The sequence below is a fragment of the Ruegeria sp. D4 genome (assembly GCF_056534475.1).
Map to the genome: position 1 here is coordinate 164638 of NZ_JBQFPJ010000004.1, position 53955 is coordinate 218592.

At 59.7% G+C, this 53955-nt stretch carries 60 protein-coding genes, 1 other RNA gene, 1 pseudogene and 1 riboswitch (2 of these 63 cut by a window edge); of the genes and pseudogenes, 34 read left to right on the forward strand and 28 right to left on the reverse strand.

The features are described 5' to 3' along the window. Positions 1-1019, forward strand: the 3' portion of a protein-coding gene (locus ACR0MI_RS08455) for a permease (protein WP_170614292.1). 13 nt of this gene lie to the left of the window's left edge; the window shows 1019 of its 1032 coding nt (coding positions 14-1032); the start codon falls outside the window, past its left edge; its stop codon occupies positions 1017-1019. Positions 1020-1074: 55 nt separating this feature from the next. Here the strand turns inward: ACR0MI_RS08455 and ACR0MI_RS08460 are convergent, their stop codons facing one another. Beyond that, entirely contained in the window at positions 1075-1464 is a 390-nt protein-coding gene (locus tag ACR0MI_RS08460; RefSeq protein WP_170614293.1) for a hypothetical protein, read from the reverse strand. A 51-nt stretch (positions 1465-1515) separates the two neighbouring features. After that, on the reverse strand, positions 1516-2277 hold the full coding sequence (locus tag ACR0MI_RS08465) for a DUF1013 domain-containing protein (protein WP_170614294.1): 762 nt from the start codon (positions 2275-2277) through the stop codon (positions 1516-1518). Positions 2278-2407: 130 nt separating this feature from the next. On the opposite strand from ACR0MI_RS08465, the gene ACR0MI_RS08470 reads away from it, so the two are divergent. Next, positions 2408-3049: a ribonuclease T2 gene (locus ACR0MI_RS08470; protein WP_170614295.1), complete on the forward strand. Its 642-nt coding sequence runs from the start codon at positions 2408-2410 to the stop codon at positions 3047-3049. On the opposite strand, the gene ACR0MI_RS08475 is transcribed toward ACR0MI_RS08470, so the two are convergent. The 5 genes from ACR0MI_RS08475 to ACR0MI_RS08495 all read right to left on the reverse strand — a co-directional run bounded on the left by ACR0MI_RS08475 (position 3046) and on the right by ACR0MI_RS08495 (position 7142). Next, complete coding sequence (locus ACR0MI_RS08475; RefSeq protein ID WP_170614296.1) at positions 3046-3534, reverse strand: hypothetical protein; 489 nt, start codon at positions 3532-3534, stop codon at positions 3046-3048. The genes ACR0MI_RS08470 and ACR0MI_RS08475 overlap by 4 nt on opposite strands. Before the next feature lie 121 nt (positions 3535-3655). Then, positions 3656-4219, reverse strand: coding sequence for a histidine phosphatase family protein (locus tag ACR0MI_RS08480; protein WP_170614297.1), 564 nt, complete (start codon positions 4217-4219; stop codon positions 3656-3658). A 67-nt stretch (positions 4220-4286) separates the two neighbouring features. Then, a complete protein-coding gene (recR, locus tag ACR0MI_RS08485) occupies positions 4287-4880 on the reverse strand; it encodes a recombination mediator RecR (RefSeq protein WP_170614298.1) in 594 nt (197 codons plus the stop codon). A 61-nt stretch (positions 4881-4941) separates the two neighbouring features. Beyond that, positions 4942-5286: a YbaB/EbfC family nucleoid-associated protein gene (locus ACR0MI_RS08490; RefSeq protein ID WP_170328851.1), complete on the reverse strand. Its 345-nt coding sequence runs from the start codon at positions 5284-5286 to the stop codon at positions 4942-4944. Between the two features lie 95 nt (positions 5287-5381). Beyond that, positions 5382-7142 carry a DNA polymerase III subunit gamma/tau gene (locus tag ACR0MI_RS08495; protein WP_480440849.1) on the reverse strand — a complete coding sequence of 587 codons (1761 nt, stop codon included), beginning with the start codon at positions 7140-7142 and terminating at the stop codon, positions 5382-5384. Between the two features lie 170 nt (positions 7143-7312). Here ACR0MI_RS08495 and ACR0MI_RS08500 point away from each other — a divergent pair, with 170 nt between their 5' ends. Beyond that, entirely contained in the window at positions 7313-7816 is a 504-nt protein-coding gene (locus tag ACR0MI_RS08500) for a phosphatase domain-containing protein (protein ID WP_170619272.1), read from the forward strand. Position 7817: 1 nt separating this feature from the next. On the opposite strand, the gene ACR0MI_RS08505 is transcribed toward ACR0MI_RS08500, so the two are convergent. Beyond that, positions 7818-8225, reverse strand: coding sequence for a hypothetical protein (locus tag ACR0MI_RS08505; protein WP_170614301.1), 408 nt, complete (start codon positions 8223-8225; stop codon positions 7818-7820). 87 nt (positions 8226-8312) lie between these two features. Next, positions 8313-8533, reverse strand: a riboswitch (cobalamin riboswitch). Positions 8534-8698: 165 nt separating this feature from the next. On the opposite strand from ACR0MI_RS08505, the gene ACR0MI_RS08510 reads away from it, so the two are divergent. Then, on the forward strand, positions 8699-9607 hold the full coding sequence (locus tag ACR0MI_RS08510) for an alpha/beta fold hydrolase (protein ID WP_170614302.1): 909 nt from the start codon (positions 8699-8701) through the stop codon (positions 9605-9607). Here the strand turns inward: ACR0MI_RS08510 and ffs are convergent. From ffs to ACR0MI_RS08525, 3 genes and pseudogenes are all read right to left on the reverse strand, one after another. Further along, an RNA gene (gene ffs, locus ACR0MI_RS08515) (signal recognition particle sRNA small type) lies at positions 9607-9705 on the reverse strand. The two genes, ACR0MI_RS08510 and ffs, sit on opposite strands and share 1 nt — an antisense overlap. Positions 9706-9858: 153 nt before the next feature. Then, positions 9859-10200, reverse strand: a pseudogene (locus ACR0MI_RS08520) (5'-nucleotidase C-terminal domain-containing protein); the annotation flags it as partial. A gap of 18 nt (positions 10201-10218) precedes the next feature. After that, entirely contained in the window at positions 10219-11625 is a 1407-nt protein-coding gene (locus ACR0MI_RS08525) for a metallophosphoesterase (RefSeq protein ID WP_480854120.1), read from the reverse strand. A 177-nt stretch (positions 11626-11802) separates the two neighbouring features. Between ACR0MI_RS08525 and nudC the strand changes: the two genes are divergently transcribed. From nudC to ACR0MI_RS08540, 3 genes are read left to right on the forward strand one after another with little or no spacing between them, the layout of a single operon-like run. Next, a complete protein-coding gene (gene nudC / locus ACR0MI_RS08530) occupies positions 11803-12786 on the forward strand; it encodes an NAD(+) diphosphatase (protein ID WP_170614303.1) in 984 nt (327 codons plus the stop codon). 38 nt (positions 12787-12824) lie between these two features. Further along, positions 12825-13292 carry an SRPBCC family protein gene (locus ACR0MI_RS08535; protein WP_170614304.1) on the forward strand — a complete coding sequence of 156 codons (468 nt, stop codon included), beginning with the start codon at positions 12825-12827 and terminating at the stop codon, positions 13290-13292. Positions 13293-13313: 21 nt separating this feature from the next. Beyond that, a complete protein-coding gene (locus ACR0MI_RS08540) occupies positions 13314-13802 on the forward strand; it encodes a GNAT family N-acetyltransferase (protein ID WP_170614305.1) in 489 nt (162 codons plus the stop codon). Positions 13803-14050: 248 nt separating this feature from the next. Here ACR0MI_RS08540 and hemC read toward each other — a convergent pair whose 3' ends face one another. Further along, positions 14051-15010: a hydroxymethylbilane synthase gene (hemC, locus tag ACR0MI_RS08545; protein ID WP_170614306.1), complete on the reverse strand. Its 960-nt coding sequence runs from the start codon at positions 15008-15010 to the stop codon at positions 14051-14053. Positions 15011-15117: 107 nt separating this feature from the next. On the opposite strand from hemC, the gene hemE reads away from it, so the two are divergent. Further along, entirely contained in the window at positions 15118-16152 is a 1035-nt protein-coding gene (gene hemE / locus ACR0MI_RS08550; protein WP_170614307.1) for a uroporphyrinogen decarboxylase, read from the forward strand. Positions 16153-16234: 82 nt separating this feature from the next. Here hemE and ACR0MI_RS08555 read toward each other — a convergent pair whose 3' ends face one another. After that, positions 16235-17323, reverse strand: coding sequence for a CaiB/BaiF CoA transferase family protein (locus ACR0MI_RS08555; protein ID WP_170816948.1), 1089 nt, complete (start codon positions 17321-17323; stop codon positions 16235-16237). Between the two features lie 160 nt (positions 17324-17483). Here ACR0MI_RS08555 and ACR0MI_RS08560 point away from each other — a divergent pair, with 160 nt between their 5' ends. From ACR0MI_RS08560 to uvrC, 7 genes are all read left to right on the forward strand, one after another. Further along, a complete protein-coding gene (locus tag ACR0MI_RS08560; protein WP_170614309.1) occupies positions 17484-18002 on the forward strand; it encodes an SRPBCC family protein in 519 nt (172 codons plus the stop codon). 69 nt (positions 18003-18071) lie between these two features. Continuing rightward, the gene (locus ACR0MI_RS08565; RefSeq protein WP_170614310.1) at positions 18072-19001 is read left to right on the forward strand and encodes an ABC transporter ATP-binding protein; all 930 of its coding nucleotides are present in this window, start codon (positions 18072-18074) and stop codon (positions 18999-19001) included. Continuing rightward, positions 18998-19759 carry an ABC transporter permease gene (locus ACR0MI_RS08570; protein WP_170614311.1) on the forward strand — a complete coding sequence of 254 codons (762 nt, stop codon included), beginning with the start codon at positions 18998-19000 and terminating at the stop codon, positions 19757-19759. Before ACR0MI_RS08565 ends, ACR0MI_RS08570 begins: the two co-directional genes overlap by 4 nt. A gap of 104 nt (positions 19760-19863) precedes the next feature. Beyond that, positions 19864-20661: a S49 family peptidase gene (locus tag ACR0MI_RS08575; protein WP_170619270.1), complete on the forward strand. Its 798-nt coding sequence runs from the start codon at positions 19864-19866 to the stop codon at positions 20659-20661. A gap of 168 nt (positions 20662-20829) precedes the next feature. Then, entirely contained in the window at positions 20830-21792 is a 963-nt protein-coding gene (locus ACR0MI_RS08580; protein WP_170614313.1) for a calcium/sodium antiporter, read from the forward strand. Positions 21793-21813: 21 nt separating this feature from the next. Further along, on the forward strand, positions 21814-22593 hold the full coding sequence (locus ACR0MI_RS08585; RefSeq protein ID WP_170614314.1) for an SDR family oxidoreductase: 780 nt from the start codon (positions 21814-21816) through the stop codon (positions 22591-22593). 290 nt (positions 22594-22883) lie between these two features. Next, on the forward strand, positions 22884-24758 hold the full coding sequence (gene uvrC / locus ACR0MI_RS08590) for an excinuclease ABC subunit UvrC (RefSeq protein WP_170614452.1): 1875 nt from the start codon (positions 22884-22886) through the stop codon (positions 24756-24758). On the opposite strand, the gene ACR0MI_RS08595 is transcribed toward uvrC, so the two are convergent. Continuing rightward, the gene (locus tag ACR0MI_RS08595) at positions 24755-25639 is read right to left on the reverse strand and encodes a DMT family transporter (protein ID WP_170614315.1); all 885 of its coding nucleotides are present in this window, start codon (positions 25637-25639) and stop codon (positions 24755-24757) included. The genes uvrC and ACR0MI_RS08595 overlap by 4 nt on opposite strands. Then, positions 25636-25827 (reverse strand): hypothetical protein, encoded by a 192-nt coding sequence (locus ACR0MI_RS08600; protein WP_170614316.1) that lies wholly within the window; start codon positions 25825-25827, stop codon positions 25636-25638. Before ACR0MI_RS08600 ends, ACR0MI_RS08595 begins: the two co-directional genes overlap by 4 nt. On the opposite strand from ACR0MI_RS08600, the gene pgsA reads away from it, so the two are divergent. From pgsA to ACR0MI_RS08615, 3 genes are read left to right on the forward strand one after another with little or no spacing between them, the layout of a single operon-like run. Next, positions 25826-26494, forward strand: a complete 669-nt coding sequence (pgsA, locus tag ACR0MI_RS08605; RefSeq protein ID WP_170614317.1) for a CDP-diacylglycerol--glycerol-3-phosphate 3-phosphatidyltransferase — start codon at positions 25826-25828, stop codon at positions 26492-26494. The genes ACR0MI_RS08600 and pgsA overlap by 2 nt on opposite strands. A gap of 3 nt (positions 26495-26497) precedes the next feature. Further along, on the forward strand, positions 26498-26743 hold the full coding sequence (moaD, locus tag ACR0MI_RS08610; RefSeq protein WP_058281820.1) for a molybdopterin converting factor subunit 1: 246 nt from the start codon (positions 26498-26500) through the stop codon (positions 26741-26743). A gap of 4 nt (positions 26744-26747) precedes the next feature. Next, positions 26748-27191: a molybdenum cofactor biosynthesis protein MoaE gene (locus ACR0MI_RS08615; protein WP_170614318.1), complete on the forward strand. Its 444-nt coding sequence runs from the start codon at positions 26748-26750 to the stop codon at positions 27189-27191. A 49-nt stretch (positions 27192-27240) separates the two neighbouring features. On the opposite strand, the gene ACR0MI_RS08620 is transcribed toward ACR0MI_RS08615, so the two are convergent. From ACR0MI_RS08620 to ubiA, 4 genes are all read right to left on the reverse strand, one after another. Beyond that, positions 27241-27771, reverse strand: a complete 531-nt coding sequence (locus tag ACR0MI_RS08620; protein ID WP_170614319.1) for a hypothetical protein — start codon at positions 27769-27771, stop codon at positions 27241-27243. A gap of 177 nt (positions 27772-27948) precedes the next feature. Continuing rightward, on the reverse strand, positions 27949-28269 hold the full coding sequence (locus ACR0MI_RS08625; RefSeq protein WP_170614320.1) for a hypothetical protein: 321 nt from the start codon (positions 28267-28269) through the stop codon (positions 27949-27951). A 1-nt stretch (position 28270) separates the two neighbouring features. Continuing rightward, a complete protein-coding gene (locus ACR0MI_RS08630; RefSeq protein ID WP_170614321.1) occupies positions 28271-30184 on the reverse strand; it encodes an OmpA family protein in 1914 nt (637 codons plus the stop codon). 65 nt (positions 30185-30249) lie between these two features. Continuing rightward, positions 30250-31212: a 4-hydroxybenzoate octaprenyltransferase gene (gene ubiA / locus ACR0MI_RS08635; RefSeq protein WP_170614322.1), complete on the reverse strand. Its 963-nt coding sequence runs from the start codon at positions 31210-31212 to the stop codon at positions 30250-30252. Positions 31213-31224: 12 nt separating this feature from the next. Between ubiA and ACR0MI_RS08640 the strand changes: the two genes are divergently transcribed. The 11 genes from ACR0MI_RS08640 to ACR0MI_RS08690 all read left to right on the forward strand — a co-directional run bounded on the left by ACR0MI_RS08640 (position 31225) and on the right by ACR0MI_RS08690 (position 42758). Next, on the forward strand, positions 31225-31950 hold the full coding sequence (locus ACR0MI_RS08640) for a 16S rRNA (uracil(1498)-N(3))-methyltransferase (protein ID WP_170614323.1): 726 nt from the start codon (positions 31225-31227) through the stop codon (positions 31948-31950). Beyond that, entirely contained in the window at positions 31947-32798 is an 852-nt protein-coding gene (locus ACR0MI_RS08645; RefSeq protein ID WP_170614324.1) for a GNAT family N-acetyltransferase, read from the forward strand. Before ACR0MI_RS08640 ends, ACR0MI_RS08645 begins: the two co-directional genes overlap by 4 nt. After that, positions 32795-33322 (forward strand): hypothetical protein, encoded by a 528-nt coding sequence (locus ACR0MI_RS08650; RefSeq protein WP_170614325.1) that lies wholly within the window; start codon positions 32795-32797, stop codon positions 33320-33322. Before ACR0MI_RS08645 ends, ACR0MI_RS08650 begins: the two co-directional genes overlap by 4 nt. 64 nt (positions 33323-33386) lie before the next feature. After that, complete coding sequence (locus tag ACR0MI_RS08655; protein WP_170614326.1) at positions 33387-34757, forward strand: glutamate--cysteine ligase; 1371 nt, start codon at positions 33387-33389, stop codon at positions 34755-34757. A gap of 104 nt (positions 34758-34861) precedes the next feature. After that, positions 34862-35929 carry a Hint domain-containing protein gene (locus ACR0MI_RS08660; RefSeq protein ID WP_170614327.1) on the forward strand — a complete coding sequence of 356 codons (1068 nt, stop codon included), beginning with the start codon at positions 34862-34864 and terminating at the stop codon, positions 35927-35929. Positions 35930-36010: 81 nt separating this feature from the next. After that, positions 36011-37084 (forward strand): phenylalanine--tRNA ligase subunit alpha, encoded by a 1074-nt coding sequence (gene pheS, locus ACR0MI_RS08665; RefSeq protein ID WP_170614328.1) that lies wholly within the window; start codon positions 36011-36013, stop codon positions 37082-37084. Continuing rightward, positions 37085-37402, forward strand: a complete 318-nt coding sequence (locus ACR0MI_RS08670; RefSeq protein WP_170614329.1) for a hypothetical protein — start codon at positions 37085-37087, stop codon at positions 37400-37402. It abuts the gene before it with no gap. Positions 37403-37691: 289 nt separating this feature from the next. After that, the gene (locus ACR0MI_RS08675; protein ID WP_170614330.1) at positions 37692-38486 is read left to right on the forward strand and encodes a prolyl oligopeptidase family serine peptidase; all 795 of its coding nucleotides are present in this window, start codon (positions 37692-37694) and stop codon (positions 38484-38486) included. Positions 38487-38564: 78 nt separating this feature from the next. After that, positions 38565-40961, forward strand: a complete 2397-nt coding sequence (gene pheT / locus ACR0MI_RS08680) for a phenylalanine--tRNA ligase subunit beta (RefSeq protein WP_170614331.1) — start codon at positions 38565-38567, stop codon at positions 40959-40961. Positions 40962-41042: 81 nt separating this feature from the next. Further along, on the forward strand, positions 41043-41489 hold the full coding sequence (locus ACR0MI_RS08685) for a YtoQ family protein (protein ID WP_170614332.1): 447 nt from the start codon (positions 41043-41045) through the stop codon (positions 41487-41489). Between the two features lie 462 nt (positions 41490-41951). Next, positions 41952-42758 (forward strand): mechanosensitive ion channel family protein, encoded by an 807-nt coding sequence (locus ACR0MI_RS08690; RefSeq protein ID WP_170614333.1) that lies wholly within the window; start codon positions 41952-41954, stop codon positions 42756-42758. Positions 42759-42948: 190 nt separating this feature from the next. Here the strand turns inward: ACR0MI_RS08690 and ald are convergent, their stop codons facing one another. Beyond that, positions 42949-44067, reverse strand: a complete 1119-nt coding sequence (gene ald / locus ACR0MI_RS08695) for an alanine dehydrogenase (RefSeq protein WP_170614334.1) — start codon at positions 44065-44067, stop codon at positions 42949-42951. Between the two features lie 137 nt (positions 44068-44204). Here ald and ACR0MI_RS08700 point away from each other — a divergent pair, with 137 nt between their 5' ends. After that, positions 44205-44663, forward strand: a complete 459-nt coding sequence (locus tag ACR0MI_RS08700) for an Lrp/AsnC family transcriptional regulator (protein WP_170614335.1) — start codon at positions 44205-44207, stop codon at positions 44661-44663. Between the two features lie 3 nt (positions 44664-44666). Here ACR0MI_RS08700 and ACR0MI_RS08705 read toward each other — a convergent pair whose 3' ends face one another. Continuing rightward, positions 44667-45521, reverse strand: coding sequence for a CPBP family intramembrane glutamic endopeptidase (locus tag ACR0MI_RS08705; RefSeq protein ID WP_480440866.1), 855 nt, complete (start codon positions 45519-45521; stop codon positions 44667-44669). 284 nt (positions 45522-45805) lie between these two features. Here ACR0MI_RS08705 and ppk2 point away from each other — a divergent pair, with 284 nt between their 5' ends. Beyond that, positions 45806-46723 carry a polyphosphate kinase 2 gene (gene ppk2 / locus ACR0MI_RS08710; protein WP_170614336.1) on the forward strand — a complete coding sequence of 306 codons (918 nt, stop codon included), beginning with the start codon at positions 45806-45808 and terminating at the stop codon, positions 46721-46723. Between the two features lie 47 nt (positions 46724-46770). Here ppk2 and ACR0MI_RS08715 read toward each other — a convergent pair whose 3' ends face one another. Both ACR0MI_RS08715 and rpsU read right to left on the reverse strand, forming a co-directional pair. Further along, the gene (locus ACR0MI_RS08715) at positions 46771-47832 is read right to left on the reverse strand and encodes a CAP domain-containing protein (RefSeq protein WP_170614337.1); all 1062 of its coding nucleotides are present in this window, start codon (positions 47830-47832) and stop codon (positions 46771-46773) included. A 309-nt stretch (positions 47833-48141) separates the two neighbouring features. Beyond that, positions 48142-48348, reverse strand: coding sequence for a 30S ribosomal protein S21 (rpsU, locus tag ACR0MI_RS08720; RefSeq protein ID WP_005614280.1), 207 nt, complete (start codon positions 48346-48348; stop codon positions 48142-48144). A gap of 111 nt (positions 48349-48459) precedes the next feature. On the opposite strand from rpsU, the gene ACR0MI_RS08725 reads away from it, so the two are divergent. After that, positions 48460-49152 (forward strand): COQ9 family protein, encoded by a 693-nt coding sequence (locus ACR0MI_RS08725; RefSeq protein ID WP_170614338.1) that lies wholly within the window; start codon positions 48460-48462, stop codon positions 49150-49152. 55 nt (positions 49153-49207) lie between these two features. Then, positions 49208-50194: an NAD(P)H-quinone oxidoreductase gene (locus ACR0MI_RS08730; protein WP_170816946.1), complete on the forward strand. Its 987-nt coding sequence runs from the start codon at positions 49208-49210 to the stop codon at positions 50192-50194. Positions 50195-50231: 37 nt separating this feature from the next. Here ACR0MI_RS08730 and ACR0MI_RS08735 read toward each other — a convergent pair whose 3' ends face one another. Continuing rightward, complete coding sequence (locus ACR0MI_RS08735; RefSeq protein WP_170614340.1) at positions 50232-51089, reverse strand: DUF2189 domain-containing protein; 858 nt, start codon at positions 51087-51089, stop codon at positions 50232-50234. Positions 51090-51279: 190 nt separating this feature from the next. Between ACR0MI_RS08735 and ACR0MI_RS08740 the strand changes: the two genes are divergently transcribed. Beyond that, a complete protein-coding gene (locus tag ACR0MI_RS08740) occupies positions 51280-52263 on the forward strand; it encodes a quinone oxidoreductase family protein (RefSeq protein WP_170614341.1) in 984 nt (327 codons plus the stop codon). 54 nt (positions 52264-52317) lie between these two features. Here ACR0MI_RS08740 and ACR0MI_RS08745 read toward each other — a convergent pair whose 3' ends face one another. The 4 genes from ACR0MI_RS08745 to pyrC form a co-directional block, all read right to left on the reverse strand. Then, entirely contained in the window at positions 52318-52794 is a 477-nt protein-coding gene (locus ACR0MI_RS08745; protein WP_170614454.1) for a YHS domain-containing (seleno)protein, read from the reverse strand. 189 nt (positions 52795-52983) lie between these two features. After that, positions 52984-53265, reverse strand: a complete 282-nt coding sequence (locus ACR0MI_RS08750) for a hypothetical protein (RefSeq protein WP_480440873.1) — start codon at positions 53263-53265, stop codon at positions 52984-52986. Then, a complete protein-coding gene (gene plsY, locus ACR0MI_RS08755; RefSeq protein ID WP_170614342.1) occupies positions 53262-53867 on the reverse strand; it encodes a glycerol-3-phosphate 1-O-acyltransferase PlsY in 606 nt (201 codons plus the stop codon). The genes ACR0MI_RS08750 and plsY overlap by 4 nt, the downstream gene beginning before the upstream one ends. Beyond that, positions 53867-53955, reverse strand: the end of a protein-coding gene (gene pyrC / locus ACR0MI_RS08760) for a dihydroorotase (RefSeq protein ID WP_170614343.1). The gene runs 1192 nt beyond the window's last position; 89 of the gene's 1281 nt are visible here — the last part of the coding sequence; the start codon falls outside the window, past its right edge — the gene reads right to left on this strand; its stop codon occupies positions 53867-53869. Before pyrC ends, plsY begins: the two co-directional genes overlap by 1 nt.

Below are 53955 nucleotides of genomic sequence, written 5' to 3' on the forward strand. Positions count from 1 at the left end.
CACAAAATCCAAAGGTACCGGCCAGATCCGTCGCCGATCTGATTAAAACGCCCTGGGCAGTGATCGTGGCGCTTCTTGCAGCCGTCGCTGTTCTGGATCCCGGAAACTGGACCGAGGTGGTGACGTTTGCCGGCAAGGCGCTGGCCCATACCGGTCAATACATCCTGTTTGCCGTGTTGCTGCTGTCCTATCTCAAGGCAACAGGGGCCGAGGTCATGGTGGCACGGGCCTTTGAGGGGCGCGAGACACGAATGATCTTTCTGGCCGCCTTGTTTGGTGGCCTGGCTCCGTTCTGCTCCTGCGAGGTCATCCCGTTTATCGCCGGACTTCTGGCCCTGGGCGCGCCTTTGTCGGCCGTTATGGCCTTCTGGCTCAGCTCACCCCTGATCGATCCGCCAACGCTGTTGATCACGGCCGGGGCACTGGGGTGGCCGTTTGCCGTAGGCAAAGCCGTTGCGGCAGTGGCGCTTGGGCTGTTCGGCGGGTTCGTGGTGCGTGCCCTGATGCGCAACGGCGCCTTCTCGCAGCCCCTGCGTGAATACAAACCCGCCGGTTGTTGCGGCTGCGGCCCGAAGAAGGACGACAAACCGGTCTGGCGTTTCTGGCAGGACCCCGATCGCCGCGTGCGCTTCCGGTCCGAGTTTGTGCACAATGGTGTGTTCCTGCTCAAATGGCTGGCGCTGGCCTATGTGCTCGAGGCGCTTCTGGTCAGCTATGTACCGGCTGACGTGATCGCCCGGGTTGTCGGTGGTGACGGTGTCCTGCCGATCGTGATCGCGGCGCTAGTTGGCATGCCTGCCTATCTGAATTCCTACGTCGCGCCGCCGCTACTGGCCGGCCTGACCGAACAGGGGATGAGCGCGGGTGCCGCCATGTCCTTCATGATCGCAGGCGCAGTCAGCTCGATCCCGGCAATGGCCGCGGTTTGGTCGCTGGTTAAACCCCGTGTCTTTGCTACCTATCTGGGTCTGGGGATCAGCGGTGCAATCATCGCCGGAATACTGTTCCAGATGATCTGAAAATGAAAAACCGCCCGGCGTTCAGGCCGGGCGGTTTCAATTAGGTCGAGGCGGCTCAACCAGCCTCGCAATATCGCGGCAGTTTGAACCGGTACCGCGCCTCGCCGCTTTCCACGTAAACCCGCTTTTCGACGCAAGCGCTGGTGCCAACGGATTGTGCAATCGGAGCTTCGGTCGACGTTATCGATGCCGCTGAACCATCCGGCAGGCGAACCGACGCCACGACGCCGTTCTTCAGATCGCCATTGATCGGCGAAGCGGACAGAACATCGGCGACAAAAAACGAGTCGTGTTCGTGCACGCCGTCGTCATTCAGGATCAGCAAACCTGCCGTTACGGCGATGAGGGCCAGCACACCAGCAATGGCCAGACCCTTCGTCTGGACAAAAGCATAGATGGATACAGCGCGATGCGGGCCAAAAATGGCTGACAGTACGTTCAGCATGGTTTTTCCAAAAGCAAAACCCCGACCAGTCGGGCCGGGGTCACACGTCAATTATGGGCGCAGGTCGTCTTCGTCCTCTTCCTCGCCGCCACCCTTGGGCAGGTTGAAGAAGCTGTCGGCGTCCACGATCGGTTCGTTCTCTTCCTTGTCATCGCCGTCATCGGACAGCGAGAAGGTCTCGAGACCCTCGATGGCAGTCGGGATCTTGGGCGCGGCGTCCATTTCCAGCGACTGCTCGGTCGACACCAGCCTGCGGCGTTCGTCGTCGCTCATGACGCCGCCTTCGGCGGCTTTCTTGGCGGCGGCCTTCTGAACGATCGCGTCCAGCTCGGACTGTTTGCACAGGCCCAGCGCAACCGGGTCGATCGGCTGCATGTTGGCGATGTTCCAGTGGGTACGCTCGCGGATCGACTGGATGGTCGGCTTGGTGGTGCCGACCAGCTTGGCGATCTGACCATCGCTGAGTTCTGGGTGGAATTTGACCAGCCACAGGATCGAGTTCGGACGGTCCTGACGCTTGGACAGCGGGGTGTAACGCGGGCCGCGGCGCTTTTCCTCGCCCGAGGCGGCGGGATTGAACTTGAGCTTCAGCTTGTGCAGTGGGTTGTTCTGCGCCGAGTCGATTTCTTCCTGGGTAAGCTGGTTGTTGGCGATGGGGTCGAACCCTTTGACGCCAGCAGCAACATCGCCATCCGCGATGCCCTGCACTTCAAGCTCGTGCATTCCTACGAAATCAGCGATCTGCTTGAAGCTGATCGTGGTGTTGTCCACCAGCCATACGGCTGTTGCCTTGGCCATAAGCGGTTTTGCCATCAGCCCATCTCCTATAAATACATCTTTCCCGTCGCCGGAATTCGGCGGCCCCTTGGTGTTGGGGCAGGTTTCCGTTGTCGGGGAACTTGGCCCGTATATAGTCGCCGGAAGGCAAGAAGGGAAGAGGCGAATGCGCCAATGGATTATGGGGCTGGTTTTGTGGGTGTTCGGTTCAATGGCGGCGCTGGCCGACGGCGAAAAGGCGGGTGAGTTCGACTATTACGTACTGGCGCTCAGCTGGTCGCCCAACTGGTGCGCCCGCGAAGGCGATGCGCGCGGATCGGACCAATGCGATGCGCGGCATGATCACGGCTGGATTTTGCATGGTCTCTGGCCGCAATACCATCAGGGTTGGCCAGCCTACTGCCGCACGCCAGAGTCACCGCCAACGCGCCGCATGACCCGGGAAATGGAAGACATTCAGGGCAGTTCCGGTCTGGCGTGGCATCAGTGGAAAAAGCACGGCACCTGTACGGGCCTCAGCGCGACTGACTATTTCGCATTGTCCCGCCAAGCCTATGAGCGCGTTGAACGCCCACCGGTGTTTCGTAAACTGGATGCGTCGGTGAAACTGCCCGCCTCGGTCGTTGAGGACGCGTTTGTGAAAGCAAACCCCGGTCTTGAACGCGATATGATCACCGTGACCTGCAAACAGGGTTACATCGAAGAGGTCCGCCTGTGTCTGTCGCGCGACCTGAAACCGGTGCCCTGCGGACGGGATGTGATCCGCGATTGCACCGCCAAGGACGCCTTGTTCGATCCGATTCGTTAGAGCTTCTTGTTCTGGCAGTCCCGCGCATACTCCAGCGCCTTGGCCGTGCCTTTGAGGTCGATTGCCATCACACGCTCACCTGCCGGGTTGTAGACAGTCATGGTTCTGTTCTGCGCAATCGCGTTTACAAAGTTGCGGTCGGTGAAAAACACCGTCCCCCCTGGCACGCGATCCTGCCTGAACCCGATGGCGGTGGCGTCAAAGCTCTTGCCGTCCAGATCGAACCGGATCGGATAGTTTTTCCCCGGTTCGATATCGCCCCATGCCTTGTTGTAGACGGTGAAGTATCCGCGATCGCCCAACGCATCATAGCCCAGCCGCACGACCGACAGATCCTGATAGATCGTCTGGATCAGGCACCCGTTGCCAAGTGCGGGGTCCATCATGATGTTCCAGCCCTCGACAAAGCCTTTGTCGACAAGTTGTTGCGACAGAGCGGAGGTTGCGGTGAAAGCTGCAAAGGTGAAGGCGAGAAGGCGGGTCATCGGGGAACGCTCCAGCTAAAATGGTAGTGTTTGGATATCCTTAGCGCAGTTTTGCGCATAACCAAAGGCTGTGATCAGAAAGCGTGCAGCAGGCACGTGTCGGATAATACTGCAGCCGCCTCTACCGAAGTATCGTTTCCGTTCCGTTGGAAAGATGGAAGACACACCCTTGTGTGCGAGGCAGCTTAAGCAGATCTTCCTGATCCAGGCCCAGCCAGATCCCCCTTAGCACCGAAGAAGTTACACCGTGGGTCACAATGATTGAGGGTTCTTCTTGCTCATCCAGAAAGGATCGGACTCTTGTCGATATCTCCTCAAAGCTCTCACCGCCAGGGCTGCGAAAAAACCACAAATAGCTTTCGTAAGCGTAGTCGATCTGCGACCTGATGACGTTCTTGGTTACACCTTCCCATTGGCCAAATGCGATTTCCTGAAGGCGGTGGTCAGTTTCCAGTTGAAGATGGGGTGCAATCGCGAGCCGAGCCGTGTGCTGCGCGCGCTCTTGCGGGCTGACGACGACCCGAGACGGTGTGTTCGGAATGCCGCAGAGAATTTGGTTCTGAGTGCGCGCCTGCGCCTTGCCCGTTTCGGTCAGCGGAGAGTCCTTGCGGCCTTGAAATTTCCCAAGAGTATTCCACTCGGTTTGGCCGTGTCGCAGTACGAATAGATCGGGATATCTGCTCATAAGTTACGCACAACTCTGGAAAATCAAAGCATGATTCAAAAATGTTCTCGGGGCAGGTTCTGTGACCTTACAGTTCTTTCCGCGCCCTCAGCGCCGCCGTGATCGTCCCGTCGTCCAAATAATCCAGCTCACCCCCAATTGGCACACCCTGCGCAAGTGAGGTCAGGCGGACCTGTCCCTCCAACTGGTCGGCAATGTAGTGGGCGGTGGTCTGTCCGTCGACTGTGGCGTTCAGGGCAAGGATGATCTCGGTGATGCCCTCGGCCGTCACGCGGTCTTTGAGGCGGGGTATGCGCAACTCGTCCGGGCCGACGCCGTCCAAGGCCGAAAGTGTACCGCCCAGAACGTGATAGCGGCCTTTGAAGACACCGGCACGTTCCATCGCCCAAAGATCAGCGACATCCTCGACGACACAAAGCTCTCCGGTGGCGCGGGCCTCGCTGTCGCAGATGTCGCAGATGTCAGCGGTACAGACATTGCCGCAATTCAGGCATTCGCGGGCGGTGGCGGCGACCTGCTGCATTGCGTCCGAGAGCGGTGTCAGCAGCAGGGCGCGTTTGCGGATCAGGTGCAGCACCGCGCGGCGGGCCGAGCGCGGGCCAAGCCCCGGCAGCTTGGCCATCAGGTCGATCAGGTTGTCGATGTCGCTGTTCGAACTCACGGCCTGTCCTGTTTGGCACCGAAGGGAGCCTCCGGCGGGAGTATTTTGGAAAAGATGAAGATCAGAACGGCAGTTTGATGTCTGCCGGCAGCCCCATGCTTTCAGTCAGCTTGGCCATTTCCGCCTGAGAGCGCTCGGCGGCCTTGGTCTGCGCGTCCTTGATGGCGGCCAGGATCAGGTCCTCGACCACTTCCTTGTCGTCTCCGTTGAAGATCGACGGGTCGATGTCCAGACCCTTGAGTTCGCCCTTGGCAGTGGCGGTGGCCTTGACCAGACCGGCGCCGGATTCGCCGACAACCATGAGGTTGTTCAGTTCTTCCTGCATTTCGGTCATTTTGGTCTGCAGGTCCTGCGCGGATTTCATCATCTTGGCCATATCGCCCAGACCGCCTAAACCTTTGAGCATCGGGTTTCTCCTGTAAATCGATTTGACGCCTAAATACGAAGGGTGACTGCGTGACACAAGGGGCATGGGCATCCTCCTGTCTTCCAGGCAGATGTTCAGTCCTCTTCGAACGGGTCCCATTCGTCTTCGACCTCGGGCAGAGCCTCGGTTTCGACCTTGGCGGCGCGCTGTTCCGGGGTTTCGATCCGTTTGATGCGCGCCTTGGGAAATTGCATGAGTACCGCCTGAACCAGCGGGTGCTGCTCGGCCTGTGACCTTAGCGCGAGGTCGGCCGCATCGCGGATCTCGGCGATCGTGGCGGCTTCGCCATCTGCCACGATGGATACGGCCCACCGATTGCCTGTCCAGCGCTGCAGCGCCGTACCCAGCCGTTGGGCAAGGTCTGTCGGGGCATGATCGGTCGGCGTAAATTCGATCCGGCCCGGTGAGTAGGACATCAGCCGCACACCGTTTTCGACCTCGACCAGCAGCTTTACGTCCCGGTTTGTCCGGATCAGTTCGACCACATGTTCGAAGGTCGGATAGCGCGCCAGAGCAGTTTGGACGTCCTGTGCCAGGGCCGCAGTCGGCGCGCCGGCGGGACCGTGTGGAGCGGAAACGTAGGAAGACCTTGCCGATGCCTGAGGTTGTACCGGGGCGTGCGAGGGTACGGCCATGCCGCCACCGGGGCCTCCGTTCGGCGTGGGTGGAGGTGCGTCCTGCAAACGTTTGATCAGTTCTTCCGGGCTTGGCAGGTCGGCCACATGGGTCAGCCGAATGACGGCCATTTCCGCCGCCATCATGGCGTTTGGCGCGGCTGAGACCTCTTCGAGTGCTTTCAGCAGCATTTGCCACATGCGGGTCAGGACACGCATCGGCAGGGCTTCGGCCATTTGCTGTCCGCGTGCGCGTTCGTCGGGCGAAACGGTCGGGTCCTCGGCCGCGTCCGGCGTGATTTTGACCACGGACACCCAATGGGTGATTTCGGCCAGGTCGCGCAGCACGGCAAGCGGGTCGGCGCCCTCGGCGTACTGAGCGCTTAGCTCTGTCAGAGCTCCCGCCGCGTCGCCGCGCAGGATCATGTCCATCAGGTCCAGGACGCGGCCCCGGTCCGCCAGACCCAACATCGCCCGGACCTGATCGGCACTGGTTTCCCCGGCCCCGTGCGAGATCGCCTGATCCAGCAGCGAAGTTGCATCACGCGCTGAACCCTCGGCCGCTCTGGTGATCAGCGCCAGTGCGTCCTCTGCGATCTGGGCGCCCTCGGCGGCGGCGATCTTGTTCAGAAGACCGATCATGTCCTCGGGTTCGATCCTGCGCAGGTCGAAGCGTTGGCAGCGCGACAGGACCGTCACCGGAACCTTGCGGATTTCGGTGGTCGCGAAGATGAATTTCACATGCTCGGGCGGTTCCTCAAGCGTCTTGAGCAGCGCGTTGAACGCGCTGGTCGAGAGCATGTGAACCTCGTCGATGATATAGATCTTGTAGCGTGCGCTGGCGGCACGATAGCGGACGCTGTCTATGATCTCGCGGATGTCGTTCACGCCGGTGCGGCTGGCGGCGTCCATCTCCATCACGTCGACATGGCGGCCTTCCATGATCGCCACGCAATGTTCGCATTGGCCGCAGGGTTCGGTCGTCGGTTTGCCGTCGCCATCGGGGCCGATGCAGTTCATGCCCTTGGCGATGATCCGCGCCGTCGTCGTTTTGCCGGTGCCGCGGATGCCGGTCATGATGAAGGCCTGCGCGATCCGGTCTGTCTCGAACGCGTTTTTCAGGGTGCGCACCATGGCATCCTGACCAACCAGGTCGGCAAAGGTTTCCGGGCGGTATTTGCGGGCAAGAACCTGATAAGCGGGGCTTGGCGTGTCGGTCATTTCTGCTCTGTCGGATTCGTATCAGAAGTGCAGCGTAGAGTGCGCCGCCGCCTGCGTCCACAGCCGGTTCGCGAAATTCATTTGGGAATGCTTCGGGATGCGCGTAAAAATGAAGGCGAAAGCATTTTTGACCGGATTCTTGTGCGTAACGATTAAGGAGGGCGCGTTGCATGTCTCAGATGATTATTCATGCGCTGCAGGTCGGAGGAGGTACTCTGGCCCTGACATCAATGCCGGGGCGTGGGGGTAAATATGTCCAGGACCTGAATGCGATTTCCGACTGGAAGCCCGGTCTTGTCATTTCAATGACGACCGAAGTCGAGATGCTGCAGGACGGCGCGCGTGACTTCGGAACCGACATTCAGGCGCGCGCCTGCCGCTGGGTCCATCTGCCGGTCGAAGATTTCGGTGCACCCCCCGACGCCGTGACCGCGCGCTGGCCCGATGTAAGCGCGGCCGTCCGCCATGCCCTGTCAGGGGGCGGGCGCATTCTGGTGCATTGCCGGGGCGGCTGTGGCCGGTCCGGAATGGTGGTGTTGCGCCTGATGGTCGAATGCGGCGAGCAACCGGGTGCAGCCCTGAAACGGTTGAGGGCGGTGCGGCCCTGTGCGGTTGAAACAGATGCACAACTGGCATGGGCCACGCAATTGATTCCGGCCAGCGCGGACCCGTAGCTTAGGCCGACAAATGTCCGGTCTGGGCCGCCACTTGGCGACCTGCCAGGGCCGAAGCTTCAAGCATGGCGCAGGGCGGGTCCGACAGAATTGCGGACGGCAGCGCACGGAACTCTGCGCAGAACATCATGTCTGCATAATCCTCCAACCTGTCGCCCGGAGTTTCCTCATTCGTTCCGCAAAACACCCGGATTTTGTCTGGCCGCGCGTGGAACCGGGCCATGCACCCTTCGGGGCAATGGGCAAGCTCGCTGCTGCCTTCAACGGCGAATTGCGGGGTTGCGGCCGGGCCGGCGCTTGCCACGGCGCGCGTCAGAGCCCGCGCCATTTGCGCCAGTGCCGGACAGGGTTTGCCGGTGCGCTGGCACACAGTGGCAGAAAATTCGTGTGTCCTTGTCTTCCAGATCATAATGCGCCCTCCGCGCGCGGCGCGGGGCAAGGATCAGGTGTGACGGGGCTATGCCATCAGGACCTGCCCGGACACCCCGCCCGAGTTTCGGTTTCAGTATCGATGGCAGGTCTCCTGACTTGCGGGTCATCGCTTTGCCGACCTTCCCAGCCCTTCGGCCAGTGGTGTTTCGGCATTGCTCACCGCTTACAGTTGCGGGGGCAGTCTCGGCCTTGGTTCCTTCCGGCAATGCCAGACAGAACCGCACCGTGTTCCCTTTTCATCCCGGCCCCGGAAAGGGCGCGGAAACCATCGCCTCATCGCTAGCGGTTTCCGGGTCCCCGAGTCAAGCGCATAGCGCGGGCCGAGGCATTTGGTCCGATGCGTGGTCGGGAAAGCGGACGTTTGGTCATGTTTGCACCGGGTTGACTTGAGTGGGCGACTGGCCTGACAGATAGGTGAACTGAACTGTTCAGTTGAGAGCGGAGCATGAGATGTTGGACATACAGGAACGGGTCTTGACCGAAGACATACGATTTCCCGCCGGGACGGCGATGCTGTCGGGTCGCCTGTACCTGCCTGTTGCAGCGCCTGATATCGTAGTTGTTCTGAACAGCGCGACCGGCGTTCCCCAGGACTATTATCAGCATTTTGCCCGGTGGCTGGCGGAAGAGCAGGGCATTGCCTGCCTCACCTATGATTACCGCGATTTCGGAAAATCGTTATCGGGGCGCCTGAAGGATTCGCGTGTCACCATGTCCGATTGGGCGCTGGTCGATATTCCCGCGGCCCGGGCCGAGATGCGGCGGCGATTCCCAAGTGCGCGGCAGTGGACCATTGGTCATTCGCTGGGGGGTATGCTTGGGCCATTGCAATCGGATGTGGATCAGGTCGACCGGATGATTTGTGTGTGTTCAGGCCTGGTTACGTTGTCGGATCATCCGTGGCCCTACAGGGGGCTGGCCGGAATCTTCTGGTACGGTCATGCGCCTTTTGCAGTTCATATGCTGGGGTATCTGCCCGGCAAGGCCATTGGGTTTGGCTCGGACCTGCCGTCAAAGGTCTACTGGCAATGGCGAAAATGGTGCACCTCGCCGAACAGCTATTTGCCTGAAATTGGCCAAAGCCTGCCCGCAGCGACCTGGCCGCGGGCCGGTGGTCCGGTTGACCTGTTTGCGATTTCGGACGACCAGATGGTGCCTGAAAATGCGGTCTGGAGGCTGGCCGAGCTATACGGCCCGGACGCCAACCGTCATGTGCTTGAACCAAAGGATTTCGGGCTGAAATCCATTGGCCACATTGGTGTTTTTGCGCGCAAAAACAAAGCGGTCTGGCCGAGGCTGATCGAGTCTGCGGAGCAGCAAGTCCGTTCCGACCGGAAAGATGTGACGATTGCGGGATGAAGTGAGAGGTTGGACATCGACCCAAGCGGGGCTCGTTGTGGCTGCTTCCTTCCGGACCTGACCAGGTTGGCGAGGCGCTCGCCCGCGCCAACCTCTCAATCGTCGATATAGGGAAGTTGCGCCAGGAAGACAACCCGTCAGAGTGACAGTCTGATCCGCAGAAAGCCTTCCGGGTCATGCCCCAGCACATGCGGATCGTATGCGTCCAGTTCGGAAAGATGCGCCCTTGCTCCCGGCCCGGTTTTCAGAATCTAAGCGTGCCCGGGAAGCCGGACAAGGCTGAAGGGGAAGGGCGCAGATTGCATCGGGTCGCCCGGTAATCCCCCCGAAAGATAGTCGCGCAGGACGTGCCTGATGGGTAAGGCCGGCAGATTGATCTGCCGGGCCTGATGCGCAACAGGGAAGTGTCCGCCGCCGCTGGCCCGGTAACTGTTCAGGGCCACAACGAATTTCTGGGTGGGTTCAACAGGGATTCCACCGCAGCAAATCTCGCGGACACGGTTTGCAGCGGGATCGACCAGCATTCCGTGAGAATCAAAACGCGCCGGCTGGGAAAGATCGATCCGATAGGTCAGGCCGAACAGCACATCGAAGTTATGCCCGGCCCGTGTTTAATCGGTCAGAGTGCGGACAGCTCCTGCATCCACCTGATTGAAAATGCCCGCCGACATTTCAAGCCAGTCACGGACCATGTCGCCGGTGACAAGCGCGGCGCGCAGTTCATTCGGGAAAGAATGAAGATCCGAAACATTGCGCAACCGAACCTTTCCGGGCGGTACTTCCGTGTAGGAGCGCGGTCCCGCGCGGCCTCCGAACTTGCAGGGCGAAACAGCGGACAACAGTGGAAGCCCCCGCAGGTCTTCGTCCAGATGGAGGTTCAATGCCGCTGCCTGGGCGCTGGCGACCAGCGCGAGGCCCCGATCTGGTGCGCAAAAGCTGAAATAGCTGTGCAGGCTTTGACCGGTGTGGCCCACGGGTCTTGAGGCCAGCGCACGGATTTCTTCGTGGCCGTAACTGAACAGATGCTGCATTCCGGGGTCTTCGGATACCGCTCCGTTCCCGTGCCGGGAGAGAACAGGCGGCAGCTTAACCTGCTGCCCGACAACCTTCCATCGCCCGGCAGAGGTTTTCTGCACATGCAGGTCAATGATGCCAAGATGCGTCCCGGCGACGCCAGGCATGACAACCGGTTTGCCATGTACATGCCCCCGGGTTGCGTCCGTATGATCCAGCCCTTCGTGATCCTTGCCGGGAAGTGTGAGATGCGTATGGCCTGCAACAATGGCGTCGATCCCGTCGATCGCGGCCAGCGGTATGACGGCGTTCTCCATTCCGCGCGCGGGTTCCGAAGGTCCAAGGCCCGAATGCGCCAGGGCGACAATCACATCGCTGCCGTCCGTGCGCAGGGCCTCGACCGTCTTTTGCGCGGCCTCCAGAATATCTTCGAACACGACCACATCCTGTACCCGGTGCGCATTCCATTGCGCCGTTTGCGGCGGCAGGATCGACAAAAGACCCAGACGAAACGGTGTTTCGACGCCGTCAACCAGAAGAGAGCGTTTTAGTATAGCGCGGTCATTCCATTTGGCCCCGGTGGTCAATTGCCGGGCATTGCTGCAAATCACCGGGCACGGTGCGCCGTCCAGAACGCGATTCAGCGTTTGCAGGCCAAAGTCGAAATCATGGTTGCCCAGTCCGATTGCGTCATAGCCAAGTTCCCGGAAGGCCTGCATCAACACGTGGTTGTCATCAGTCTGCTCTGCCGCCCAATCGCCAAACGGCGTTCCCTGAAGGGCATCTCCGTTGTCGAACAGGAATACCAGTGCTCCGTCTTTCTGCGCTTCTTCTCTGGCGGCGCGGATCAGACTGGCCGTTCGGGTGAAGCCCCGCGCCGGATCCGGTTCATCCGCGTGATAGTCGAACCCTGTCAGATTCATATGCAGATCGGTCGTGGCCAAAATCCGAATGCGACCGGCTGAAGTATGTTGGCGCTGAGATGAAACAGTGGTCGGGTGCAATTTTCTACTTTGGGCAATTTAATCTAAGCCATGTTCACTAAAAGAATGAGTAAGTGCAAATAACTTGGCGCCGGTGGGACCATTCAGCGGCATTGCCACGTCCCGGTGTTCATGAATTGGCATTGCAACAACTCGGCAGTCGTGGCAGCCCTGTGCGCAACACCCTGAGGATATTCAATGAAAAACGCGGAAACAGTGACATTTGGCGGCTCGGGCCTGGATCGCGCAGCGCATCTCCGGGGAGATTCGGACAGGCTGGAACAGATGAAAACTGATTCACGCGCCGAATGCCTGCTGGTCTGGCGTGGCAAGATATTGGTGCAGGGCGAAGGTCTGGACCGGCTTGGATTGGTTGCGATGGCACATAGCCTGGTGCGCGAAGGTCCCGGAGGGGTTGTGGAAGGCCCGGTATTTCTGGGCCTTCGTGAAGACGATGCACCGATTTTTGCGGCGGATATATCGGACTGGTCGGCGGATGGGCAGGATTTGTCGGATATCGGTGCTTTTGTAGACCGGTCCGAGCAGCAGCATCCGGACCTGCCGGACGGGTACGTGTTTGCCGAATTGCGCCGGATCATGACGCGGCTGAGCGCCCGCGATGCCGAGCTTGCGGCAGCGGCCAAGGCCGTTATTGGCTGGCATGAAACGCACCGGTTCTGTGCGCGTTGCGGGGCTGCCAGTGAAATTGCACAGGCGGGGTGGCAGCGCAGCTGCCCCACTTGTGGCGGGCAGCATTTTCCGCGCACCGACCCTGTGGTGATCATGCTGATTACCCATGGAAACTCGGTCCTGATGGGCCGGTCTCCGGGTTGGCCCGAAGGCATGTACTCGCTGCTTGCGGGATTTGTCGAACCGGGTGAAACGCTGGAAGCCGCCGTGCGGCGCGAAGTAATGGAAGAGGCAGGCGTGCCGGTTGGTGCCGTTCACTATCTGGCCAGCCAGCCGTGGCCGTTTCCGGCCTCGTTGATGTTCGGCTGCGCGGGTGAGGCCCTGTCCCGCGAACTCAGGATTGATCCGGTCGAGATCGAAGACGCGATGTGGGTCAGCAAATCGGAAATGATGCGCGCCTTTGCCGGAGAACATCCGGTCTTGTTGCCGGCCCGAAAAGGCGCCATTGCGCATTTTCTGCTGCAAAACTGGCTTGCAGACACTCTTGACTGACGAGACACTGAACGAAAGCAAAGGCACCGAGGGCGGACATGCAGTTTTCAGCGCGCGAAGATATCGAGGCCCCGATTGATGCGGTTTTCGACATGGTCGCGGATTTTGAGCGGTTCGAGCGGATGGCCATGCGCCGGGGTGTCGAAGTACGGCGACTGAACGAACAGGCCCCGATAACCGCTGGTGCCACTTGGCTGACGGATTTCAATTTGCGGGGAAAACCGCGTCGGGTCGAAATACAGATGACCGATTGCGATACCCCGTCCCGCATGTGCTTTGAGATGTCCAGCAAAGGTATGAAAGGGGTGACATCGGTTGACTTTCTTGCCCTGTCCCAACGCAAAACCCGGCTGAGTGTCGAAATGTCGCTTGCTGCGAAGTCACTACCGGCCCGCCTGATGCTTCAGTCCCTGAAGCTGGGACAATCGCGGTTCCGCCGGCAGTTTCAGATTCGCCTGAGCGAATTTGCCCGTGAATTGGCAGAGCGGCATGCACACGGTGTATGACGGAAAACTTGCAGGCATAGATTGAGCAGCTATTCCATTCGCCCCGCCGTTGCGGACGATGCCGAGGGGTTGGCCGTCGTTCTGAAGGCCCTTGTTCTTGCCGGACAACGCAGCAAACCATCGGATGCGGCCTTTGCGCTGTCGCATTATCTTTGCCACCCTCAGCAGATCCCGTGTTCGGTCGCCATCGACCCCCGGGGAACAGTATTGGGGTTCCAGTCTTTGAAGCTTGCAACTGCAGGCAATCCGTACAAGGTCGCTGAGGGGCTGGGCATTATTGGCACGCATATCAACCCGTCATCGGCCCGGCAGGGAATCGGACGGGCCTTGTTCAGATCCACTTTGCGGGCTGCGCAGGAAGTCGGCTTGCCTGCGATAGATGCCACCATTGGGGAAACCAATGTTGGGGGGTTGTCCTACTATGGTGCAATGGGCTTCACCGAATACCGCAGGTTGTCCGGCGCGATTTCGAAGTCGTTCACTCTGTCAGACTGCCAGTCATTGAGCTGACTTTTTCTGATCGTATTAGCTGGTGAGGATCGCAAAACAAAATGGGCCGCTGTCAGGCTATGACAGCGGCCCTTACCGATCAGAGTTCGGGGATCGGTTTCGCCCCCTCGAAAACCACTTAAAACACCAGCAACCAGAAAATCTTTCGATACTTTCGAAACTGACCCGCCTTGCTGATCGGTATGTCACTGTAATGCCGATAAACTTCGAGGCTCACAGTGAAGCAGTTCACATTGTTAAAACTTTTTTCATTTTTTCCAGTCGAAGAAGCCCGGTCCGGCCTGTTGCAGCAGTCTCGCTGCCATCTGGCGACCCATTTCCGCACCGTCTGCAACATCTCCGGTTACATCCTCGGCGATTGATTCTGACCCGTCTGGGCGCAGGACTTCTCCGCGCAGCCGAAGTTGCCCATTCAGAATTTCGGCCAGGCCGGCGATCGGTGTCTCGCAGGAACCGTCAAGCGCCGCCAGCAGCGTGCGTTCCGCCGACATGCGCTGTCCTGTCTCGGCATGGTGGATGGCTTCGAGCATTTCAGCCGAACGGGTGTCGGACGCCCGGCGTTCGATGCTGATGGTGCCCTGCGCGATGGCGGGCAGCATGTCCTCGGGCGCAATGGCCGTGGCGGGGACGTCGTCCATCTGCAGTCGGCGCAGTCCGGCCATGGCCAGAAAGGTGCAGTCCGCCACCCCGTCGCCCAGCTTTTTCAGCCGGGTCTGAACGTTGCCCCGGAACTCGACAACCTTCAGGTCAGGCCGCCGGTTCAGCAATTGCGCCTTGCGGCGCAGCGACGACGTGCCGACCACGGCGCCATCGGGCAGGTCATGGATGGAACTCAGGTCCGGCGAGATGAAAGCGTCGCGAACATCCTCGCGCGGCAGGAACGTGTCCAGTACCAGTCCCGCGGGCTGTTCGACCGGCATATCCTTGGTCGAATGCACGGCGATGTCGATATCGCTGCGCAGCATCGCCTCTTCGATTTCCTTGGTGAACAGGCCCTTGTTGCCGATCTCCTTCAGCGGGCGGTCCGCGTCGATCATGGCGCGATTGTCGCCGGTGGTCTTGATGACCACGATCTCGAACGCCTCTTCGGGTAGATCAAACGCATCGCGCAGTCTTTGACGGGTTTCGTAGGCCTGCGCCAGCGCCAGTGGCGAGCCACGGGTTCCAATCTTCAGCGGCGATGCGGGGGTCGGCAGAGTCAATGTCATGCGCACAGCTTTAGTCGCGTCACATTGCCCTGACAATGGGGGCAGAGCTTGACAAATTGCCGCCGAAGGCAGACCCGTTGCGGCAAACCGGACGATTGGGGACAAATATGGCCGAGACAAAGAAACTGCTGCGGGCGCTGTCGGGCGAGGTACAGGACGTGCCGCCGATCTGGATGATGCGTCAGGCAGGGCGGTATCTGCCGGAGTATCGCGCGACACGGGCGCAGGCAGGGGATTTCCTGTCCTTGTGCTACAACCCCGAACTGGCCGCCGAGGTCACTTTGCAGCCGATCCGCCGCTACGGGTTCGACGCAGCCATTCTGTTTGCCGATATCCTGCTGGTGCCACAGGCGCTGGGTGCCGACCTGTGGTTCGTCACGGGTGAAGGGCCGCGCCTGTCGACCATCACGCGGCAGTCCGATTTTGACGCTCTGAAGCCGGTAGAGGACATCCACAAAACCCTGTCTCCGGTCTACGAAACGGTTCGGATTCTGGCGCGGGAACTGCCCTCCGAAACCACGCTGATCGGATTTGCTGGCGCGCCCTGGACCGTGGCAACTTACATGATTGCCGGGCGCGGGACACCGGATCAGGGCCCAGCCCATGCGCTGCGTGAAGGTGACACTGCCTTGTTCGAAGTGCTGCTGGATCGGATCACTCTGGCCACGATCGAATACCTCTCCGCCCAGATCGAAGCCGGGGCCGAGGTGGTCAAGATTTTCGATAGCTGGGCCGGGTCGCTGAAGGGTGAAGCGTTCCGCAAATACGCCCTTGAGCCCTGTCGGGTTATCACGAAGGCCATCAAGAAACGTCACCCGGGCATCCCTATCATCGGTTTTCCGCGTGAGGCAGGGGACGGCTATGTCGGTTTTGCCAAGGCCACCGGTGTGGATTGTGTCGCGTTGGATAATTCCGTGTCGCCCGAATGGGCAGCAGAATATGTGCAGGCCGATGGATGCGTTCAGGGAAATCTGGCGTCGTCGCATATGGTGACAGGTGGGCAGGCGCTGGTCGATGAGACGCGGCGGATTGTCGAGGCCTTCTCGAATGGGCCGCACATTTTCAATCTTGGGCATGGGATCACGCCGGACGCAATCCCGGACAACGTGCAACTGATGATCGACACGGTGCGCGGTCGGTAACGACGGCCAAGGGGGCCAGCCCCCTTCTTGGCCTTCGGCCAATTCATCCCCCGGGATATTTCCGGCCAGATGAAGGGGCGGATCAGCGCAGGTTGTCGAGTTCGGCCAGGATTTCCCCAGTGTGCTCACCGCGAGCAGGGCTGGGGCCGGGTTGCCAATTGGCGTTTGAAAACCGCGGCGCCGCAGCAGCCTGTAGGGTTCCGTCAACCTCCTGCCAGGTTTGGCGGGCGAGGTTCATCTCGTGGTTCTGTGCCTCTTGCGGGCTGAGGACCGGGGCAACGCAGGCGTCGGTGCCATTGAACAGGTCTGCCCAGTGATCGCGGGGTTTGTCGGCAAATATGGCGCTCAGCCGCCGCGTCTGGTCGGGCCAGAGCTGTGGCTTGAATTGTTCCTTGAAAGCCGGATCCCCGGACAGATTCAAAACGCTCAGGAAAATAGCGTAGAATTTCGGTTCGAGGCATTGAACCGAGACAAAGCCACCATCGGCGCAGCGATAGGTGCGGCTCCAATGCGGACCGTCCAGCAGGCTTTGACCGCGGGTGTCTGACAGGTTGCCGGTCTGGCTTAGGCTCATCAGCAGGTTCATCATATGGGCAGATCCGTCGTAGATGGCCGCATCGACAACGGTGCCCCGTCCGGTTCGTTGCGCATTGATCAGTCCGGCCAGAACGCCGGCGACCAGATACATCGCCCCGCCGCCAATATCGCCGACCAGCGTTGCCGGTGTTTGCGGCGGGTGATCCGGAGCAGAGGCGTACCAGAGTGCGCCCGACAGGGCGATATAGTTCAGATCGTGGCCAGCGTCGCCCGACAGCGGGCTGTCCTGTCCCCATCCGGTCATGCGGCCGTAAACCAGCCTGGGGTTCCGGGCGAGGCAGATTTGCGGGCCGAGGCCCAGTTTTTCAATGACACCGGGGCGAAATCCTTCGATCAGCGCATCGGCCGAGGCGATCAGGTGTTTGGCCGTTTCAAGGTCGTCGGGATTTTTGAGGTCCAGATCGATAGAGCGCTTTCCACGATCCAGCAGCGAACGTTCCGGCATTCCGGGTGTCACAGCCCCGCCCTTGCGGTGAATGGTAATGACGTCCGCCCCAAGATCCGCCAGCAGCATGGCCGCGAATGGGCCAGGTCCCAGCGCTTCGATTTCGATGACGCGTATTCCGTGCAGCATGACTGTCCTCCGTTGTCGCGCAAAATTCCGGGAAGGCCACAAAAATGCAAGGTCGGAGTTGCCGGGCGGGCGCGTTTCGAATCCGGCGTGCTTGCCTGCCACCACTATTCAGCGCTAGGTCTGTGAGAACCGTCAGAGAAACGACAAAGGGTCCGCGACCATGCAGATGAGTGATACCCGTGAAATCAAGGCATCGCCGGCAGAGTTGTACGCCGCGTTGCTTGACCCGGAGGTTCTGAAAGCCTGTGTCAGTGGCGCGCAAGAGGTTTCGGGCAATCCGCAGAACGGTTACGAGGCCACGGTTGTGCAGAAGGTTGGCCCGGTAAAGGCGACGTTCAAAGGCGTCATTACAATGTCGGACATGGTCGAGGCCGAGCGGTTGACCATTGCCGGTGAGGGAAAGGGTGGCGCGGCGGGTTTCGCCAAAGGCCGCGCCACGGTGACATTTCAGCCAAACGCCGAGGGCGGCACAGTTCTGAGCTATGACGTCGATGCCAGTGTCGGTGGCAAACTTGCGCAACTGGGCAGCCGTCTGATCGACGGGTTTGCCAAGAAAATGGCAGATCAGTTCTTCGTAAACCTGCAAGCGCATTTCGAAGGCCCGGCAGAAGAAACAGCGAAAGACAGGGATGGTGAAAGCGGCAAAGGGTGGCTAGGGCGCTTGACGGGCCGGGACTGATCCGTTTGTAAATGGTCTGTTCGGTAACGGCGCGGCACGGATGGGTCGCTGCCACCACAGGGAATATGTATGACCACCATTCTGTCCATCAGGGATCTGCGCAAATCGTATGCGGATGGCTTTGAGGCACTGAAGGGCGTGTCTCTGGATATCGAGCAAGGTGAAATACTGGCACTGCTGGGGCCAAACGGGGCCGGAAAGACAACTCTGATTTCAACGATTTGCGGGATAACCACGCCCAGTTCCGGGTCTGTCACGGTGGGTGGTCACGATATTCAGACAGAGTTTCGCGCCGCCCGCAGGATGATCGGTCTGGTGCCGCAGGAGATTGCGCTGGAACCGTTCGAGAAGGTCTGGAACACGGTGCGATTTTCGCGGGGTCTGTTCGGGCTGGGCCGAGACAACGCCCGGCTTGAGAAGATTCTGCGCAAGCTCTCGCTGTGGGAAAAGCGCAGAAACGCCATCCGGGAATTGTCGGGCGGCATGAAGCGGCGGGTGCTGATTGCCAAGGCGCTGGCTCATGAGCCACGCGTGCTGTTTCTGGATGAACCCACCGCCGGTGTTGATGTCGAATTGCGCAAGGACATGTGGGAGATCGTGGCCGAGTTGAAGCGGGCCGGTGTCACCATCATCCTGACCACCCATTACATCGAAGAGGCCGAGGCCATCGCCGACCGCGTAGGTGTCATCGACAAGGGTGAGCTGTTGCTGGTGCAGGAAAAGGACACCCTGATGGCGCAGATGGGGAAAAAGCAGATCGAGGTCATGCTGACCGAGCCGATCCCGACCATCCCAGACAGTCTGGCCGCGCACAATCTGGTTCTGAACGGAAGCGGGGATACCTTGGTCTACAACTACGACACGCATGCCGACAGGACGGGTATCACCACGTTGCTGAACGATGTTGCACAGGCCGGTCTGGTGTTGCGTGACGTGCAGACCCGGCAGTCGAGCCTTGAGGAAATTTTCGTCAATCTGGTGTCGGGAGAACCCGCATGAACTGGTCTGCCATTGCCGCCATCTATCGGTTCGAGATGCAGCGCTTTTTCCGCACTCTGGCGCAAAGCTTTCTGTCGCCGGTGTTGTCGACCTCTTTGTATTTCGTGGTCTTCGGCACGGCCATCGGCAGCCGCATTCAGGAGGTTGAGGGCGTATCGTATGGCGCCTTCATCGTGCCGGGGCTGATCATGCTGTCGGTGGTGATGCTTTCGATCTCGAACGCATCTTTTGGCATCTATTTCCCGAAATTCCTGGGTACGATCTACGAGCTGCTGTCGGCCCCAGTCAATTTCATCGAAATCGTGATCGGTTACGTCGGCGCAGCAGCGACAAAAGCGTTGTTCGTGGGCGTGGTGATTTTGATTACCGCTACCTTCTTTGTGGATCTCAGGATTGAACACCCATTGGCGATGATGGCCTTTCTGGTGCTGACTTGCCTCAGTTTTTCGTTGCTGGGCTTCATCATTGGTATCTGGGCCAGCAATTTCGAGCAGATGTCGCTGGTGCCGCAACTTGTGGTCACGCCATTGATCTTTTTGGGCGGGACATTCTACTCGATCTCGATGCTGCCGCCGGTGTGGCAGACAATCACCCTGTTCAATCCGGTCGTCTATCTGATTTCGGGGTTCCGGTGGTCCTTCTACGGGCTTGCGGATGTGCCCATCGTGTTTAGCCTGCTAGCCATTCTGGCCTTTACCGGGATCTGTCTGGGCATCATCGGCTGGATCTTCAAAACCGGCTGGCGCATTCGCAGCTAGGGCGTTGCATTTTTGCCCATCGGATGTGTTTATTTGGTTCACGTCGCGTTTATGGCCGCGTCCGTCTCTTGTTTACCGTCAGGCAGCACTCTACATCGGCATCCATGAAACTCAGCCTTCCGTTTGTCAAAAAGCAGCCGCTTGTGGCCGTTGTGCGTTTGTCCGGCGCGATCGGGATGGCCGGTCGCGGGTCGCTGAACGACACCACGCTGGCCCCGATTCTGGAAAAGGCATTTCGCAAGGGCAAGCCTGCTGCCGTCGCGCTTGAGATCAACTCGCCCGGCGGTTCCCCGGTGCAAAGTTCCTTGATCGGCGCACGTATCCGGCGGCTGGCGGAGGAGCTTAAAATCCCTGTTTTCGCCTTTGTCGAGGATGTCGCGGCCTCGGGCGGCTACTGGCTGGCGGCGTCTGCGGATGAGATCTTTGCCGATGACAGTTCCGTGCTGGGTTCGATTGGCGTGATTTCTTCGGGCTTTGGTGCGCATGTGTTCCTGAAACGCCAGGGGCTCGAACGGCGCGTACATACGGCGGGTCAGTCGAAATCCATGCTGGATCCTTTCGCGCCGGAAAAGAAAGAGGATGTGGCACGACTGCAGGGGTTGCTGGGTGATATCCATGAAAACTTTATCACCCATGTCGTCACACGGCGCGGTGACAAGCTGGATGACGCGGCGGACCTGTTCAGTGGCGAGATCTGGCTGGCCAAACGCGCGCAGGAGCTGGGGTTGATCGATGGTATTGCCCATCTCAAACCTAAGATCCAGGAGAGGTTTGGCGATAAGGTGAAATTCCGCCGCTACGGCGTCCGCAAACCGATCTGGTCCCGCTTTGGGGCCGCCGTGGCGCAGGATGCCATTGCCGGGCTGGAGGAGCGGGCGGCTTACGCGCGCTTCGGTTTGTAACGTGATCATCAAGGCCGTCACTCTTTTTCTGATCGCCATGGGTGTATTGGCGATGTTCGGAAAGCTGCGCTTTCCGGGGCAGAAGCGGCTGAAGTCCTCAAGATGTCCCCGCTGCGGGCGGTTCAGGATCGGTAAAGGCCCCTGCGCCTGCGAAAAAGGAGGGCGGTCATGACGGCATGGCTGCTATCCGGCCTCGGATTGCTGATCCTTTTGCTGGCCGGTGACGCGCTGGTTCGGGGGGCGGTGAACCTGAGTCTGCGTCTGGGCGTGCCCGCCTTGATTGTCAGTCTGACGATTGTTGCCTTTGGCACATCGGCGCCGGAACTTCTGATTTCCATCAGCGCCATATTGGAAAACGCGCCCGGTATCGCACTGGGGAACGTGGTTGGGTCGAACACGGCGAATATCCTGTTGGTGCTGGGCCTTCCCGCGCTGCTTGCCACGCTTCACACCAGTGAATGCGACAGCCGCAAGAACTATGTTTTCATGTTGCTGGCCTCGGTTCTGTTCATTGGGCTGGCCTTTTGCGGCACGTTCACCGTGATCAGTGGCCTCATATTGCTGGCTGCGTTGGCCCTGATGCTGTGGAACGCTTTCCGGGAAGCCCGTGCCCATCGCAAGGCCTGTGGCGAAGCCTGCGCCGACGATGAGGAGCTGGAAGGATTGGAAGAAGCCGATCCCGAAATGCCCTATTGGAAAGTGTCGATCTTTTTGGTTCTGGGTCTGGTCGGCCTGCCGATGGGTGCGCATTTGCTGGTCGAGAACGCAACAGTAATTGCGCGGCATTACGGTGTCAGTGAAACCGTGATCGGACTGACGCTGGTGGCCGTCGGAACATCTTTGCCCGAGTTGGCGACAACGGTCATGGCGGCACTGCGCCGGCAGGCGGATGTGGCGCTGGGGAACGTCATCGGTTCGAACATGTTCAATCTGCTGGCGATTGTGGGGATTGCGACGCTGGTCGGACCGATTCCGGTTGATCCCGAATTCCTGCATTTTGATCTGTGGGTCATGCTGGGCGCATCGCTTCTGCTGATCCCGTTTGTTTTCCTCAAGCAAGACATCACACGGACCTGGGGTTTTGTCCTGTCCATCCTTTACGCGATTTATGTCATCATCCTGCTGGCGTGATCTGACGAAGAAAGGTGATCCATGACCCGAGCTCTAGTTACCGGTTCAGGCATTCGTCTTGGCCGGGCCATGGCGCTTTTTCTTGCGCGGCGGGGATATGACGTCGCGGTTCATTACGCCAGTTCGCGGGCCCCGGCAGAGGAGACTGTGGCCGAGGTTCAGGCGATGGGGCGCAAATCCGTTGCACTACAGGCCGACCTGCTGGACGAAGCCCAGGTTCAGGCGCTGCTGCCTCGCGCGGTCGAGGCGCTGGGCGGGCCGATCACCTGTCTGGTCAACAATGCTTCGGTCTTCGAGTACGACAATATCCGGACGGCCACCCGGCAAAGCTGGGACCGCCATCTCGACAGCAATCTGCGCGCGCCGTTTGTGCTGACGCAGGCAATGGCCGCGCAGGGGCTGGAGCCTGAAACGGACGACGCGGGCGAGCCCGTTGCCACCGGTCTGATCGTCAACATGGTTGACATGCGGGTGCGCAAGCTGACGCCGGAATTCATGTCCTACACCATTGCCAAGATGGGTCTTTGGGCGCTGACACGCACCGCGGCGCAGGCGCTGACGCCCGCGATCCGAGTCAATGCGATCGGGCCGGGTCCGACCATGCAGGGCCACCGGCAAAGCGAAGGGCACTTCAAAGCGCAACGCGCCAATACCGTTCTGGAGCGCGGCGCGAATCCCTCCGATATCACCGCTGCACTGGGGTATTTTCTGGATGCCCATGCCGTAACCGGGCAGTTGCTTTGCGTCGACGGCGGCCAGCACCTTGGCTGGCGGACGCCTGACGTGCTGGGACTGGAATAGGCAATTTTGCTGTAAGTTTTGCACCGCTCTCATTTGTGTTACCGGCACGTTACAAAAATGTCTTTTTTTTCATACACTTGTCACGCGTGAGAAAAAATCTCTATAAATAACAGGTGGTTATATGATCGCCTAATTATTAGGCAAACAGGGAAATAGGCAATGAAACAAGGGAAAAACGAGGCGATACAAAAGTTATCTGCACAGTTATCCACAGAAACCGTGGACTTGTTTACTCTTGATCTGAGGTCGACAAGATTGCAGCCATGGTCAGAGAATCATATCTCAGGCCAATGACCACCCAGGACGACCCTTCATCAGACACGCAGCCCACCGGCTATGCCTGCATTCAGCGTTACGTGAAAACGTTGGACAGCTCACCCGGTGTTTATCGCATGTTGGATGGCGACAGCCGTGTTCTTTATGTGGGAAAGGCGCGGAACCTCAGGGCGCGGGTGTCGAACTATGCGCGTCCAGGGCATTCGGGGCGGATCGAGCGGATGATCGCGGCAACCGCTTCGATGATGTTCCTGACCACCCGGACCGAGACCGAAGCGCTGCTGCTGGAACAGAACCTGATCAAGCAGCTCAAGCCGAAATACAACGTGCTGCTGCGCGATGACAAAAGCTTTCCGAATATTCTTGTCGCCAAGGATCATTCTTTTCCGCAGATCAAGAAACATCGCGGGGCGAAAAAGGAAAAAGGGGCCTATTTCGGCCCATTTGCCAGTGCGGGTGCGGTGAACCGGACCCTGAATCAGCTGCAAAAGGCGTTCCTGCTGCGCAACTGCTCGGATTCCATGTTCGAAAGCCGCACACGACCTTGTCTGCTTTATCAGATCAAGCGCTGTTCCGGGCCGTGCGTCGGCCTGATCTCCGAGGCTGACTATGGCGCAAGCGTCAAGGATGCGGAACGGTTCCTGTCCGGGCGGTCCACTCGGGTGCAGGAGGAATTGGCCGAACAGATGATGGTCGCCTCCGAGGCGATGGAGTTCGAACGCGCCGCCGGTCTGCGTGATCGCATCCGGGCGCTGACGCAGGTGCAGACCTCACAGGGCATCAATCCGCGCGGGGTGGCCGAGGCAGATGTCATCGGTCTTTACATGGACAGCGGGCAGGCTTGCGTTCAGGTGTTTTTCATCCGCGCCAACCAGAATTGGGGCAACAAGGATTTCTATCCTCGTGTGGGGCCCGAAGTATCGGCGGCCGAGGTCATGGAAGCTTTTCTGGGTCAGTTCTACGACAACAAGGAACCGCCCCGGCAATTGATCCTGTCAGACGGGATTGAAAACGCCGATCTGATGCAGGAGGCACTGTCTGAGAAGGCTGGCCGAAAGGTTGAGATTCTTGTGCCCCAGCGCGGTGAAAAGCAGGAGCTCGTGGCTGGCGCCTTGCGCAACGCGCGTGAATCTCTGGCCCGGCGCATGTCGGAAAGCGCAACGCAGGCCAAGCTGTTGCGCGGCGTGGCCGAGGCGTTTGATCTGGACAGTCAGCCGAACCGGATCGAGGTTTACGACAACAGCCACATTCAGGGCACCAACGCTGTGGGCGGCATGATTGTTGCGGGCCCGGAAGGGTTCATGAAAAACGCCTATCGTAAGTTCAACATCCGGGGCGACGATCTGACACCGGGTGACGATTTCGGCATGATGAAAGAGGTTCTGACCCGTCGGTTCACCCGTCTGCAAAAGGAGGACCCAGACCGGGACAAGGGGCTTTGGCCCGATTTGCTGTTGATTGATGGCGGCGCCGGTCAGGTGAGTGCCGTGCATGAAATTATGGTCGAACATGGTGTCGAAGACATCCCGATGGTCGGTGTCGCCAAAGGCGTTGATCGCGATCACGGCAAAGAAGAATTTCACCGGATCGGTCAGCGCCCCTTTGCGCTGAAACGCAACGACCCGGTGCTGTATTTCATTCAGCGCCTAAGGGACGAGGCGCATCGGTTTGCCATCGGAACACATCGCGCGAAACGGGCCAAAGCGGTGGGCGCGACACCTCTGGACGAAATCCCGGGGGTGGGTGCCGCGCGCAAAAGGGCGTTGCTGGCGCATTTCGGCAGTGCCAAGGCCGTCAGCCGAGCCAATCTGGCAGACCTGAAGGCGGTCGAGGGGATCTCAGCCGGGCTGGCGCAGAAGGTTTACGATTACTTCCACGACAAGGGCTAGACCTTCCGCCCACGCCACAGGATGTACAGCCCCGAGGCAACGATCAGCGCGCTGCCGGTCCACATGGTCCGGTCCAATTGCTCGCCAAATATGACGACCCCCAGTCCGATACCGAACAACAACCGGGAATAGCGGAAGGGCGTGACCGCCGAGACCTCGCCCGTGCGCATCGCCTTCATCAGCGACGCATAGGCGATTGTGCCCATCAGTGTGGCACCAACCAGGTGCAGGCTCGTGTGCAGGGTCACAGCGGCCATCGGCACATTTTCCCAGAACCGATAGGCCAAACCGGCCACGACGATGCAAAGAAAGCCATAGAACCCCAGCACTTCGGTTCCCAGCGACGCGGGTGCGGCACGGCTGGCCAGATCGCGTCCGGCAAAGCCCAGCATTCCCAACACGGCGAGGATGGAGAGGGCCGAGAAACTGTCCCCGGTCGGCTGGATGATGATCACGACGCCGATCAGCCCGATCAGGATTGCGCTCCACCGCCGCCAGCCGACGGTTTCACCAAAGAACAGGGCCGCTCCGGCGACCACGACAAGGGGCGTGGCCTGCAGAATTACCGTGGCCGAAGACAGGGGTGTCAGCGCAATGGCCAGCACGTAGAACAAACGCCCAAGGATTTCGAAGACCACGCGCACCTTCATCGGGCGCGATAGCACGTCAGGCTGAAACAGCCGCGTGCCACGCAGCAAGGCGGCAATTCCAAACACAAGCGCACCGCCCGTGCCGAACAGAATCAGGACCTGCCAGATCGGCAACGCGGCCGAGGCGCTTTTCAGCAGCGCATCCTCGAGCGCAAACAGCGCCATTGCCGAGATCATCCATAAACTGCCGATCAGGTTTGACCGGGGGTCCGTTTGAATATGCGGTGTCATGCTGCTGTCGTTCCCCAACCGGTCCGCACGCCAATCTGACGGCAAAGCGCGCGCGCGCCAAGCTGTATCTGGTTGAGATGTCCGGCTTGCGACCCTTTGACCACCAGTGCCGCAACCGCCTGTGATCGGGTCAGTTTTTTGCATGGCTGTCTTTTCTGTCCCGAAGTGGCGATGTAGTGTCGATCCATGAAGTGGAACCTGCCCAATATCCTGACCGTCCTGCGCCTGTTGGCGGCACCCGGTCTGGCCGTGATGTTTCTGTATTTCACCCGCCCCTGGGCGGACTGGTTCGCTTTGATCCTGTTTCTGACGGCCGCCATCACCGACTGGTTCGATGGATATCTGGCGCGTGCGTGGAAACAGGAAACCAAGATCGGGGCCATGCTGGACCCGATTGCCGACAAGGCGATGGTTGTGATCGCCCTGATGATTCTGGTCGGCTATTCCGCCGAGCACTGGACGCCCTGGCTGGTGCTGCCCGCAACTGTTATCCTGTTTCGCGAGGTTTTCGTCTCGGGCTTGCGTGAATATCTGGGTGACGTGGCCGGGACGCTGAAAGTCACGAAGCTGGCCAAATGGAAAACCACTGCGCAGATGGTGGCGATTGCCATCCTGTTTTCGCAAGGGATATTCGAGCACCATTTTGTGATGGGGTCCTTTGGCATGGATGCCGAAACACTCGATCGGGTCCTGATGGGTGAGATCGAGGACCTGAACGGCCTGCGCTGGCATCTTGAGGGGATGTTCTGGTCCGGGCGGATTGGGCTTTGGCTGTTGTGGATCGCGGCGACTCTGACATTGATCACGGGCTACGACTACCTACGTAAAGCCATGCCGCATCTGAAGGAGAGCTGAGCGATGGATGTGCTGTATTTCGCATGGGTGCGCGAACGCATCGGCCTGCCGAAAGAAAGGGTCGAGACCGAGGCCGCAACGGTATCCGATCTTGTGGCCGAGCTGAGCGCGCGAGAAGACCGCTATGCCGCAGCCTTTGCGGACCTGTCCGCATTGCGGGTAGCGCTGGATCAGGAACTTTCGGACTTTGACGCCTCGCTGGCCGGTGTGCGTGAAGTGGCGTTCTTTCCGCCCATGACCGGCGGCTGACGCGATGCGTATTGCCGTTCAGGAAGAAGCGTTTGACCTTGGCGCCGAAGCCAACGCTTTTGCGTCAGGGGATTCAGCCAACGGCGCCATCGTGACCTTTACCGGTATCGTGCGCAATCTGGCCACGGGTGATCTGGATGTGATGGAGATCGAGCATTACCCGGGCATGACCGAGCGCGCGCTGACCAGGATCGCCGAAGAGGCTCAGGAACGCTGGTCTTTGGGGGATGTTCTGGTAATCCACCGCCACGGGCGGCTGGCCCCGGGGGACCGGATCATGATGGTTGCCACGGCTGCGCGGCATCGCAAGGATGCATTCGAGGCGGCAGAGTACTTGATGGACTATCTGAAATCCCGCGCGCCCTTCTGGAAGAAAGAGATCACCTCGGGCGGGGCGGAGTGGGTGGCCGCGAAAGATGAAGACGAAGACGCGTTGACCCGCTGGTAATACTCGAACCGGCACCCGTCGGGCGGATGCCGGCGCGTGTCAGGGCAGATTAGCTGGATTGTTCCGCGTTGCAGGTCCGTGCTGCCTCAATGGCTTTCTTTGTGCCATCCAGGTTGACGGTGAATGCGAATTCCTTTTCCGGGAACACGGTCATTTCGTTTTTGTTGATGACGTCGTCAACGAACTGAGCGTTGTTCGCCAGGATGTACCCGCCGGTATATCCATCGGCCAGGTGCTTGGTTTTCTTGTGCGCTTCGGCCTCATAAACGTTGCCGTCTAGTGACAGGAAGATCTTTTCCTTCTTACCTTTCAGGCCGATGTCATTCTTCGTGAAAACCCCCAGATAGCCCATCTCATGGTCTTTGGTCAGGCCCATTTGAACGACGTTCTGGTTTTCGTCCATGCGCTCGATCAGGCAGGACCCGCGCGTATCATCTACAAAGATGGTCCATCCGGATTCTTCCCCCCAATTTGAAAACGTATCGTTTTCCGAGGGGATGACATCGCCGGAAGCCAGGGCTGAGGTTGCGGAAAATGCGCAAAGCACTTTGGCGGTTTTCAAAGTATCTTGGAAATTCATAGTACACTCCAATTTTCTGGATAGTGGACAGTGATGTGTGTAGGCAAAAACACACCAATTCGTAGTATTGAATTTGTCGCCAATATTGAAGGCGAAAGAAACAGACCGGCCAAAACACGCCGATCTTGTTTACTGTTGTACTGAGGCAAGCTCAGGTTGTGCAGTCGACGCAAAGGTTCAGTCGGCGTTGTTTATCCGCCCGCGCAGTTCTTCCGCTTCTTGCCGCGCCGCGCGCAGGCCGTCCATCGCGGCGGCTAGTTCGGCTTCGGTCTGGGTCAGCTGGTTGGACAGTTCGGCCTCGCGTTGTTGCAGGTAGGTAATCGCCTGATCGCGGGTTTCTTCGGCTTCATGTAACTCCTGGCTCATACGGTCCAGATCAGCGACGTCGCTTTGGCGGACGCGGGACAGACGATGAGCTAGCCAGTTGGCGAACCAGCCCATGCAGAATGCCGCAAACAGGATAACGGCAGTGGCGATGATGAATTCGGTTCTGTTCACTTTACTGATCCCCTGCATCTGCATCAGATGCGCTGTTTTCCGGTTCTTCAGGCTCGGATGGCGTGGCTTCCAGCGCATCAAGCCCGGTTTCCCTGTCCGCAAGCGGTTCGGGCCGGATCAGGCGAAACTCGATGCGGCGGTTTTCTTCCCGGCCTTCTTCGCTGTCATTGTCCGCGATGGGTTGCGTTTCACCATAGCCGACGGCCGAGTAGGTTGCCGTTGGTATCCGGCGCGCGCGCAGCTCACTCAGAACGGACTGGGCGCGGGACTGGCTCAGCTGCTGGTTCATCTCTTCGCGGCCCTGGCTGTCCGTGTGGCCCTGAATTTCAAGCCGGATGGGGCCACATTCCCGCAGGATCTCTGCGATCTGGTTCAGCGTATCCCGCGATTCGGTGGCAACGGTGGCCGAACCGGGTTCGAACGCGATCTTGCCTGCCGCCTGAATCTCGGCAATCCGGGATTCGCACAGCTCCGGATCGGGCAGGGCGTCTTTGGGTTCGGGCGGTTCCTGATAGGTGATCGACAGGGTGAAATCCTGCGCTTCGCCCAGTTTGTCAGACAGATGCCCGGCTATGCGGGCCTTTGCATCTTCCTCATGGCTGACACCGGACAGTTCCACCACCTCGGGCGTGACGGTCAGAACACCATTATGCAGTTCCGACAACGCCTCAAGCCCGGCCAGCACCCGCAGCGGCCAGTCGGCGGGCAGATCGGGAACAATGCGGGTTGCCAAGTGCACCTGTTCCGAGCCGAAGGCCGCGCGGGCAAAGCTGTCGACCATGTCCCGCAAGGTTTCATCTCCGACACGCCCACGCAGTTGCACCAGGCCTTCCGGGCTGCGGGTTGCGGAAAACTCGGGCGGGCCGGCCTGGTCTTGGGTGTCGGGTTCGGGCAAAACGGCGTGTAGGGCAAACACTTCCGGCAATGCGTTTTCCAATTCACCCACGACCCGGTCGAATGTGGCGGGGTCCGCGCCTTGCGCCGCGATCAGCGTGATGTCGGCATCGGACATGGTCACCGAACCCTGCCCGATATCGGCCAGCGCCCCGATGCTGAGTTCGGCAGCGCGGGCCCAGCGCGGCGAGGGGACACCCAGCCCGATGGTGCAACTGTAAGGACCGGACAATCCTGCTGCTTGCGCGGCGGCCACGATTGTCTGACGGGCGTCGTCATCCTGCGCTGAACAGGCGTCGAAACGGCCCCCTTCCTCGGTGATCAGGTAGCGCAACGTAAAAGGTGTGATCACCGGGCGCGGTGCTGAAATCGACAGGCCGATCCGAAGGCTTGGCGGTGCTGCGCGCGTCAGGTCGCGCTCCAGCATCTCTTTTTCCTTCTGGCTGTCGGTGATGGCCGTGATCCGCACCAGCCCGGGGCTGGCCGAGATCTTGGCCCGGGGCAATTTCGCCAGCGCGCTGAGCGCGTAAGTAAACGCGTCATCCCAGCCCTTCGGCTTGGGATAGTCAGCCGTTTCCAGCAGATCTGACACGGGGGTGTTTGGAACCAGTTTTTCCAACTGTCTGATCATGGCGTCACGATCCACGCTGGCCGGGATCAGACCGATGACCGAGATGCCACTGTCGTTGCGCAGGATTTCGGTCGAAAACCGCGGTGCCGCCAACGTTGTGGTGGGCGCAACTTCCATCTCATCGATGACACGCGATGTATCGACTTCGGTTCCGGCAGCGGTCAGCGCGTTGAATCGCGTTGCCTCGTCCGAAGCGGTGCCGGTCAGAACCACGCGCAGCCCGTCTGAATACACTTCGGCCCAGTCGTGACCCTTGAGATCCAGCGCCCGCCGCACGGCAAATTCCGAAGCTTCTTCGACCTTTGTCACGGCATAACTGGCCGCCAGGAGCGACAAACCAGCCGACACGAGAAAGATCAGGACAACAGCGATGGAAAAAGGCAAACGCATGTGCGGTTTCGGGACTCCTCGGGCGATTGGTCGGGACTCTTACAGAGGCGTGGCCTGGGGTGCAATCAGAGCAGAAGCGCGACGCAGAGGAAGATCAGCGGAATCAAGCCGGTGTCGCGGTTGGCCCGGAAAAGTTGCAACAGTTTGGCGTTGTCTTCGATATCCAGCCCGCGCAATTGCCAGGCCATGTGCCAGCCCATCGCCCATGGCCCGGTCAGGGCAACGACCAGTGCCATGATGGACGCCTGCTGGGCAGCACCATCGATGATGGCAAGTCCCATAAGCGCGACGGTTGCGACCAGAAAATACTTGAGCCATTTCGCTGTATCCGTCCCGAACAGTCGCGCGGTGGATTTGATGCCGATCAGCTCGTCATCCTCGGCATCCTGATGGGCATAGATGGTGTCGTAAAACAGCGTCCAGGCGATCCCTGACAGGTACAGGGTAACTGCGGGCCAGCCTACCGTGCCGCTATGGGCGGCCCAAGCCAGCAGCGCGCCCCAATTGAAGGCCAGGCCCAGAAAGACCTGCGGCCACCATGTGAACCGCTTTGCGTAAGGGTAGATGGTCACGGGCAACAGGGACAGAACGCCCATGGCGATGGCCGCCTGATTGAACGTCAGAAGAATCCCCAGCGCCAGCAGGCATTGCAGGCCCATCCAGACAACGGCCTGCCGAACGCTGACCTGTCCGGACGGGATCGGCCGGGACCGTGTGCGCTCCACCTGCCCGTCAAATTCGCGGTCGGTGATATCGTTCCAGGTACAGCCTGCACCACGCATAAGAAAGGCTCCGATGGCGCAGCCGATCGCGATCCACAGATCCTCCCAGCGTGGGTTTCCGTCGCTGAGAATTGCCAGCGCAAGGCCCCACCAGCAGGGAATCAGCAGCAGCCACGTGCCGATGGGCCGGTCCGCGCGGCTGAGGCGCAGGTAGGGCCGCGCAAAAGCGGGCGCATGGGTGTCGACCCAGTTGCCGCTGACGGCATCGGCGACCTGACCATCTGGTGTTGGGACATTGCCTTGCATATGTAAGGTCTCATGAGTGCAAAAATCAGACTGTATGTAGAGCACCCTCTGGGTCGGGGGCAATCCGTTGAATTGACGCGCGAGCAGGCACATTACCTGTTCGGCGTCATGCGTCTGGCTGTCGGGGCACACGTTGCCCTGTTCAACAGTCGGGACGGAGAGTGGCTGGCCGAGGTGGCCGAGGCAGGCAAACGCGGCGGCACGCTGGCCTGTGTCGAACAGACAAGACCGTTGCAGATGCCGCCCGACCTTTGGTTTCTGTTCGCGCCGATCAAAAAGGCACGCACCGACTTCATCGTTGAAAAGGCGGCGGAAATGGGTTCCGCGCGGATCATGCCGGTGCAGACCGAATTCACCAATTCCGAACGCATCCGGCAGGACAGGTTGCAGGCCCATGCGGTTGAGGCCGCCGAACAGTGCGGCGGAACCTTCGTACCCGAAGTTTGCGAGCTGCAGCGCCTGGACCGTGTGCTGGATGCTTGGCCCGATGGGCGGCAACTGATGTTCTGCAACGAGGCGGAAGTAGGCTCGGCTCTGCGTCTGGCCGAACAGGAAAAGGGCGGGCCGTGGGCCATTCTGATCGGTCCCGAGGGCGGGTTTTCCGAGCGTGAGCGCAACCGCCTGACCGCATTGCCTTATGCGCATGTGGTCAGTCTGGGCCCGCGCATTCTGCGCGCGGATACTGCGACTGTGGCGGCACTTACCATGTGGCAGCAGGCGCTAGGGGATTGGTCGTGACCTGGTGTTTGGCGCAGGCAACCGACCTGCCCGAGATCGAGGAATTCCTCCGCCGTCACCTGCAATCTTCAATGTTTCCGCTGGCCAACTTGCGGGATTTCGGACTGAACGGATCGGAACCCCGGTCCCTGAAAATCTGGATGCTGGGCGAGCCGCTGCGCGCCGTTCTGGCCATCACGAACGAAGGGATGCTGTTGCCGCAGTGCCGGGATTGCACCGATGCCGAGCTTGAAGCGGTACTAAAGATGTTGAAAAGGCGCCCGGTCATCGGCGTGATCGGTGAGGCCGCCCAAGCCCGGCGCATTTTGCAACTGGCTGGCTGGCAAAACAGACCCGCTATCCTCAGCCGGGATGAGCCTGCCTTTTCGCTGGAACTGGAACAGCTTATTATTCCAGACCTGCCGGGAGCGCGCCTTGTCCCCTTGTCGGCAATTGACCGGGCGCTAGCCGTTCACTGGCGGCACAGCTACCATCTGGAATCCTTGGGAAAGGACTCGGATCAGGCGCAACATCAAGCCGAGCGCGACATTGACGGGTATCTGAGCCGGGACAGCCACCGGGCGTTGTTGTTGAACAACCAACCTGTCTGCATGACCGGTTTCAACGCCGTTTTGCCTGAAGTGGTTCAGATCGGCGGGGTTTATACGCCGCCCGAACTGCGCCGCCGCGGCTATGCCCGAACCGCCGTCGCGCTGCATCTGGCCGAGACGTGCGCAACCGGTGTGTCACGTGCCGTACTTTTTGCCGCTTCAGATTTTGCGGCGCGGGCCTATATCGCAGTAGGATTTGTTCGGACAGGTCAGTTCTCGGTGAACCTGTTCAAGACGGAAAAGGAGGCCGCCGCATGAGTTTCATCCGCCCGGAAGCGAAACTGGCTCTGTGGCGCTGGCGCGAAGTGCTGGTGGCCGTCGCCGTTTTTCTGGTAGGCCTGAGTTGGATTAGCGGGCCCGGCGGGCTGCTGGGCTGGATGGGATGGATTCTGGTCGCCGTGGCGGTGGCGCTGGCGGTGATCGGGGTGCAGCGGGTGCGATTCCGCATGGGTGCGGGTGGTCCCGGTGTCGTGACAATAGATGAGGGGCAGATCGCCTATCTCGGGCCTCTGGATGGCGGCATTGTCGCGGCGCGCGAAATCGAGAGGCTGGCGCTGGACCCGACCTCGGACCCGGCGCATTGGGTGCTGGACCAGCCGGGACAGCCCGCACTTCACATTCCTGTGAACGCCGAAGGCGCCGAGGCGCTGTTTGATGTGTTCTCGGCCCTGCCGGGGCTGAAAACCGAACGGATGTTGTCGGAACTCAACGGCGGATCGCCGCATCCGGTGGTAATCTGGGAACGCACGCCCTCGCGCCCGTCGCATATGCGCCTGCATTGACACTGGCCGCGTTTGCGACCACGACTGACCCAGCAACAGACACTTCAGGAGCGGAGCGCGGTTCATGTCAATTCCCCAGTCCGGCGGCGGGCCGATCGAACGCCACGAGCAACTGGCCGAATATCTGGAATCGGGCTGCAAGCCCAAGGCCGATTGGCGTATCGGTACCGAGCATGAGAAGTTCGGGTATTGCAAGGACACGCTGAAACCGCTGCCGTTTGAAGGCACCCGGTCCATCGTTGCGGTGCTTGAAGGCTTGCGCGACCGTCACGGCTGGAGCGAGGTACGTGAAGCCGGGCATCTGATCGGTCTGGAAAAGGACGGCGCGAATGTCAGCCTTGAACCGGGCGGCGCGCTGGAATTGTCGGGTGCCCCGCTGGAGACCATCCACGAAACCTGTGACGAGGTGAACACTCACCTGCGCGAGGTGAAGGATATCGCCGACGCGATTGGTGTCGGTTTCATTGGTTTGGGGGCGGCTCCGATCTGGACCCATGACCAGATGCCGCTGATGCCCAAGGGCCGTTATCGGCTGATGAACGACTATATGGAAGAAGTCGGCACCATGGGCCGCGCCATGATGCGGCGCACATGCACGGTACAGGTCAATATCGACTTCGGCTCCGAGGCCGACATGGTTCAGAAACTGCGCGTGGCACTGGCGTTGCAGCCGGTGGCAACGGCGCTGTTTGCAAACTCTCCGTTCTTCGAAGGCAAGGTCAACGGACAGAAAAGCTGGCGCAGCCACATCTGGCGACATCTGGACGATGCCCGCACCGGGATGTTGCCCTTCGTGTTCGAGGACGGATTCGGGTTCGAGCGTTACGTTCAGTATGCGCTCGATGTGCCGATGTATTTCGTCTACCGCGACGGACAGTATATCAACGCGCTGGGCATGTCCTTCCGTGATTTCCTGCAGGGCAAACTTCCGGCGCTGCCGGGGGAAACCCCGACCCTGTCCGACTGGGCCGACCACCTGACCACCGCCTTCCCCGAAGCGCGGATCAAGAAGTTCATGGAAATGCGCGGTGCCGATGGCGGCCCGTGGCGCCGCCTGTGCGCGCTGCCTGCCTTCTGGGTCGGGCTGACCTACGATCAGGGCGCGCTGGATGCGGCGTGGGATCTGGTCAAAGGCTGGGACGCGGAAACCCGCGAGGCGCTGCGGGTTGAGGCCGCCAAAGACGGGCTGCAGGCGCGGGTTGGCAACATCAGCATGCATGATCTGGCACGCGAAGTGGTGGCCATTTCCGAGGCCGGCCTGAAATCCCGTGCGCGCCCCGGCGCCGGAGGTCTGGTCCCCGATGAGACCCATTTCCTGAATGCGCTGAAGGACAGTATCGAGACCGGTAAGATTCCGGCAGACGAGTTGCTGGATCACTTCTATGGAGACTGGAACGGCGATCTGACCCGGATCTATCCTGAATACAGCTACTGAGACCATCGGGCGCGTTAAGGCATGATTTGCCAAAACGGGCCTAATGTCTTGCACTTCTTGCGGGCCGTCAGATACTAGCACGCATTCCGTCGCGCGAGTGATCCATGGCCCGTATCAGCGAACTTCATTATTCCAACGCCTACGCCGCAACCTCGGGTGTAAACGAATTTCTTGAAGTCGCACTGCGCCCGGATGAGATTCCAGCAGATTTCACGGTCTCGTTCTATCAGGCAAACGGGCAGGTCGGGATCGAAATTCCGCTGGATCATCCCTTAGTTCAGATGTCGGTCGATGCCGACAACAACGAGCTTGTTTTTGTCATATCGGCGGATGACTTCCCGATCCTTTTGACAGACCCCAACGGGGGCGGGCCGACCAACTACGAAGCCTATGCACTGACCAATACGAACACCGGTCAGGTCATCGATTTTTATGATATCGGTGGCGGCACAACGAACATCGTGGCGCAAAACGGGCTTGCGGCGGGGCAGACTTCGGTCAACCTGCCGGTTCTGGTCGGGCCGAACCAGACCACGACAACGTTGCAATTCAATCAGCCCGATCCGGATACCCTGACCTACGGGTCAGTGGCCCCCGGCGACAGTGGTGCGGCCTGTTTCACGGCGGACACGATGGTGGAGACGCCCGACGGACGTCGCGCTGTCGAAAATCTGCGGCTGGGTGATCTGGTGCACACAATCGACGCCGGGCCGCTGCCGGTTCGCTGGGTTGGCGGGCGCACGGTCTCAGGTCGTGGCCGCTTTGCGCCGATCCGGATCCACTCAGGTACACTTGGGGCCGAGGCCGATATTCTGGTCTCTCCCCAGCATCGTATCCTGATCACCGGTTGGCAGGCCGAATTGCTGTTTGGCGAAGATGAGGTACTGGTTCCCGCGATATCTCTGGTCAACGGCACCACCGTGACACAAGACCCTTGCGACATTGTCAGGTACATCCACCTGCTGTTTGACCGCCATCAGCTTGTCACCACCTCTGGCTTGATCTCCGAGAGCTTTTTTCCGGGGCAGGAGGGGCTTGCGGGGTTGGGAACGGACACTCAGGACGAGTTGCTGGCGTTGTTTCCCCAGCTGCGCAATCACCCCGAGGCATATGGCCTTGCAGCGCGCCCGGTGCGGCAGGACAGAACCACAGCGCTGCTTCGTTTCGCCTGAATGTGCGCGCCCTCTTGCTTTCGCGGGCTGCTGTGATAGCAGGTCCGCAACAGCATTCAGGGGCCAAAGTCAGGAAGCGTCATGGACGATCTTAAGGCAAAATATCTGGGTCAGATCGCAGACGCGGGCGACGAGAACGCACTCGAAGCGATCCGCCTGGCCGCCGTGGGCAAAAAGGGCGAAGTCGCGCTGAAGATGCGCGAGCTGGGCAAAATGACACCCGAGGAACGCCAGGTTGCAGGCCCGGCGCTGAACGCCCTGAAGGATGAGATCAACTCGGCGCTATCCGCCAAAAAAGCCGCTCTGGCCGACGCCGCGCTGGATGAGCGTCTGCGCACCGAATGGCTGGACGTTACGCTGCCGACCCGCGCGCGCCGTCAGGGCTCGATCCACCCGGTCAGCCAGGCGACCGAGGAACTGACTGCTATTTTTGCCGAACTGGGTTTCTCGGTGGCCGAAGGGCCGCGGATCGAGACCGACTGGCATAACTTTGACGCGCTGAACATCCCCGGCCACCACCCCGCGCGGGCCGAGATGGATACGTTCTACATGCACCGCGCCGCAGGCGACAACCGCCCGCCGCATGTGCTGCGTACTCATACCTCGCCGGTGCAAATACGTTCGATGGAGCTACAGGGCGCGCCGATCCGTGTGATCTGCCCGGGCGGCGTGTACCGCGCCGATTATGACCAGACCCACACGCCGATGTTCCATCAGGTCGAGGGGCTCGCCATCGACAAGGACATCTCGATGGCGAACCTGAAATGGGTTCTGGAAGAATTCGTAAAAGCCTTCTTCGAAGTCGACGACGTCGAACTGCGCTTCCGCGCCTCGCACTTCCCCTTCACCGAGCCATCGGCCGAGGTCGATATCCGCTGTTCCTGGGATAACGGCCAGCTGAAGATCGGCGAAGGCGACGACTGGATGGAGATCTTGGGCTCCGGCATGGTCCACCCCAAGGTGATCGCCGCTGGTGGCATCGACCCCGAGGTCTATCAGGGTTTCGCTTTTGGCATCGGGATCGACCGTCTGGCGATGCTGAAATACGGCATTCCGGATTTGCGAGCCTTCTTTGATAGCGACCTGCGCTGGCTGCGCCATTACGGTTTCGCAGCGCTGGATATGCCGAACCTGCATGGTGGTTTGAGCCGGTAAGTGTATCCGCTGGGTGTATATCTGGCGAGCTATTATGATTGGTGGCGCCGTAGAGTAGCCAAGGTTCCATTTCTATGGCTGGTCGGGCTAGTTGTAGCGTTAGGCTTTCTTCAGTTTTCAGTAGAACGCTTGTTCGGATCGTCCTTTGCTTGGGTTTTGTTGGTTGCGGTTATCGCTGTATCTCCGGGAGTGTGGGTGGCTCTTTTGGCGACCCGTAACGGATTTTTAAAGAAAGTGAATCCTCTGAAAGAGGTGGAAGATCAAAAAGCCATGGCCAAGAAGCTCATTAATGAATTCGCGAAAAAGCAGTCGAAATAGCGGCGCGGAGCAAAGGCCGATAGGCCGCCGCGCCATCGCCAGACCGCCCGGACGGGCTGGCGATTTGTCTCCGCCAGCGTTCCGTTTGAACGTCACACGGGTTTGGCTGCCATAAAGTGCCCAACACAACCCGAGGATCGCCATCCCGCGGTCTGGCGATGGCGCGGCTTGGTGGTTTGGTTGGATGTCGGGCGGGCTTCAGCCCACCATGCCCCGGGTGCCGGGCTGGAGCCTGGCCTACACCAATATGTTACGTGACAGTGCCGTGAGTCTGACTAGGCTCCGGCCTATGATCTATCGACTGCTATGCCTGCTTCTGCTGACCGCCACCCCGGCCGCCGCCGTGGATACCTGCCACGGGGATACCGCCTGTCAGGTCGGCGACCGCTCGTATCATGTGCTGGAACCCGATGGCTGGGACGGGGTGACGCCTCTGCCGGTGTTGCTGCATTTTCACGGCTGGGCGCGGCAGGGGACGGTTGTGGTGAACCACGAGCGTATCGCCGGGGCCACGAAGCTGCGGGGCGTGTTGTTGGTCGCGCCGAACGGCCTGGGCAAAAGCTGGGATTTCTGGGCGCCGGACACTGGCGACGTGGGTTTTGCCGACCGGGTGCTAAAGGATGTCGCCAGTCGGTATCCCATTGATCCTGAACGCATCTATGTCTCGGGCTATTCCTATGGCGGCGCGATGGCGTGGCGCTTTGTCTGCCAGTCCGGCAATGACGTGACCGCTTTGTTGGCCGTGGCGGGCAGTATCCCGCAGACCGAGGATTGCCCAGAATCCCCGCGCCAGGCGCGCCATGTTCACGGGACCGATGACGCAGTAATGAGCTTCCCCTTTGGTCCGGGCGGCGATACGACTTATCCGGTGGCGCTGTGGCGGGAAAAATTCGGCTGTGCAACTGCAACCCCGCGCGGCGACTGGAGTGTCGAGCCTTTCCTGACGCTCAGCCGGGTGGAATGGACCGATTGCGCGCGGGGAAAGGTGGTGCTGGACACCCATCCCGGCGGGCATTTTATCCCTCATGGCTGGATCGGCTGGCAACTGGATGAGCTTTTGGGCCGCACCCCAGCCTATCCGTGACGCGCGGCGCTTGCACCCCGGCGCAATCTTTGCCATTGCCTTTGCCGACTGGATGTTTGCCAAAAAAGGCCCTGAGCAATGAAATTCACTCTGTCCTGGCTGAAAGACCACCTCGACACTGACGCTTCGGTTGATGAGATTGCCGAGGCGCTGACCGATCTCGGGCTTGAGGTCGAAGAGATCGTGAACCCGGCGGACCGGTTGAAGGATTTTACCCTCGGGTATGTGAAACATGCCGAGAAACACCCTGACGCGGACAAGCTGCGTGTTTGCAAGGTCGACACCGATGAGGGTGAGTTGCAGATCATCTGTGGTGCCCCCAACGCGCGTGAAGGTATCACGGTCGTGGTTTGCAAACCCGGCATGTATATCCCCGGTCTGGACCTGACGATCAGCGTGGGCAAGATCCGTGGCGTCGAAAGCTTCGGCATGATGGCGTCTGAACGCGAGCTTGAGTTGTCGGAAGAACATGACGGCATCATCGAACTGCCATCGGGCGAGGTTGGCGACAGGTTTGTTGACTGGCTGGCTGAGAATGACCCCTCGAAAGTCGATCCGATGATCGAGATCGCGATCACTCCGAACCGTCCGGACGCGCTGGGCGTCGAAGGGATTGCCCGCGATCTGGCCGCGCGTGGCATTGGCACCCTGAAACAACGTGACTACGTGCCGGTCCCGGGAGACTACGAAAGCCCGATCAAGGTGACGATTGACGAGGACACGTTGGACGGCTGTCCGCATTTCACCGGTCGTTTGATCCGGGGTGTCAAGAACGGTCCCAGCCCGCAATGGTTGCAGGATCAGCTGAAGGCAATCGGTCTGCGCCCGATTTCGGCCTTGGTGGACATCACCAACTACATGACTTTTGACCACAACCGCCCTCTGCACGTTTTCGACGCGGACAAGGTGCAGGGCAACCTGCGCGTTCACCGCGCCAAAGGCGGCGAAAAGCTGGTGGCACTGGACGAGAAGGAATACACGATTCAGCCCGGCATGATGGTGATTTCGGATGACAAGGGCCCGGAATCGATTGCGGGCATCATGGGCGGGCAGGAAACCGGCTGCACCGAAGAGACCGTTAACGTTTTCCTCGAAAGCGCGTTCTGGGATCATGTTCAGATTGCCTTGACGGGCCGGGCGCTCAGGATCAATTCCGATGCCCGTTACCGTTTTGAACGTGGCGTCGATCCGGAATACACCCGTGAAGGGCTTGAGCATGCGACGCAGATGATCCTTGATATCTGTGGCGGTGAAGTTTCGAACGTGGTCGAGGCAGGCAAGGCGCCGAACCACGCGCGCGCCTACAAGCTGGACGCGGCGCGGGTTCGGTCCCTGGTCGGCATGGACATCCCCGAAAGCGAGCAGCGCCAGACCCTGACCCGACTGGGCTTTCGTTTGGAAGGCGAGATGGCTCATGTTCCCAGCTGGCGCCCCGATGTCATGGGTGAGGCCGATCTGGTTGAAGAAGTCGCGCGGATTGCGTCCCTGACCAAGCTGCAGGGAAAGCCATTGCCGCGGGTCACAGACGGCATTCCGAAGCCGGTGATGACCCCGGCGCAGCGGCGGCAGTCGATGGCGCGACGCACCTGTGCGGCGCTTGGGTACAACGAATGCGTCAGCTACACGTTTATCGATCAGGCCTCGGCCGCGCTGTTTGGCGGGGGCGATGATGCGACGAAGCTGGAAAATCCGATCTCGTCCGAGATGAGCCATATGCGCCCGGACCTTTTGCCGGGGCTGCTGCAGGCTGCGGCCCGCAATCAGGCGCGTGGGTACGCGGACGTGGCTTTGTTCGAGGTCGGTCCGGTTTTTCATGATGGCGAACCCGGCGATCAGAAGACCCAAATTACCGGCCTGCTGGTCGGTCGAAATGGCCCCAAGGATGTGCATGGCGCGTCGCGCCCGGTCGACGTGTTCGACGCCAAGGCGGATGCCGAAGCCGTTCTGGCCGCGATCGGCGCACCTGCCAAGGTTCAGGTTCTGCGTGACGGTGACACCTGGTGGCATCCGGGTCGTCACGGTAGGATTTGTCTGGGCCCGAAGAAGGTGCTGGGTGTATTTGGCGAACTGCACCCGCGCGTCCTGCAGGCGATGGATATCAAGGGCCCGGCAATGGCCTTCACGATCTGGCCGGATGAGGTGCCTTTGCCCCGAAAATCCGGCGCCACCCGCGCGGCGCTGGAACTGCGTGACCTACAGGCTGTCGAGCGCGATTTTGCCTTTGTTGTCGATGCCGCGGTCGAGGCCCTGACACTGGTCAATGCTGCAGCAGGTGCCGACAAGGCGCTGATTGAGGATGTGCGTGTGTTCGACGAGTTTATCGGTGGAAGTGTGGGTGAAGGCAAAAAGTCCCTGGCCATTACCGTGCGACTTCAGCCGACGGACAAGACACTGAAGGAAAAAGACATCGAAGCCGTCAGCGCCAAGATCGTTGAAAAGGTCGCCAAGGCCACGGGCGGTACGCTGCGGGGCTGATGGAGTCCGCCTCCGGCGGGAGTATTTTCAAAAAGATAAAGGGGCGGTTGCGCCCCTTTGTTGTCTGGAGAGGAGAAAGCCATGCTGAACGTTTATCTGTCCGGGGAAATCCATACGGACTGGCGTGAACAGATCATCGAAGGTGCCAAGGGGCTGAGCATCGCGTTCAACAGCCCGGTGACGGATCATGCGGCCAGTGACGATTGCGGCGTTGTTATTCTGGGCGCCGAGCCGGACAAATACTGGCATGACCACAAAGGCGCGATGGTCAACGCAATCAGAACGCGCAAGGGGATCGCCGATGCGGATGTGGTCGTGGTTCGGTTTGGCGACAAATACAAGCAATGGAACGCTGCCTTTGATGCCGGTTACGCGGCGGCTTTGGGTAAGTCTCTGATCGTGATGCACGGGCCAGATCATCAGCACGCGCTGAAAGAGGTGGACGCTGCCGCACTGGCCGTGACCGAGACACCGGAACAGGTCGTCGGTGTCCTGCGCTATGTGTTGACCGGCGCGCTGCCGAAGTGATCTGCGGACCGAACGCAGGTCATTTTCCTCGGATTTACCGTCTGAATGCAGGCGTCCTTGCAAACGGCCCCGGTCCGCGCTGATTGCTGCCGACTGGCGTTTTCGGCGTGACGGGTCGGATTCCAAGCACTGGCGTCACTGGGGAAAAACATGCCGCCTTTCCCATGAAAATGATTGCGCGTTTGTGAGAATGGCGCAGTCATCCTATACGAAATCACAACACTTGGGGTTTGCCCCAGCTGGAAAAACTGGTGAATCGTGCGAAGGAACGCGCGAAAAGGCAGAAGGAACAGACCGAAAAATCGCGGGCAGGCCAGAGCGAACCGGATAAACGTAAGGAGACTTGCGGCATGCTGAAAAAGTGACTGCTGCTGCATCAATTGTTTGGGATCTGCGCAGATGCATAGGTATCTGTTTTAATAATAGCGAAAACTGCGGCTTAGGGAGTGATCGGGAATGGAAATGGACCAGATTGTAGAAATGACAAACGGCTATCTGCCGGTTGTGCTGAATGCAGGCAAGGCGCTGATTGTTCTGATTTTGGGTTGGATCGCAGCGGGTGCAATCAGCGGCATGGTCCGTCGCCGGATCAACAGAACACCTCAGATCGATCCAACATTGGGCAACTTTGCCGCCAGCATCATCAAATGGGTCATTCTCGCGATGGTTGTCGTCGCCGTACTGGGGATCTTTGGGATCCAGGCGACCAGTATCGTGGCCATTCTGGGTGCCGCGTCGCTGGCCATCGGCCTGGCCCTGCAGGGAACGCTGAGCGATCTGGCCGCTGGTGTCATGCTGGTCGTGTTCCGCCCCTACAAGCTGGGCCAGTATGTCGATATCGGCGGGACGGCGGGGACCGTAAAAGACCTCAATCTGTTCACGACGGAACTGGTGACGCCGGACAACGTGCAGATCATCGTTCCGAATGGCCAGTCCTGGGGATCGATCATCACCAACTACTCGGCACATGATACGCGCCGCGTCGATCTGGTGTTTGGCATTGACTATGGCGACAGCGCAGATGAGGCGATGAATATTATTCTGGATGTGGCCAAGGCGGATGAACGTATTCACAGCGATCCGGAGCCATGGGTGCGTGTGACCAATCTGGGTGACAGCTCGGTCGATCTGACAGCGCGTCTTTGGTGTGCGGCGGCGGATTACTGGGATGTCAGATTCGAACTCACCAAGACGATCAAGGAAGCCTTTGATGCCAAGGGCGTATCGATCCCCTATCCGCATTCGGTGGAGATCCAGAAACAAGGCTGATGGCTCCCGCCTGTCGGGCGGGCAATGGAAATGCCCTTCTCCTGTTGGGCCCGGCGCCGCGCGAAAAGTGCGGCGCTTTTTTTGCGGCCACGCTGGTGCTTGAGACGACAGCGCCGCGCCCGAAGGCGCGGCGCTATGCCTAACGCTGTAAAGCACCCGCATCAGCGGGCGCTTTCAACGGCGGGAGGGCTTAGGATTTAACAATAACGTTGGGAGAGACGACATCAATTCCCAGCGCCTTGCCGACCGCGAAATAGGTCAGCTGCCCGGCGTGAACGTTCAGACCGTTCAGCAGGTGCGGGTCATCCTGACATGCCTGTTTCCAACCCTTGTCCGCAAGTGCCAGCATGAACGGCATGGTCGCGTTGCCCAATGCAATGGTCGAGGTGCGCGCAACAGCGCCCGGCATGTTGGCCACGCAATAGTGCATGATGCCATCGACCTCGTAGATCGGTTCCGCATGGGTGGTGGCTTTCGAGGTTTCAAAGCAGCCGCCCTGGTCGATGGCCACGTCCACCAGCACCGCACCCGGCTTCATTGTGGACAATTGCGCGCGCGAGACCAGCTTGGGCGCTTCTGCACCGGGGATCAGAACAGCGCCGATCACCATGTCTGCGGTCTGGATCAGTTCAGCCGTTGCGCCAGCGGTCGAGTACTGGTTCTTGAACGTGCCGCCATAGACGTCGTCCAGATACCGCAGACGTGGCAGTGAACGGTCCAGAACGGTGACGTCCGCGCCCATGCCGGCTGCGATCTTGGCGGCGTGGGTACCAACAACACCACCGCCGATCACGACGACCTTTGCCGGGCCAACACCGGGAACGCCGCCCATCAGAACTCCGCGGCCACCATTGGCCTTTTGCAGCGTCCACGAGCCGACCTGAGGGGCCAGACGGCCAGCGACTTCGGACATCGGGGCCAGCAACGGCAGGCCGCCATTGGCGTCGGTCACGGTTTCATAGGCAATGGCGGTGCAGCCGGAGTCCAGCAGGTCGCGGGTCTGATCCGGATCGGGGGCCAGGTGAAGGTAGGTGAACAGCAGCTGGCCTTCGCGCAGCATCTTGCGCTCGACCGCCTGCGGTTCCTTGACTTTCACGATCATGTCCGCCGTCGCGAACACCTCGGCCGCGGTGTCGACGATGCTGGCACCGGCAGCGGTATAGGCGTCATTGTCAAAGCCGGATCCCAGGCCGGCTCCGGTTTCGATGATGACCTCATGGCCGCGCGCGACAGCTTCCTGTGCGGCGTTGGGCGTCATACCGACACGGAATTCCTGAGGTTTGATTTCCTTTGGGCAACCGATTTTCATTTTGGGCTCTCCATCCATAAACTGCCTAAATTATGGGCACTCACAGCCGCAATTTCTGTGAAACTTTGCCCGGAATCTAAGTTTGTTTCGGTGGATTCTTCGATATACTGTCAGAATCTTGCAAAGGATTTGCGTGAATGAGCATAGATTCGACTGATCGAAAGATTCTGGCCGCCCTGCAGCGCAATGGCAGAATGTCGAATGCTGAGCTTTCAGAGCAGGTGAATCTGTCGCCCTCCGCCTGCCACAGACGTGTACAGCGGCTCGAGGTCGAAGGCTATATCCGCAACTACGTGGCGCTGCTGGATGCGCGCAAGATGAACGTTCCGACAACCGTGTTTGTCGAGATCACGTTACAGGGTCAGGCCGAAGAGGTTCTGGATGCGTTCGAGAAGGCAGTATCGCGGATACCGGATGTTCTGGAATGCCATCTTATGGCGGGTACTGCGGATTACATCCTGAAGGTCGTCGCGGAAAACACCGAGGACTTTGCCCGTATCCACCGGCAATACCTGTCACGTTTGCCCGGCGTGGCACAGATGCAGAGTTCCTTTGCGCTGCGGACCGTGTTCAAGACCACCGCATTGCCCGTGTGATCTTCAGGCCGGGCCGGGATAGGTGAACAGGGCCAGATGCAGGGCGTTGAAGGCGAAATGCATCACAACAGGAACCCAAATTCGTCCCGTCGCGAAATAACCCAGACCGCAGCCCAGCCCAAGCAGCGATGCGAACAGGACCAGAGGGACGCCACCGCCCGCATGGGCCACGCCAAACAGAAGGCTTGCGACCGCAAGTCCGGCGGGAGGGCCGAACCGGGACACAAGGACCGTTTGCAGATAGCCGCGAAAGAAGGCCTCTTCCGCGAGGCAGGTCAGGAACAGGTTGGAAAGGGCAAAGGTCAGCCACCATTCAGGCAGGCCGACTTCCGGATGCACGGCCCCAGTCAGTAGTCCTGTTGCAAAGAGCAGCGGCAAAGTTACGACACCAAGCGCAAGGGGCACCCAGCGTACCGGAGATTTTCGGCTCAACATCGCAGGGCAAGCAAGCACGACCGCGAAGAACACCAGCGGTTTGTCCAGATTCAGGTGCATTGAGAACAGCGCGCTGTCTGGACCCGCGCGAACCTGATCCAGGACCAGAAGATTACGAAATCCGGGCAGCAGATGTGCGCCAAGTGCGATGCACCAGACAATCAACGCCAGATGCCCGATCAGGACCCACCGGCCCTGAAGTCGATGCAGAATCCAGGCCCCTATCAAGCCCGACACGGCAAGTCCGGTTGCCAGCGGCGCCAGAAGCCCGGTCAGCAGCGCGGCGACCGCGAAAACCGAAAGCAACGCAAGACCCAGCCGCAGGTGCCCGGCCAAGGTGCTTACCTGAGCGGTTATCAGGATCGTCCATGGCCAGATCATTGGCAACAGAGAAACAAAGTGGTCCACAAAAGCCTCATGCATTCGATGTCGGCATTGTTGCCGCCTGATTGCGGGAAATGGCAATATCGCTCTGGCCTGTTGGTTTCAACCTGTTGGCATTGCGTCAATTCTAACGCTTGTATCCCCGGCACCATGGGTCCACATTCAGGACAAAGACCGCACAACGGCCCCGTTTTCGTGGTCTGCACCTGTCAGGTCAGCGCCACTTGCCCGGGGATTTGGCGATGCCACCGCATTTTCGGTGACATCCGGCAGTTACACTTGCCCGGTACGGTCCAGACCCGACGAACGATAAGGAGCAGACCTTGACCTACGAAAACAACAGTACCCCCAAAGATTGGCTTGAGGCGGAACTGGAAGACACGCTGGACGAAGATTTCGAAATCGAGTTCAGCGAACCAATGCTTTCGATGGAGGTCCGCAAGATCTACAAGGACCAGCATCCCGACATGCTGGACCGCAAGGTTTATTTTCAGAACCTCTTGCGCCTGCAGGCCGAGCTGATCAAGGTGCAGGATTGGGTGGTTCACACCGGCGCCAAGGTCTGCATTCTGTTCGAAGGCCGTGACAGCGCCGGCAAAGGGGGGGTGATCAAACGCATAACTCAACGCCTGAACCCGCGCGTCGCCCGAGTTGTGGCCTTGCCCGCGCCCAGCCGCCGGGAGCAGAGCCAATGGTATTTTCAGCGATATGTTCCGCATCTGCCTGCGGCGGGCGAAATCGTGTTCTTCGACCGCTCGTGGTACAACCGGGCCGGTGTCGAACGCGTCATGGGCTTCGCCAATGAAAACCAGGTCGAGCAGTTCTTTCAGGACGTTCCCGAATTTGAACGGATGCTGGTGCGGTCGGGGATCATTCTTCTGAAATATTGGTTCTCGATCACCGATGAAGAACAGCAACTGCGATTCCTCATGCGGATTCACGATCCGATGAAACAGTGGAAACTGTCACCCATGGATCTGGAATCCCGCATCCGCTGGGAGGCGTACACCAAGGCCAAGGAGGACATGTTCTTCCGCACCAATATCCCCGAGGCACCTTGGTATATTGTGGAAGGCAATGACAAAAAGCGCGAACGTCTGAACTGTATCGAGCACCTGCTGACCAAAATCCCTTACGAGGACGTGCCGCAGGACAAGGTCAATCTGCCCGACCGCCGGTATAATCCTGAATACGAACGGCGCATCCTGCCGGATGAGCTTTACGTTCCAAAGATCTATTGATGAAGTTGTGCGAGGCTGGTTGTCCAGCCTCGCACCGGAACGCCGGATCAGGCTGCGTCCATCATGCAGTCCACGTCGAAGATATTGAACATCATGAAGTCACAGCCGTCTTCGGCGACCGTGCCGGAATCAGCAGGGTCTTCCATGTGTTCGCTGTCTTTACCCGTCACAAGATCGAAGTCATCCATGTCACCGGTTTCGTCGCCTGCGGTTTCGGTGCCATCCCAATCGAACTGATCGAACTGGGCCTGCAGGTTTTCCAGGAATGAAGCGATCTCATCCAGAAAGGCCTGTACGTCAAAACAATCGGACTCTGGTTCGCCTGAATCGGTCACTTCAGTATCTGGCGTTTCGGTTTCCGGATTTTCCGTCTCGCTATCATCCGCGTCCGTTGTTTCGATCTCCGGTTCCTCAGGCTCGTTTTCATCCGTGTCCGTTGTTTCAGTCCCCGGCTCTTCCGTTTCGGTATCTTCGGTGTCGGTTGTTTCGGTCTCCGGATTTTCCGGTTCCGTCACTTCTGTGTCGGTCGTTTCGCTATCCGGCTCCTCGGGTTCCGTCACATCCGTGCCTGTCGTCTCGGTATCCGTTTCCTCCGGGTCGGTTGTTTCCTCGACCGGTGTGACCGGCGTGGCGGGTGCCGAGGGTTCTCCGGTGTCCGGCAGAACAGCGGCATCGGTTGCGGCAAAGTTCTGGGTGACCATGACCGCGTCAAATCCCTGCATGTCCCCGGTTTCAATGCCAATACCGATATACTCGAATTCAGGGTTCAGGATATTGGCGCGGTGGCCCGGGCTGTTCATCAGACCCTGATGTAGCTGGGCAACATCGTCGCTGATGCCTGGGGCACCCCGTTCGGATTGCCAGGCGATGTTTTCGCCGGTGCGCCAGCTGCCTTCCAGGTCGAACCCGGCATTTTCCATCCGTTGAGTCGCGCTCGATCCGCCCGATCCGGTGTGGCTAAAGGTATCCGTGTTCAGCATCCAGCTGCTGTGGTTTTCCGACGAGTCGTTCAGCTGGGTTTCAAGTTTCAGCTGGTTCAGCCCGCGGGATGTGCGCTCCTGATTGATCAGCGCCAGCATTTCGCGTTCGAACGTGTTTGCAGTCGACATTTTTGCCTCCGTTTATGGTTGAGTCCTTGCGGACGACGCCACTTAGAGGTGCAAGGCGCGACAGCGATAGAGACTGTCGAAGATCGGCGGTTTACGGCGACGCAGCGCTTTCCGGGCAAGATTCGCTGCGCTGCAAAATGCCGGGCAAAATGCTGCTGATGGGAAAATGGCAGCTTGCCGCGCGGTCTGTCCCACGGGTCGGCGGAATGTAACCGGCAAACGGGCGATGCCCCCTGAAAACGACAAACCCCCGGGCAGGGCCTCGGGGGTCGTCAAATAGTGTCATCCAAAGCTGGACGAGCAAGGTGCTTAGAGCAAACCTTCGCGCTGTGCTTTCTTACGTGCCAGTTTACGGGCACGGCGGATCGCTTCAGCTTTCTCGCGCGCTTTTTTCTCGGACGGTTTCTCGAAATGTTGCTTCAGCTTCATTTCACGGAACACGCCTTCGCGCTGCAGCTTTTTCTTCAGGGCCCGAAGCGCCTGATCGACGTTATTGTCGCGAACACTAACCTGCATGTGGTTGTCACCACCTTTCTAGATAGAGTTGCAAGGAAATTGCAGGAGTTGGCCGTATAGCAAAGCCGTTATATCTTGTCTAGTACTGGCTCTGAAAACCGGAGAACCGCAATGACCACCACTTATGAAGATTCAAAGCAACAGCTTTTGGACGCGATGCTGACCCACGTTCCGTTTGACGGCTGGTCCGAGGTGGGCTTTCGCGCGGCTATTGCGGACTGTGACATGGATGAAGGTCTGGCACGTGCGATCTGTCCGCGTGGCGCGGTCGATCTGGCGCTGGCTTTCCACGCACGCGGCGATGCAGTCATGGTCGAACGTCTGAAATCCGAAGATCTGGGTGATCTGAAATTCCGCGATCGGGTTGCTGCCGCAGTGCGCTTTCGGTTGCAGGCCGTCGAGGATAAGGAGTTGGTCCGCAAGGGCATGACCCTTTTTGCGCTGCCCCTTCATGCGGCAGACGGGGCCAAGGCCCTGTGGCAGACCTGCGACCTGATCTGGGATACGCTTGGCGACACGTCCGATGACGTGAACTGGTACACCAAGCGCGCCACCCTGTCGGGAGTGTATTCTTCGACCCTGCTGTTCTGGCTGGGTGATGAGTCCCCCGCGCATCAGAAGACATGGGAGTTTCTGGACCGGCGCATCGACAATGTCATGCAGTTCGAGAAACTCAAGGCGCAGGTGAACGACAATCCACTGTTCAAGCCGTTCCTCGCGGTTCCGAACTGGCTGGCCGGGCAGGTGAAGCCGCCGATTAAAATGCGGACCGATCTGCCCGGGATGCTGAATCCGCGCAAGTAAGCGTCTGGGCCTTCCAGAAATTGCCTGCTAGGCATTGGGCAAAGGAGATTTGCCCATGACCCAGACGATGCGCGCCGTTGTAATATCCGAGCCGGGCGGCCCGGATGTTCTGCGATTGACCGAACGCCCGATTCCGAAACCGGCCAATGGTCAGGTAATCCTGAAGGTCGCCTATGCCGGGGTGAACCGCCCCGACGCGCTGCAGCGCGCAGGTGCATATGATCCCCCACCGGGCGCCAGTGATCTGCCGGGCCTGGAAGCTTCCGGCGAAGTGGTTTCCATCGGATCAGGGGTTGAAGGGCTGTCACTCGGCGATCAGGTCTGCGCGCTTCTGCCAGGCGGTGGTTACGCCGAATATGTCGCCACGCCCGCCGCTCATTGTCTGCCTGTGCCAAATGGTATGGGCATGAAAGAAGCCGCATGCCTGCCCGAAACCTTCTTCACCGTCTGGTCCAACGTCTTCACGCGCGGCGGGCTGAAAGCAGGCGAGCGGTTTTTGGTCCATGGCGGATCCAGCGGAATTGGCACAACTGCGATCCAGTTGGCCAATGCCTTTGGCGCACGGGTCTTTGCAACAGCCGGATCTGCCGAGAAATGCGAAGCCTGTGTCCGGCTGGGAGCAGAAAAGGCGATCAACTACCGGGACGAAGATTTCGTGGCGGCGATGCGGGTCGAAGGCGGGGCGAATCTGATCCTCGATATGGTGGGGGGCGATTACATCCCGCGCAACGTCAAGGCGTTGGCCGAGGATGGACGTCTCGTGCAGATCGCGTTCCTGCAGGGTCCGAAGGTCGAGCTGAACTTTGCCATGATGATGGTGAAACGCCTGACCCTGACCGGAAGCACCCTGCGCCCGCAAAGCGATCTGGCCAAGGCAAAGATCGCGCAGGACTTGCGCGAGGCGGTCTGGCCGCTTCTGGATGCCGGAAAGATCTCACCTGTGATGGACAGCGAGTTTGCCTTGGCCGAGGCGGCGGCAGCGCATGCGCGCATGGAAAGCTCGGGCCATATCGGCAAGATCGTTCTGAACGTCGCAGGCTAAGGGAACAGCGCGCGGGGGTGCCCCGCGCGCGACCGCGTCAGGCGATGGCCCGACGATACAGGTGCCAGGTCGAATGGCCCAGAACCGGCATCACCACGATCAGGCCCAGCAGCATCGGGATGGCCCCCAGAATAAGCAGGGCCGCGACGATGAAGCCCCAGGTCAACACCACACCCGGGTTTTGGCGCGTCACGCGGAAGGATGTTACCACAGCCACCGGCAGCCCGACCTGCTTGTCCAGCAGAAGCGGAAAGCTGACAACACTGATCGCCAGGGCGACAAGCGCAAACAGGAAACCGACGGCGGTTCCGACAACGATCATGGTCCAGCCTGCGCCGGTTGTGAACACCTGCGTTGCAAACACACTCAGAGAGGCGGGCGGTTCCGGCCCCAGCGTCTGTGCATAGATGGCCTGTGCGGCCATCAGCCAGATCAGCAGCAGCATGACCAGGTAGAAGCCAAGTGCCAATATGGCGCCGAAGGACGGCGACCGGAAGACACCGAACGCGTCCAGCCATTGAACCACTTCGCCCTGTTCGCGCTTGCGGCTGATTTCGTACAGACCCACGGCCGCGACCGGGCCAATCAGGGCAAAGCCCGCGATCAGGGGCGCCAGCAGTGGCACCATGTTCATGTTCAGCCCGAAGCCGACCATCAGAAGCCCGGCAATCGGGTAGATCAGCACCACGAAGATCGCGTCGGCGCGCGTTTCCAGAAAGTCCTGATATCCGGCTTTCAGGCAGGAACGCAGGTCCTGAAGTGTCAGTGTCTGAACCACCGGCAGGTGCTTGGTGTCGGCGCTTCCGATCCGCGATACGCTTTCCGATATATGATCGCCGGACGCACTGATGTTTCTGGCGGCCCAGCTGATTGGATTACCGATTGTTTTTGCCATACTCATCCCCTCCCCTAACGAGGTTGCGTCTCGGATCATGTCCGGCGCAGGGGGTCGTGGCCGGATCAGCCGACAACGTGTGAAATCACTATAGCACAGTATCTTCTTTTGCGCCGCCATAATTCTGAGACAGGTCAATTGCCCTGTGCCTCAGTCATGTTAGCTTGGTTACAGGCGCAAGGAGGTGAGCATGCAGCAAACAGCACGTACCGTGGTCATTCATGAAACCGGCGGCCCCGAGGTTCTGCGAATCGAAGACAGGCCCGTGGGCGATCCCGGTCCGGGAGAGATTCGCATTCGGCATCACGCCTGTGGGTTGAATTTCATCGATGTCTATCAGCGGACCGGCCTTTATCCGCTGGAACTTCCGCACGCCCTTGGCATGGAGGCCGCAGGGGTTGTTGAGGCCGTCGGCGAGGGCGTGAGCCACCTACAACCCGGTCAGCGTGCCGCTTACGCCGCGGCTCCCCCAGGTGCCTATTGCGAGGCACGCGTAATGCCGGCGGCGCAGGTCTGCCCGCTGCCCGACAGCATTCCATTCGATGCCGCCGCTGCCATGATGCTGAAAGGAATGACAGTCGAATATCTGTTTCACCGGACGACGCCCCTGAAACGCGGCGACACGGTGTTGTTTCACGCCGCCGCCGGCGGGGTGGGACTGATCGCCTGCCAGTGGGCCAAGTCCGAGGGCATCACCCTGATCGGCACGGCGGGCACGGATGAAAAATGCCAGTTGGCCAGGTTCAACGGGGCCGCCGAATGCATCAATTACCGGACCGAAAATTTTGCCGAACGCGTGGCCGAGATCACCCACGGCAAGGGGGTGGACGCGGTCATGGATTCAATCGGCGCGGATACGTTCGAAGGTTCTCTGGATTGCCTGAAACCATTGGGCATGATGATCTCGTTCGGCAATGCGTCCGGACCGGTGCCGCCGGTGGATATCGGCATACTCGGCCGCAAAGGCTCGCTGAAGATCACCCGCCCGACCTTGTTCACCCACATCGCGGATCATTCGGTATGCCAGGCCATGGCCCGGCGTCTGTTCGGCAAGGTCGAAGGCCGGGAAGTCAGGCTGCACATCGATCAGCGCTTTGCCCTGTCACAAGTCGCCGATGCGCATCGGGCGCTGGAGGCGCGCCAGACGACCGGCAGCACGGTTCTTGAACCCTGAACGCAAATGGCGGCGGAAATCTCCGCCGCCATTTGTTCTGAAAGGATCAGAAAATTACTGCTGCTGCAATTCAGCAGGGGTTTTGTGAGCGATGGTTTCCCAGTTCGCGTCCGCTTTTTCGTTGAAGCCCGGGATGTCACCTTCCCAGCGTTCCTGGATGTCCGCCGACAGGTTCAGGTACAGCTTGTTGTCAACGATTTTCCAGTAGTTCGGATCACCGTCGAACTTGAAGCCCATGGCCGTGCCGAAGGCGCAGTAGCCGCCATATGCCGGCAGGTAAGCATCTGGGTTCTCTTCGAATGCGGCTTTGTTTTCTTCCGAGGAGAAGCGGTACAGCGCTTCGTTGTGCAGTGCGGTGATGCGGTAGTCGCCTTTGGTCGCTTCACCTGCGGTGAAATAGGCCACCGGGTCGTAGCCCTGCAAGGCCAGGCCGGTCGAACTTGCGTTCAGTTCAACACCCGCCGCCATGGCCGAGCTTGCAATTGCAACAGACAGCGCGACGCCGCCGATAAGGGATTTGATCTTGTTCATTGCTTCACCTTTCGTGAACCGGGTCACCAGATGGCGTTGGAATTGCACCTTGGTTTCCCTCGTGATTTTGTCCTGTGCGGTCGGTAATTGGCCGTCACAACACCCCAGTTGGGAAGCGGGCTGTTCACGTTCAAAGCAATCAATTGTGATTGTGCGGTTATGAATAGGTGATGTGCGGGAACGAAGGTTTCAGCCGACCGGTTGCGGATCGGGCACCAGCGCCATCGTGAACGCGATCACCTTGGCTGCAGACATCTCGCAGGGTCGGAGCAGCGCCCCGCTGTTCTTGGTCTGATACAGGTTCAGGCTGATGAAATCTGTGCCGTCCAGCTGATGCGCCACCAGCTTGTGCGACATACCTTTCGCCACGGTCTGGCGGCACACGACATAACGCCCGTTGCGGCTTGTCCCGGTGAAAGTGCCCATGGGCAGGGCAAAGAACGCGTTCAGAAATTCGTCTGGCGGGGTCACGATTTGCCGATTTTCGGCTCGGTCCCGGCCTTGATACGCGCGACGTTGGCACTGTGCCGCCAGTAGACCAACAGGGTCAGGATGATCCCCAGAATGAACGTCGCGCCATCCGTCAGAACAACGATCCAAACCGTCAGCAGAGCCGCCGCAGCAAGCGCGCCAACCGAGGAGATCCTCCAGATCGCTGCCGCCACAAGCCAGCTCAGACAGCAGGCAACTCCGACCCGCCAGTCCAGCGCCAGCCACAGGCCCAGAAAGGTCGCGACACCCTTGCCGCCCTTGAAGCCCAGCCAGACCGGAAAGCAATGTCCCAGAAAAGCGGTCAGGGCGGCAATCTGGGCTGCGTCTTCTCCGGCCAGTGAACGTGCTAGCAGAACAGCCACCGCCCCTTTGGCCGCATCGAAAATCAGGGTCAGCGCGGCGGCGGCCTTGTTGCCGGTGCGCAGAACATTGGTGGCGCCGATATTGCCGGACCCGATACTGCGCAAGTTGCCCAGTCCCATGACCCTGGCGATGATCATGCCGAAGGGAACGGACCCCATAAGGTAACCGATCACGGCCCACAGGATCAGTTGGGTCATGGTGCTGTCGATCAGGGGCATCAGGTTCTCCGGTAAACTTCTTTGCCAGCGACAAAAGTCGCTGTGACCTTACCCTGCATCCGCTGGCCGTCAAACGGTGTGTTCTGCG

Excerpts from the sequence above, each read along its gene's own strand:
- ACR0MI_RS08745 (WP_170614454.1), bottom strand. The coding sequence starts at position 52,794 with ATGAACAAGATCAAATCCCTTATCGGCGGCGTCGCGCTGTCTGTTGCA.
- ACR0MI_RS08715 (WP_170614337.1), bottom strand. The coding sequence starts at position 47,832 with ATGTCGACTGCAAACACGTTCGAACGCGAAATGCTGGCGCTGATCAAT.
- ACR0MI_RS08615 (WP_170614318.1), top strand. The coding sequence starts at position 26,748 with ATGCGTATTGCCGTTCAGGAAGAAGCGTTTGACCTTGGCGCCGAAGCC.
- ACR0MI_RS08650 (WP_170614325.1), top strand. The coding sequence starts at position 32,795 with ATGAGTTTCATCCGCCCGGAAGCGAAACTGGCTCTGTGGCGCTGGCGC.
- ACR0MI_RS08585 (WP_170614314.1), top strand. The coding sequence starts at position 21,814 with ATGACCCGAGCTCTAGTTACCGGTTCAGGCATTCGTCTTGGCCGGGCC.
- ACR0MI_RS08475 (WP_170614296.1), bottom strand. The coding sequence starts at position 3,534 with ATGACCCGCCTTCTCGCCTTCACCTTTGCAGCTTTCACCGCAACCTCC.
- ACR0MI_RS08630 (WP_170614321.1), bottom strand. The coding sequence starts at position 30,184 with ATGCGTTTGCCTTTTTCCATCGCTGTTGTCCTGATCTTTCTCGTGTCG.
- ACR0MI_RS08460 (WP_170614293.1), bottom strand. The coding sequence starts at position 1,464 with ATGCTGAACGTACTGTCAGCCATTTTTGGCCCGCATCGCGCTGTATCC.
- ACR0MI_RS08675 (WP_170614330.1), top strand. The coding sequence starts at position 37,692 with ATGATCTATCGACTGCTATGCCTGCTTCTGCTGACCGCCACCCCGGCC.
- uvrC (WP_170614452.1), top strand. The coding sequence starts at position 22,884 with ATGACCACCCAGGACGACCCTTCATCAGACACGCAGCCCACCGGCTAT.
- ACR0MI_RS08600 (WP_170614316.1), bottom strand. The coding sequence starts at position 25,827 with ATGGATCGACACTACATCGCCACTTCGGGACAGAAAAGACAGCCATGC.
- ACR0MI_RS08495 (WP_480440849.1), bottom strand. The coding sequence starts at position 7,142 with ATGACCGACACGCCAAGCCCCGCTTATCAGGTTCTTGCCCGCAAATAC.
- ACR0MI_RS08480 (WP_170614297.1), bottom strand. The coding sequence starts at position 4,219 with ATGAGCAGATATCCCGATCTATTCGTACTGCGACACGGCCAAACCGAG.
- ACR0MI_RS08560 (WP_170614309.1), top strand. The coding sequence starts at position 17,484 with ATGCAGATGAGTGATACCCGTGAAATCAAGGCATCGCCGGCAGAGTTG.
- pheS (WP_170614328.1), top strand. The coding sequence starts at position 36,011 with ATGGACGATCTTAAGGCAAAATATCTGGGTCAGATCGCAGACGCGGGC.
- ald (WP_170614334.1), bottom strand. The coding sequence starts at position 44,067 with ATGAAAATCGGTTGCCCAAAGGAAATCAAACCTCAGGAATTCCGTGTC.
- ACR0MI_RS08505 (WP_170614301.1), bottom strand. The coding sequence starts at position 8,225 with ATGATCTGGAAGACAAGGACACACGAATTTTCTGCCACTGTGTGCCAG.
- hemE (WP_170614307.1), top strand. The coding sequence starts at position 15,118 with ATGGCCGAGACAAAGAAACTGCTGCGGGCGCTGTCGGGCGAGGTACAG.
- ACR0MI_RS08555 (WP_170816948.1), bottom strand. The coding sequence starts at position 17,323 with ATGCTGCACGGAATACGCGTCATCGAAATCGAAGCGCTGGGACCTGGC.
- ACR0MI_RS08655 (WP_170614326.1), top strand. The coding sequence starts at position 33,387 with ATGTCAATTCCCCAGTCCGGCGGCGGGCCGATCGAACGCCACGAGCAA.
- ACR0MI_RS08580 (WP_170614313.1), top strand. The coding sequence starts at position 20,830 with ATGACGGCATGGCTGCTATCCGGCCTCGGATTGCTGATCCTTTTGCTG.
- ACR0MI_RS08730 (WP_170816946.1), top strand. The coding sequence starts at position 49,208 with ATGACCCAGACGATGCGCGCCGTTGTAATATCCGAGCCGGGCGGCCCG.
- nudC (WP_170614303.1), top strand. The coding sequence starts at position 11,803 with ATGAAAAACGCGGAAACAGTGACATTTGGCGGCTCGGGCCTGGATCGC.
- ACR0MI_RS08690 (WP_170614333.1), top strand. The coding sequence starts at position 41,952 with ATGGACCAGATTGTAGAAATGACAAACGGCTATCTGCCGGTTGTGCTG.
- ACR0MI_RS08535 (WP_170614304.1), top strand. The coding sequence starts at position 12,825 with ATGCAGTTTTCAGCGCGCGAAGATATCGAGGCCCCGATTGATGCGGTT.
- ACR0MI_RS08500 (WP_170619272.1), top strand. The coding sequence starts at position 7,313 with ATGTCTCAGATGATTATTCATGCGCTGCAGGTCGGAGGAGGTACTCTG.
- pgsA (WP_170614317.1), top strand. The coding sequence starts at position 25,826 with ATGAAGTGGAACCTGCCCAATATCCTGACCGTCCTGCGCCTGTTGGCG.
- ACR0MI_RS08705 (WP_480440866.1), bottom strand. The coding sequence starts at position 45,521 with ATGCATGAGGCTTTTGTGGACCACTTTGTTTCTCTGTTGCCAATGATC.
- ACR0MI_RS08465 (WP_170614294.1), bottom strand. The coding sequence starts at position 2,277 with ATGGCAAAACCGCTTATGGCCAAGGCAACAGCCGTATGGCTGGTGGAC.
- ACR0MI_RS08640 (WP_170614323.1), top strand. The coding sequence starts at position 31,225 with ATGAGTGCAAAAATCAGACTGTATGTAGAGCACCCTCTGGGTCGGGGG.
- ACR0MI_RS08660 (WP_170614327.1), top strand. The coding sequence starts at position 34,862 with ATGGCCCGTATCAGCGAACTTCATTATTCCAACGCCTACGCCGCAACC.
- ubiA (WP_170614322.1), bottom strand. The coding sequence starts at position 31,212 with ATGCAAGGCAATGTCCCAACACCAGATGGTCAGGTCGCCGATGCCGTC.
- ACR0MI_RS08700 (WP_170614335.1), top strand. The coding sequence starts at position 44,205 with ATGAGCATAGATTCGACTGATCGAAAGATTCTGGCCGCCCTGCAGCGC.
- ACR0MI_RS08595 (WP_170614315.1), bottom strand. The coding sequence starts at position 25,639 with ATGACACCGCATATTCAAACGGACCCCCGGTCAAACCTGATCGGCAGT.
- ACR0MI_RS08685 (WP_170614332.1), top strand. The coding sequence starts at position 41,043 with ATGCTGAACGTTTATCTGTCCGGGGAAATCCATACGGACTGGCGTGAA.
- ACR0MI_RS08490 (WP_170328851.1), bottom strand. The coding sequence starts at position 5,286 with ATGCTCAAAGGTTTAGGCGGTCTGGGCGATATGGCCAAGATGATGAAA.
- ACR0MI_RS08725 (WP_170614338.1), top strand. The coding sequence starts at position 48,460 with ATGACCACCACTTATGAAGATTCAAAGCAACAGCTTTTGGACGCGATG.
- ACR0MI_RS08575 (WP_170619270.1), top strand. The coding sequence starts at position 19,864 with ATGAAACTCAGCCTTCCGTTTGTCAAAAAGCAGCCGCTTGTGGCCGTT.
- rpsU (WP_005614280.1), bottom strand. The coding sequence starts at position 48,348 with ATGCAGGTTAGTGTTCGCGACAATAACGTCGATCAGGCGCTTCGGGCC.
- ACR0MI_RS08565 (WP_170614310.1), top strand. The coding sequence starts at position 18,072 with ATGACCACCATTCTGTCCATCAGGGATCTGCGCAAATCGTATGCGGAT.
- ACR0MI_RS08470 (WP_170614295.1), top strand. The coding sequence starts at position 2,408 with ATGCGCCAATGGATTATGGGGCTGGTTTTGTGGGTGTTCGGTTCAATG.
- hemC (WP_170614306.1), bottom strand. The coding sequence starts at position 15,010 with ATGACATTGACTCTGCCGACCCCCGCATCGCCGCTGAAGATTGGAACC.
- plsY (WP_170614342.1), bottom strand. The coding sequence starts at position 53,867 with ATGCCCCTGATCGACAGCACCATGACCCAACTGATCCTGTGGGCCGTG.
- ACR0MI_RS08740 (WP_170614341.1), top strand. The coding sequence starts at position 51,280 with ATGCAGCAAACAGCACGTACCGTGGTCATTCATGAAACCGGCGGCCCC.
- pheT (WP_170614331.1), top strand. The coding sequence starts at position 38,565 with ATGAAATTCACTCTGTCCTGGCTGAAAGACCACCTCGACACTGACGCT.
- ACR0MI_RS08735 (WP_170614340.1), bottom strand. The coding sequence starts at position 51,089 with ATGGCAAAAACAATCGGTAATCCAATCAGCTGGGCCGCCAGAAACATC.
- ACR0MI_RS08620 (WP_170614319.1), bottom strand. The coding sequence starts at position 27,771 with ATGAATTTCCAAGATACTTTGAAAACCGCCAAAGTGCTTTGCGCATTT.
- ACR0MI_RS08510 (WP_170614302.1), top strand. The coding sequence starts at position 8,699 with ATGTTGGACATACAGGAACGGGTCTTGACCGAAGACATACGATTTCCC.
- moaD (WP_058281820.1), top strand. The coding sequence starts at position 26,498 with ATGGATGTGCTGTATTTCGCATGGGTGCGCGAACGCATCGGCCTGCCG.
- ACR0MI_RS08570 (WP_170614311.1), top strand. The coding sequence starts at position 18,998 with ATGAACTGGTCTGCCATTGCCGCCATCTATCGGTTCGAGATGCAGCGC.